Here is a 54,583-nt window from a genome sequence, read left to right as displayed (position 1 = left end):
CGGGGTGAGCCGTACCATCGGCTGGGGCATTCACCGATCGGTGCACTGGTAATGCTGCTGATGCTGGCCGGTATCACCGGGCTGGGGCTGACCGGCTGGGCCTCGCAGGAAATCGACGCACTGTGGGGCGCCGACTGGCCCACGGACGTGCACAGCTTGCTGGCAGACGCCGTGCTGGTGCTGGTGTGCGTACACGTGCTGGCGGCCATCGTCGAAAGCGTGCGCCTGCGCGAAAACCTGCCGCTGTCGATGATCACCGGGCGCCGTCGCACGCCTGACCCTGATGAGTGATGCATGGCCGTGAGGCGGCCTCCTCGCGGGCAAGCGCAGTTTTGCATCCCCTCAAACACCCCGTAATATGTGTCGGATAACCTGCGGGGGTAGTCTCACCCTCTGATCAAACGGAATCGCCCAAGGCGGCGCTTCCCTGCATAAACCTGACGAGGTACAGACATTGGCCATCATTCATCCTAAGGTTCGCGGTTTCATCTGCACCACGACTCACCCGAAGGGCTGCGAGCTCAACGTCCGTGACCAGATCGAAGCCACCCGCAAGCTTGGCGTGCGCGAGGATGGCCCGAAGAAGGTCCTGGTCATCGGCGCATCCAGCGGCTATGGCCTGGCGGCCCGCATCACCGCAGCCTTCGGCTTCAAAGCCGACACCCTGGGCGTGTTCTTCGAGAAACCAGGTACCGAGACCAAGGCCGGTACCGCTGGCTGGTACAACTCCGCGGCTTTCGACAAGTTCGCCAAGGCCGAGGGCCTGTACAGCAAGTCGATCAACGGTGACGCCTTCTCCGACGAAGCCCGCACCAAGGTCATCGAGCTGATCAAGAATGAAATGGGCGGCAAGGTCGACCTGGTCATTTACTCGCTGGCCTCGCCGGTGCGCAAGCTGCCACAGACCGGTGAAGTGATCCGCTCCGCGCTCAAGCCAATCGGCGAGCCGTACAAGTCGACTGCCATCGACACCAACAAAGACACCATCATCGAGGCCAGCATCGAGCCGGCCACCGAGCAGGAAATCGCCGACACTGTCACCGTCATGGGTGGCCAGGACTGGCAGCTGTGGATCGACGCCCTGGCCGGCGCCGACGTGCTGGCCGAAGGTGCACGCACCGTGGCCTTCAGCTACATCGGCAGCGACATCACCTGGCCGATCTACTGGCACGGTGCGCTGGGCAAGGCCAAGCAGGACCTGGACGAAACTGCCACGCGCCTGAATAAGACATTGGATGACAAAGTCAAAGGCGGCGCCAACGTGGCCGTGCTCAAGTCGGTGGTGACTCAGGCCAGCTCGGCTATCCCTGTGATGCCGCTGTACCTGTCAATGGTCTTCAAGATCATGCAGGAGAAAGGCGTTCACGAAGGCACCCAGGACCAACTGGACCGCATGTACCGCGACCGCCTGTATCGCGCCGACGGTGCGCCGGCCGAAGTCGACGAGAAGGGTCGCCTGCGCCTGGACGACTGGGAGCTGCGTGACGACGTGCAGAATGACTGCAAGGCTCTGTGGCCACAGGTGACCACCGAGAACCTGTTCGAACTGACCGACTACGCCGGTTACAAGAAGCAGTTCCTCAACCTGTTCGGCTTCGAGCGCGCTGACGTCAACTATGACGAAGACGTGGCGACCGATGTGAAGTTCGACTGCATCGAGCTGTAAGCTGAAACCGGGCTGGCCCCTTCGCGGCGGTTCGGCGCCCCGACAAGCCCGCTCCCACAAGGAATCCGGTGGGAGCGGGCTTGTCGGGGCGCCGAACCGCCGCGAAGAGGCCGGTACAGGCACACGATTTTTTGCTAGCGTTGGCGCACAACAACAGGAAGCGCGCCATGAGCAGCCTCACCCAACCGGCCACGCCCTTTCGCCAGACCGCAGCCGACGGCTACAGCCTCGGTGGCTTCTGCTGGCGCCACACCCAGGCCAACCCCCAGCGCCCGCTGGTGATCATCAACGCTGCCACGTCCGTGCGCTGCCGTTATTACTCCCGTTTTGCCGACTACCTGTTCGCTCAAGGCTGCGATGTGCTGACCTATGACTACCGGGGGATCGGCGAGTCCCGGCCGCCCTCCTTGCACCGCTTCCAGGCGTCGTGGAGCGACTGGGGCCGGCTGGATTTCGAAGCCATGCTGGCGCACGCCGCGCAGGCGTTCCCCGGCCAGCCGGTGGATGTGGTCGGGCACAGTTTTGGCGGTTGCGCCGTGGGGCTCGCGCCGTCTGCCGGGCAGGTGCGGCGTGTGGTGATGGTAGGTGCGCAGTTTGCCTACTGGCGCGATTACGCGGCCGATCAGCGTTGGCGGCTGTTCGGCAAGTGGCATGTGGCGATGCCGTTGCTGACTCGCGTGTTCGGTTACTTCCCCGGCAAGCGGCTGGGCTGGATGGAAGACACGCCAGCAGGCGTGGTGCAGGACTGGGCGACCCGAACCCCGCGCTTTGAGCACCGGCCCAGCGGGCGTATGTTGGATCAGTTGCCGTTTGCTCATGTGCGGGCGGCGACGCTGGCCATCAGCCTGACCGATGACCCGTTTGGCACGGTGGCGGCTACAAAGCGGTTGCTAGGCTATTTGCAGGGCGCTGAACATCAGCACCTGCGGATCGCGCCTGTGGATATCTCGGTTGAGGACATTGGCCATTTCGCGTTTTTCCATGACCGCTTCCGCGAGAGCCTGTGGCCGATTGCGCTGGAGTGGTTGCAGCGCGGTGCGTTGTTGGCTAGCAGGCCGGGGCAGATCATCAGCTGATGGTGCCTGCCCGGCCCTTTCGCCGGCAAGCCGGCTCCCACAGGGAATGCACAGCACTCTAGGCTTGTGAAACCACCTGGGCTGCCCCCAAGGGTTGGATTGGTGCCCAGTTCTTGAGGGCAGTCCAAACCTGTGGGATCCGGCTTGCCGGCGATTGGGGCGCATGGCGGCCCCGGCACTATCAGGCGTTGCGCGAAAGCGGCTGGCCGGTGAATTTCACACCCGCCAGGCCATGCTTGATCAGCGCCCGGATATTGCCATGGTCACTGCCCTCAGGCGTGGCCACCACATCGCGGTAGTGTTCGCCGAAGGCCAGCAGGGCCTCCTGGTCGCTCAGGCCTTCCAGCAGGGCCAGGCCCAAGGTCTTGCACGAGCCTTCGTTCTGCCCGGCGGCGTTTTCCACACCGCCATTGTTGAACGCTTGAGGCTGGTAGCTGTAGTTGGCAGCGATGAACGCCAGGGTGTCGGCAAAGGCGTGTTGGCCGCTGGCCAGGCTGGCGCGCAGGGTATTCAGATCAGTCACGAGGTTTTCCTTTTTCGAACGCCGCTTGCTGGTCGGCGCTGGCTTCTTTCTGGTACTGGGCTTTCCACTCGGCATAGGGCATGCCATACACCGCTTCACGGGCGTCATCCAGGCTGATGTCGACCTGCTGCTCGTCGGCAGCGGCCTTGTACCACTTGGACAAACAGTTGCGGCAGAAGCCGGAAAGGTTCATCAGGTCGATGTTCTGCACGTCGGTGCGGTTTTGCAGATGTGCGACCAGGCGCCGGAAGGCGGCGGCTTCGAGTTCGAGCTGTTGTTGAGGGGTCATGGGCTTCTCTCAAGTCATGCGGTTCTTCAGGTGGCGGCCACCGTTGATGACCACCTGGCTGCCGGTGCTGTACTGGCTGGCGAGCAGGTACTTGACCGTCTCGATCAGCGGGCCGGCGCCGGGTTCGAACGGCAGCAGGGCCTTGTTCAGGGTTTGCTGGCGGTAGGCTTCGTCACCCCCTTCCTTGAGGATCAGCAGCCCGGGCAGGATACCGTTGACGTGCACCTTGGGCGCGTACTTTTCGGCGAACGACAGCACCATGTTCTGCAGCGCAGCCTTGGTGGCGGCGTAGCCGATATGGCTCTTGCTGCCGCGCGACGAGGTTTCGTCGCAGATATGAATGATGTCGGCCTTGTCGACCTTGGCCAGCAGGTCGCCCAGGGCCAGGTTCAGGTGGTACGGCGCCTCGACGTGCAGTCGGAACATGGTCTCGAGGTTGTCCAGGCCGTCGTCCAGCCACAATGATGCGTTGTGGATGATCGCGCGCAGCCCGTCGTAATGCAGCTGCAGGTAGTCGATCAGCGCCTGGCGGTCGGCGGCCAGGCACAGGTCGGCCTGGAACTGCACGATGTTCCGGTGTGCGGCGTGTGGCTGGGCGCTGCGGCTGGCACTGACCACGGTATGGCCGGCCTCTGCCAGTTCAAGGGCCAGGGCCAGCCCGACGCGCTGGCTGGCTCCGGTAACGAGAATTGGGCTGTTCATGTGCGGGCGGTCAACTTGTCTATCCTGTCGTTGCCGCCCAGCATACCCGAACTGTTTCCCTCTTGTATGGCCTGCCCTCAGCGGCCGCGCAGTGCAGCGGCAGTGGGCGGCGAGGCGTGCAGCCAGTTCGCCAGCAGGCGGGTGGAGAGGGGGATGAACAGGTAGACCATCACTGGCGTCAGGGCCAGGGTGCTGAGCATCACCCGCGGCACCAGCTCCAGCCCTGCCAGCCAATGGCCGAACAGGACGTTGAACAGCAGCGATACCGGGAAAAACGCCAGCCAGATCGCCACAGCCTGCTTCCAGCGTGGCGGTTTTTGCACTGTATGGGTGCCAAACCAGTCGTCAATGCCGCTCACGCGCCTCTCTTTGGGGCGCTCGAACAGGCCGTTGCCGCGTTGCAGCCAGGCGCGACGCGAGGCCGAATGCTCCCATGCATGCAGCGTAGGTTCGTCGCTGAAGCGGAAAATGATCTGGAATTCATCGCCATCGCGGGGCGGAGCAAGGATGCCCGAACCGAGGTAGCCGGGGAAGTCGGTGGCCAGCTGCTCGCCTTCGTGCAGCCAGGCCAGCAGGTCCTGGTAGCGGCCTTGAGCGGCGCGGCGCGACACCATCAAGGTGACGGGAGGGGTAGACATCGTGTATCTCCTGGCGACGGGGTGGGCGGGTAGCCGGCCCCTTGTCTGCGTGCCCGGGGTGGTGGGCAACGCAGGCGTACATGCAAGAATCGGGCGCGAATTATCGCTCAAACGCCTCGATCGGGAAATATCGGGTGGCAAACGGTCGCTAACCTGTGGGGTGGTGGCTCGTAGTAGAATGCGCGTTCAACTTCCGCGCACAGGTTATTCAGTGCAATGAACAAACAGGGACGTACCACGCACGTCGAAGCAGGGCTGGAACACCAGGACCTGTTCCCGATACGTGAAGTTTCCCGGCTCACGGGGGTCAATCCGGTGACCCTGCGCGCCTGGGAGCGGCGCTACGGTCTGATCCAGCCAACCCGTACCGACAGCGGTCACAGGCTGTATTCGCAAGCGGATGTCGACGATATCCGCCGTATCCTCGGCTGGCTTGAGCGCGGTGTTGCAGTGAGCAAGGTTGGCAGCATTCTCGCCCGCGGTCAGGCGCACTTGCAGGACATGCTCCCGGCGGGGTGCGCCGCTCGCTGGCAAGCTCAGTTGCGGGAGGCGGTGCAGCGTTTCGATGCCGGCAGCCTGGACCGGCTGTTCGACAAGGTGTTCGCCACCATCAGCCAGGATCAGGTGTTCGCCGAGGTATTCATGCCGGTCTGGCACGACCTGGCGGCGGGGCAGGGGGCGTTCGGCCAGACCAGTGAATGGCTGTTTCTCGATCAATTTCTGCGTGCCCGGGTCTTCTCGCGCCTGCAGCTTACCCGCCTACCGCGCAGGCGCAGCGTACTGGTGGCGCCGTTGCCTGGGCAATGTATGGAGCTGGAACTGCTGGTCACCGGCTTGCTGCTGTGCAGCGACGATGTCGGGGCGACTCTGCTGATGCCTGGGCAGCCATTGGACGAGCTGGCCGTGGTGTGCGGCAGGCTCAAGCCGGATGCGCTGGTTTTGTTCTCCAATCACGCACCCACAGCCGAGCTGAGCAAACGCTTGAACCGGCTCGCAGTCGGCCTGGATTGCCCATTGCTACTGGCGGGCGAGGCGGGCGAAATGGCCCAGGAGAGTCTGGCAGGCAGCCCGGTGGCGTGCCTGGGCGCGGAGGGTGACCTGATGCGCCGGCGGCTGCGGCAGTATCTGGCAGGTCAGCTCGATACCTGAGCGTGCAGCTCCGGGTGGGCCTGGCGATGCGCCTGAAGGATGTATTCACGCAGGCGGTCAATTTCTTCAGCCGGGCTGCGGCTGAGGTCATAGGCTGCGAGGTCCGGGCCGATTCGTCGGCGCAGGCGGCCATGCAGCGTGATGGCCGGGATGCCCCCTGGCGCGAAACGCAGGTCGAAGCGTGAGGGTGCCTCCGGCATGCCGCGGACTTCCAGCAACGCACCTTTGAACGAAATGTCGCGCACGAACAGGCCGCTAACCCGACCCTTGGCATCCAGCAGCGCGCAGGGCTGGTCCATCGACAGGCGCCAAGGGCGCAGCATCGGGCCGTCTTCGTATATTTCCGGCGAGCCGATCTGCACGTGTACGGCGTGGAATTCGTCTTCTACCAGCTGCAGCGGGAAGCTGATCTGCTGGTTGTTGAATTGCGCCTGCAGGGTGACTTGCTCGTTGGCTACGAGGCGAGCCAGCAAGGACTGGATACGACGGTCGCCATTGACCAGCAGGCTCGACATGGGGTCGGCCAGGTTCAATTGCGGGGAGTGCTGCATGTCCTGGATGAAATCCAGCTCATCCTGGGTCAAAAGCGCATCGGCGTGCATGATCGAACTCGGAGGTGACGGTTTCTTCAACGTGATTGACCGTGCCGTAGGCGCTTGGTTCAAAGGTGCGCATCAAAATTCCGACGCGCGTGCATTTCAGCCAGTTCACGCTCCAGCTCCACCTGGCGGCTGACATCCTTCTGGATACCAATGAAATACGTGCGTTGATCGGCATCGCTTTTCACTGGAGTGATCGACAACTCGTTCCAGAAGGCACTGCCATCCTTGCGATAGTTGCGCAGCACTTCGCGGCACGGACGGCCTTCGATCAGTGCCCTGCGGATGCGTGCACGGCCGAGCTGGTCCCGGTCATCCGCCTGCAGGAAGCGGCAATCCTGATAGAGAATTTCGTCCCGGCTGTAACCGGTCAGGCGTTCGAACGCCGCGTTCACGTAGATCAGGATGGTGTCATCGCCTTCCTGTTCGGCGACCACGATTCCGTCGTTGGACGCATCGACCATGGATTGCAGCAATTGCGCGTTGATCATGTTCGGGCCATTGGGCAAAGAAGGGACTTTGGTACAGGCGGCCTTTTGCCACCGCTGGATGCTAGTATCCTACGTTTTCACTCAGTTTCGGAATCCACTTCCCGATGAAAGTCGCCATTATTTCCGGCTCGGTGTACGGCACCGCCGAAGAAGTTGCCCGCCACGCCGAGTCGTTGCTCAAGGCCGCAGGCTACGAAGCCTGGCACGCGGCCCGCGCCACCCAGCAGGACCTCGAAGGCTTTGCACCCGAAGCGCTGCTGGCAGTTACTTCGACCACCGGCATGGGCGAGCTGCCCGATAATCTGATGCCGTTGTACAGCACTATCCGCGACACCCTGCCCGCCGCCTGGCGCGGCCTGCCGGGGGCGGTGATTGCCTTGGGCGATTCCAGTTATGGCGATACCTACTGCGGCGGTGGCGAGCAGATGCGCGAGCTGTTTGCAGAGCTGGGCGTGCGTGAAGTGCAGCCGATGCTCCAGCTGGATGCCAGCGAGACGGTAACCCCGGAGACTGATGCCGAGCCTTGGTTGGCGGCGTTTGCGCAGGCTTTGAAAGCCTGAGGTTTCTTTACTGCCACGCCGGCCTCTTCGCGGGCAAGCCCGCTCCTACAGCCAAGCCTGAGTGCTGTGAATAACCTGTAGGAGCGGGCTTGCCCGCGATGAGGCCATGCCGACCAGCCTACTCCCGAGTGCCTGCCCCCGCACTCACCAGCGCCAGCCAGGCCCGCGCCGCCCGCGAAAGATACGCCCCCCGCCGCCAGATGAACGCAATGTCCCAGCGCAGATCCTCCGGCGCGCTCAACGGCAAACGCACCACCCCAGGGCGCTCCAGCGCTTTGGCCACCACCCGGGGCAGCAACACTACGCCTTGGCCGGCCGCCACCAGCGCCACCAGAAAGTCTGCCTGGCCACTGCGCCCACCTTCCTTCGGGGTAAAGCCCTGCTGCTGGCATGCCTTGAGCAACCGATCATTGAGCACGAAACTGCGCTGATAAAGCAGGAAGGGCGTGTCAGCCAATTGGCCCAGGGTGACCTGGATCTGCCCCGCCAATGCATGCCCCGCCGGCAGCAACGCATCCAACGGCTCGTTGCAGAACGGCTGATATTCGAACGCCGGATCGTTCGGCGTCAGGCTGCCGCCCAGCTCCAGTTCGCCACTGCGCACCGCCTGCTCGACGCTGCGGCTGCCTCCTTCGAGCAACTGAATCGAGATGTTCGGGTGCTGGCGCCGGTACTCGGCGAACAAACCGGCAAACAGCGCATCGCTGCCCAGCATCGGCAGGCCCAGGCGCAGTTCGCCGCGCGCCATCTGGCTCAGGTCATCGAGCTCGCTGAGCAAGGCCTGGCGTTGCCGTAGCAACGCTTCGCCACGTTCCAGCACGATGCGCCCGGCAGCGGTCAGGTGCAGTTGCGAAGCCTGGCGCTCGAGTAAGGGCTGGCCCAGATCCTGCTCCAGCTGGGCAACCTGCTTGCTTACCGCCGACTGACTAACATGCAGGGTGTGAGCGGCCTGAGTAAAGCCGCCGCGATGAACCACCTCGATGAAGCTGCGCAACTGTTTGAATTCCATGCTCTGAATTCCATTATGGAATGGTGGTAAGTCTAACAATTCGCTTCTGGCCTAGGCAGTCAAATCTTAAAATGAGGGCCTGTCGAGGCCCCCCCATGAAACCCGCGTTATTGAAAAAGTCCCTGCGCCTGCTCGTTGAGTTGGCGGCTCTATTGGCATTGTTCCTGTTGGGTGGCCAGTTGGCCGGTTGGTTGGGCTGGCCTGTACCGGGCGGTGTGATGGGCCTGGCCGTGCTTCTGCTGCTGTTCGCCTGCGGCGTGGTCAGGCCGGCCGCCCTGCAAATGGGCGCTGGCTGGCTGATGGCCGAAATGCTGCTGTTTTTCATTCCCGCGCTGATGAGCCTGCTCGATTACGGCAGCCTGGTGCGCGAAGAAGGCTGGCGCATCCTGGTGGTGATTGCCGTGAGCACGTTGATGGTCATGGTGGTCACGGCCGTGACCGTCGAGGTTGTGTGCCGCTGGAGGTTGCGCCATGAGCCTTGAACCCATGCCGCTGTTCTGGCTGGCGCTGACGCTGCTGGCGTACCTGGGTAGCCGCTGGCTGTACCGGCGTACTGGTCGTTACCTGATGTCGCCGCTGATTCTGGTGCCCGCACTGTTGCTGGCGGTGGCCGTGCCGTTGCACACCGCCTATGCCGAGTATGCGCGCAACACCCACTGGCTGATGAGCGTACTCGGCCCGGTGACCGTGGCCTTCGCGGTACCGATCTGGCAGCAGCGGGCCATGCTGGCGCGGCATTGGCCGGCGTTGCTGGTGGGCATGGTCGCCGGCAGTGCGGCGTCGATCGGCAGCTCGTGGGGATTGGCGCACCTGCTGGCGCTGGATGACGCGATCAGCCTGTCGCTGGTGCCGCGCTCGATCACCACGCCCTTCGCCATGCCCCTGGCCCACGATTTGGGCGGGGTGCCGGAGCTGACAGCGGTGTTCGTCATGTTCACCGGCGTGCTCGGTGCCATGTTCGGCGGCGTGCTGCTGCGCTGGCTGCCGCTGCGCACACCGCTGGCACGTGGCGCGCTGTTCGGCGTTGGTGCGCACGGTGCGGGGGTTAGCCGGGCCCAGGAAGTGGGCCGCGAAGAAGGTTCCGTGGCCGGCCTGGTCATGGTCCTGACCGGCTTGCTCAACCTGTTCGCCGCGCCGCTGCTGGCCCTGCTGCTATGACCGTTCGTGCCACTGACTCGCTCGGTCATCAAGCTGGCTGGCAACGCAAGTTTCACAGGGTCTGCGCCTGACTAGACTCAGCCTCGACATAGAGAGCACATGTATGTGCCGAGGTGACATGCAATGACCGCAGCCTTGCCCTATACCCTCAACCCCCCCTCCTATCCGGGACGACTCTGATGCCTCTGGCCGAGATACCATTGTGCGTCTGGCGTACCCGGAGTCAGAGTTTTTCATTCCGGGGCCAGAGCATCCGCTACTGGACGGCAGGGCAAGGAGAGCCCCTGCTGCTTCTGCATGGATTCCCGACCGCCAGTTGGGATTGGCATTACCTCTGGACGCCGCTGGCCCAGCGCTTTCGCGTGATCGCTTGCGACATGCTCGGGTTTGGCGATTCGGCCAAACCCCTCAACCATGCCTACAGCCTGATGGAGCAAGCCGACCTGCAGCTGGCGCTGCTCGCCCACCTCAAGGTCGACCAGCCTGTGCACCTGCTGGCACATGATTACGGCGGCAGTGTGGCTCAGGAACTGCTGTCGCGACACCATGAACAGCGGGCGGAAATCGCCAGTTGCGTGTTCCTCAACAGCGGCCTTTTCGCTGAAAGCTGCCAGGTGCTGCTGATTCAGAAGCTGCTGCTCAGCCGCCTGGGCTGGCTGGTGGCGCGCTCATTCGGGCGTGACGACCTGGTGCGTAATGTCACGCAGGTGTACGGGCCATGCACGCACCCCAGTGAAAGTGCGCTGGATGATTTCTGGAGCCTGATTGCCTCGAATGGCGGTACGCGCATCCTGCACAAGCTGGTGGGTTTCGTGACCGAGCGCCGGGTGCATCGCGAGCGATGGGTGGGTGCACTGCAGCGCGAGGGTGTGCCCCTGCGCTTCATCAATGGTGTGGTCGACCCGCTATCCGGCGCGCGCATGGTCGAGCGCTATCGGCAACTGGTACCCAACCCGGACACGGTGCAACTGCAAGGCATTGGCCATTACCCGCACACCGAAGCGCCCGTGCAGGTGCTGCGCCACTACCTGGCCTTTCGCGAACAGCCGCTGAGCTACTTGCCGCAGAAGGTGGCCTGGTCCTGAGCGGGTGAAATCGTTCAGCGTTATTGCCTGGCATTCAGCCTGAGTGAGCTTGATTGTCCGCCGGCAGGGGCTGGCGGACACTCGACGTCTTCAACCTGACCTGGAGCCATGAGCATGAGCGAGCCGGTACGTCTGCAAGACCGTGTGGTGATCGTCACGGGGGCCGGTGGTGGCCTGGGGCGCGCCCATGCGCTGCTGTTCGCCGCGCGTGGCGCCAAGGTGGTGGTCAACGACCTTGGTGGTTCCAGCCACGGTGAAGGCGCCAGCGCTTCGGCGGCCGATCGGGTGGTGGAAGAGATCCGCGCTGCAGGTGGCACGGCGGTGGCCAATCACGATTCGGTCAGTGACGGTGCACGTATCGTCGAACAGGCCCTGGACAGCTTCGGCCGGCTCGATGTGCTGGTGAACAATGCCGGGATTCTGCGCGACAAGACCTTCCACAAGATGGACGACAGTGATTGGGACCAGGTTTACCAGGTGCACGTCGAAGGCGCCTTCAAAGTAACCCGCGCCGCTTGGCCGCACCTGCGCGAGCAAAGCTGGGGGCGGGTAATCTTCACTGCTTCCACATCAGGTATCTACGGCAATTTCGGCCAAGCCAACTACGGCATGGCCAAGCTGGGCTTGTATGGCCTGACCCGCACCTTGGCCATTGAAGGGCGCAAGTATGGCGTGCTGGTCAATGCCATCGCACCCACCGGTGGCACGCGCATGACCGAAGGGCTGATCCCGCCACAGGTATTCGAACGCCTCAAGCCCGAGTTGGTCAGCCCGCTGGTGGTTTACCTGGGCAGCGAGCAGTGCCAGGACAGCGGGCAGCTGTTCGAGGTCGGTGGTGGCTGGGTGGGCAAGGTACGGTGGGAACGCAGCCTGGGCGTCGGCTTCGACCCCCGCGAAGGTTTCACCCCTGAGCAGGTGGCGGACAACTGGGCGCAGATCGGTGATTTTGCGCATGCGGTGCACCCGCAGGACAACGTGCAGGCTTTGCAGCAGATGATGGCGAACCTGCAGAAGTATCCGCAGGAGTGATTGATTTCAGAGCATAAAAAAGGCCGCTGCAAAGGCAGCGGCCAATCGAGACGTTAGATCAAGGAGCTTCAAAATCAACGTCGGTAAACCTCGCGGGCCTGAGGGGCTGGGGGGGTAGTTGCCCTTCATGCCGGCCAGTGAGTCAAGAATAAGCGCTTGATCCGGTGGGAAAAATAGCGGCTTGTGACATTCACCTTTACGTTTCGGGCAATAGTGCCGCAGCGCCGTTCAAGCCTTCGGCGAGTGGCCCATACGCCAGCTGGTCTCTTGCGCCGCCGCCAGCAGGCGCTGCGCCGCCGGCCCATGTTCATCGGCATGGAAGATCGACGTCGGCCCGACCACGGTCATCACTGCCGCGATCTGCCCCATGGCGTTGAACACCGGTGCCGACAGTGCATCCACCCCGGGCATCAGCAGGCCATGCACATGGTGCAGGCCGCGTTTGCGAATGCCGGCCAGCAACGTGTCGTAGTCACTGGCGCTGTGCTGCAGCACGCTCAGCTCCTTGTCACGCAGCTCCAGGGTTTCGCGCTCGGGCAAGTAGGCGGCGAACACCAGCCCGGTGGATGAGCTGAGTAGCGGCAGTACCGAACCGATCTGGGTCACCACCGTGACTGCGCGTACGGCAGGTTCGATGCTCACCACCGTCGCCCCCTGGTTGCCCCACACGGCGATGAAGCAGCTCTCGTTGAGCTCATCGCGCAGTTGTGACAGCGGCATCGCTGCCACTTTCAACACATCGATACTGCCCAGGGCCGCCAGCCCCACCCGCAATGCCTCGCGCCCCAGCCCGTAGTGGTTGGTGGCCGCATCCTGTTCGGCAAAGCCACTGGCAATCAGTGCCTGCAGGTAGCGGTGCACCTTGCTCGCGGGCATCTGCACGTGCTCGGCCAGGCGCGAAAGTGATGTCGAGGGCGACAGTTCGGCGAGGGCCTTGAGGATGTCGGTGCCGACTTCCGCCGAGCGGACCTTCTGCTTGCCGTTATCGGTGGGGGAGCTGGCTTTGGCCATGGCGAAGATTTTTCCGGTTTTTACGAGTCGCGCCTTTATAGCTTGACGCCCTGCACGGAGCAAATTACGTTATTCGTAATCTGATTACGATAAAAACAAAATCCGGAGGCATCGATGAACCGCGACGCGTCGCCCGACCTTCAGTACCTGAGCGGCTTCGGCAACGAATTCGCCAGCGAAGCACTGCCTGGGGCCTTGCCGATCGGGCAGAACTCACCGCAGAAGGCCCCTTATGGCCTGTATGCCGAGCTGCTGTCGGGCACGGCTTTCACCATGGCGCGCAGCGAGCTGCGGCGCACCTGGCTGTACCGCATTCGCCCATCGGCGCTGCACCCGCGCTTCGAGCGCCTGGGGCGCCAGCCGTTGAGCGGGCCTCTGGGTGCGGTGACCCCCAACCGCCTGCGTTGGAGCCCGCAACCGTTCCCCGTCGAGCCAACCGATTTCATCGAGGGGTGGTTACCGATGGTGGCCAACTCGGCTGCGGAAAAACCGGCAGGCGTCAGCATCTACATCTACAGCGCCAACCATTCGATGGAGCGGGTGTTCTTCAACGCCGACGGTGAGCTGCTGCTGGTACCCGAACAAGGCCGCCTGCGCATTGCCACCGAACTTGGGGTAATGACTGTCGAGCCGCTGGAAATTGCCGTGATTCCGCGCGGCATGAAGTTCCGCGTCGAACTGCTCGATGGCCAGGCCCGTGGCTACATCGCCGAGAACCATGGCGCGCCGCTGCGCCTGCCGGACCTGGGCCCTATCGGTAGCAACGGCCTGGCCAACCCGCGTGACTTCCTGACCCCCGTTGCGCACTACGAGGAGGCCGAAGGCCCGGTGCAACTGGTGCAGAAGTTCCTTGGCGAGCACTGGGCCTGCGAGCTGCAGCATTCGCCACTGGACGTGGTGGCCTGGCACGGCAGCAATGTGCCCTACAAATATGACCTGCGCCGTTTCAACACCATCGGTACCGTCAGCTTTGACCACCCAGACCCGTCGATCTTCACCGTGCTGACTTCGCCAACCAGCGTGCACGGCCTGGCCAACATGGACTTCGTGATCTTCCCGCCACGCTGGATGGTGGCCGAGAACACCTTCCGCCCACCGTGGTTCCACCGCAACCTGATGAACGAGTTCATGGGCCTGATCAGCGGTGCCTACGATGCCAAGGCAGAAGGCTTCCTGCCGGGCGGCGCCTCGCTGCACGGGGTGATGAGTGCCCACGGGCCCGACGCCGAAACCTGTGAGAGGGCCATTGCCGCCGACCTGGCACCCCACAAGATCGATGACACCATGGCCTTCATGTTCGAAACCAGCCAGGTGCTGCGCCCGAGCCAGCAGGCCCTCGAGTGCCCGCAATTGCAGGCCGACTACGACAGTTGCTGGGCCAGCTTGCCGAGCACCTTCAACCCGAACCGGAGATAACCCATGAACCAGTCCGCCATCGCCCGCAGTTGGGTCGAACACGCCAACGGGCACAGCGACTTCCCATTGCAGAACCTGCCACTGGGTATTTTCAGCCGGCCGGGTGAAACGCTGCGCTGCGGTGTTGCCATCGGCGATGCGATTCTCGACCTGGAGGCCGTGCTGGCTGCCGGTTTGTTCGAAGGCCAGGCAAAGGCCGCCGTCGAGGCCACCCGCGGTGGCGCCTTGAACGCCTTCTTCGCCCTCGGCCGCAATGCCCGCGTAGCCCTGCGCGAGCGGTTGCTGGCGCTGTTGGGCGAGCATGGCGAGCACCAGGCCGAGCTCAAGGCCGCGCTGTATCCGGCCAGTGATTGCCAGTTGCACCTGCCGGCCAAGGTCGGCGACTACACCGATTTCTACGTAGGCATCCAGCACGCCACCAACGTCGGCAAGCTGTTCCGCCCCGACAACCCGCTGCTGGCCAACTACAAATACGTGCCGATCGGCTACCACGGCCGGGCCTCGACACTGCGCCCGTCGGGTACCGATGTGCGCCGCCCCAAGGGCCAGACGCTGCCGGCCGGCCACACTGAACCGAGCTTCGGCCCGTGTGCGCGCCTGGATTACGAGCTGGAGCTGGGCATCTGGATCGCCCAGGGCAATGACATCGGCCAGGCGATTCCGATCGCCGAGGCCGACCAGCACCTGGCTGGCCTGTGCCTGCTCAACGACTGGTCGGCGCGCGATATCCAGGCCTGGGAATACCAGCCGCTGGGGCCGTTCCTGTCGAAAAGCTTCATCACCACGCTGTCGCCTTGGGTGGTGACCGCCGAGGCGCTGGAGCCGTTCCGCTGCGCCCAGCCGGCGCGCCCGGAAGGTGACCCGCAACCGCTGCCGTACCTGCTGGACCCGCGTGACCAGGCTGAAGGCGCCTTTGATATCGAACTGGAGGTGCTGCTGCTCACCGAGCGCATGCGTGAGCAAGGCTTGCCGGCCCACCGCCTGGCACTGAGCAACACCCTCAACATGTACTGGACCGTGGCGCAGTTGATCGCCCACCACAGCGTCAACGGTTGCCAGCTGCAGCCAGGCGACCTGTTTGGCTCGGGCACGTTGTCTGGCCCCACTGCCGATTCGTACGGCAGCCTGCTGGAGATCACCGAGGGCGGCAAGCAACCGGTCGAGCTGGCCAGTGGCGAGGTGCGCAAGTTCCTCGAGGACGGCGATGAAATCATCCTGCGTGCGCGTTGCCAGCGCGATGGGGTGGCCAGCATCGGCTTCGGTGAGTGCCGCGGCAAGGTCATCGCCGCCAACTGAGGGAGCAGGGCCATGGAGCTGTATACCTATTACCGTTCCACCTCGTCCTACCGGGTGCGCATCGCCTTGGCGCTCAAGGGCCTGGGTTACCAGGCGCTGCCGGTCAACCTGCTCAAGGGCGAGCAGCGTGCCGGGGCCTATGTTGCCGTGAACCCCCAGGGCCGCGTGCCGGCCCTGCGCACCGATGATGCCGAGCTGTTGGTGCAGTCACCGGCGATCATCGAGTACCTGGAAGAGGTTTATCCACAGCCTAAGCTGCTGCCCGCTGGCGCTGCGGCACGGGCAAAGGTGCGCGGGGTGGCGGCGATCATCGGTTGCGATGTTCATCCGCTGCACAACGTCAGCGTGCTCAACCAGCTGCGCCAGCTTGGCCACGACGAGGCACAGGTCAATCAGTGGATTGCTCACTGGATCGGCCAAGGCCTGGCGGCCGTGGAGCAACTGATCGGTGACCAGGGCTTCTGCTTCGGTGAGGCGCCGGGGCTGGCGGATGTCTACCTGATCCCGCAGCTGTATGCGGCCGAGCGCTTCAACATCGACCTTGGCGGGTATCCGCGTATTCGCCGAGTAGCGGCGCTGGCTGCCGGGCACCCCGCGTTCAGCCAAGCGCACCCTGCTTGCCAGGTGGATACCCCCGCTCAGTGAATCGAACGGTTGGCCTGCGGTAGCTTGCCGATCCGTTCGGACAGCTTCAGCCGTTGCACCGGGTCATCGGTCAGCAGCAGGGCATGCTCCAGGTCGAAGCGTTCGGCCTGCGGGCAATCGAGGTGCTGGTAGAGCGAAGCGCGGGTCATGTAGTCGCTGACCTGCACCGGGCCCAGCTGCATGACCCGTTCGGCATCGATCAATGCCGCCAGGTGGTTGTCGTTACTGATGTGCAGTTGGCGAAGGTTGCGCGAGAGGCGTTGCAGCATCTGCGTCGGGCTGGCCGCGCGCAGGTGCTCGGCCGTAAGTGGCACATGCGGGCCGAACTGGCGGGCGAGCAGCTCACGGCAATCATTGGGGTACAAGCGTCGGCCGCCGCAAGGGTCAAGTAAATGATCGGCGCCCGGTACTCGTAGCAGGAAATGGCCAGGGAAGGCCACGCCTTCCAGTGGAATGGACAAGCGCCGGGCCAGTTCCAGCGTGATGATCGCCAGGGCCAGAGGCTGGCCACGACGGCGTTGCAGCACCTTGTCCAGCAGCGCCGCCTGCGGGCGCAGGGGGTGGTATTCGTCTTGCTGGAAACCCAGCGTGTTCAGCTGACGCAGCAGGGGTTGAGCCAGCTCTGCCACTGGCAGCATTGGCAGACTGGCGCTGATTTCACTGTGCAGATGATTCACGGTGGCAAGGCTGGCCGCGGGCTCGACCTTCCGATCGTGCTCGACGGCAATCCACAAGGCGGCTTCCAGCAGGGCGACCGGCTCGCGTTCCAGGCAGGCCAGGCAGGCTTGGCGTGGGTTCATTGGGGCATCTCCACATACGTTTGAGTAATAGCCCTGGCGCCGTGATTCGTCCAGTGGTCCGGTCGCCCTGTGGGGCGTAAGCCGATGCCTATACTGGTAGGAGCACCTCGCAGGGGAGCCCGCCGATGTTCGCGCTGATGCAAAGCACCCGCACCCAATCGCTGCACCTCTTCACCGACCCGAAGACTGGCCTCAAGGCCGTGGTGGCGATTCATAGCGAAATCCGCGGCCCGGCGCTGGGTGGCTGCCGCTACCTGCCGTATGCCGATGACGAAAGCGCCATGGCCGATGCCATTCGCCTGGCGCAGGGCATGAGTTACAAAGCGGCGCTGGCCGGGTTGGCCCTGGGCGGCGGCAAGGCGGTGATCATGCGCAACCCGCATGTGGAAAACCGTGCGGCGTTGTTCGAGGCGTTCGGCCGCTTCATCGATACCTTGCAAGGGCGTTTCATCATTGCCGTGGACAGCGGCACCTCGACCCTGGACATGGACTGCATCGCCCAGAGCACGCCGCATGTAACCAGCACAACGGCATCCGGTGACCCTTCGCCGCATGCGGCCATGGGGGTGTTCGCCGGCATCCGTGCCACCTGCCTGGCCCGCCTGGGCAGCAGCGACCTTAAGGGCTTGCGCGTGGCGGTACAAGGCTTGGGCAACGTCGGCTATGCCCTGGCCGAGCAGTTGTATGCAGCCGGTGCCGAGTTATTGGTGAGTGACCTGGACCCAGGCCGGGTACGGTTGGCGGTGGAGCAGTTCAACGCCCACCCGGTAACCAACGATGCCTTGATCAGCACGCCCTGCGATATTTTCTCGCCGTGTGGCGTGGGGCCGGTGCTAAATGGCCAGACGGTGATGCAGCTGCGTTGTGCTGCGGTGGCTGGCGCGGCGAACAACCAGCTCACCACCTTGCAGGTGGCTGACCAGCTGGAAAACCGCGGCATTCTCTATGCGCCGGATTACGTGATCAATGCGGGTGGGTTGATCTACGTGGCGATGAAACACCGCGGCGAAGAGCTGAGCACCATCACTGCCCAACTGGCGCGAATACCCGAACGGTTGACCGAAGTGTATGCCCACGCCCAGGCCGAAAAGCGCTCACCGGCTAGGGTGGCGCAGATGCTGGCGGAGCGGTTGTTGTACGATGAGCGTTAGCGGGCCTTGTGATTTACCTGCGCGAACACGCAAACAAACCCCTGCAAAGCCCCCCGAAATCACTCTGCAGCACTGCCATCCAGCAGTTCGGCCAACGCATCCGGCTGGCTCTTGAACGCCCGGGCAAACACGTCACGGTTCTTGGCCATGTAAATACCGGCTTCTTCGACCTGCTGTTCGGTCAGTGAAGGCACTGCCTTCTGCAACACCTCGGCCAGGCGTTCGGCCAGCTCGAGCATTTTGTCGTGACGGTCTGCTTCGGCCTTATCCATGAACAAGCGCTCCGGGTCGCGGCTGCTGCGGTACACCACTTCGACGGCCATTCATCACCTCTGTGCCTTTTTGCGGTTGGTTGATCGATTACTGTATGCGCATACAGTAATGGCAATGGCACCTCTGAATCAAGCTTTGCCGCAAAAAAGCGTAGCCCACAGGTGCCTTGCGGCAATCGGTCGCCTTCCAAGGCAGGGGCCTGGCCCTTTAACTGCATGACACAAGCGTCACACAGGTGACGCATCATCCTTCAGGTCGTATCGGGGAGCTGGATATCGTGAACATCAAATGGGCGGAAAAGCTGCGCAAGGGCCTGCATGGTTCGGCCGACTCGCTGGGCAATCTGTGCGTCGAGGCATTCCACTACCTCGCCCTGTTCGGCATCGGCGCGATTACCGCCTACGCGGCGGTGGTGACGTTCCTGGACATGCTCGGCAAGGGCGGGATCAGTGTCGATGACATCCTGCTGCTGTTCATCTACCTGGAGCTCGGGGCGATGGTCGGTATCTACTTCAAGACCAACCACATGCCGATCCGCTTCCTGTTGTACGTGGCGATCACCGCGCTGACCCGCCTGCTGATCGGCGATGTCTCGCACCACAAGGCGCCGGATGAAGGGCTGCTGTACCTGTGCGGTGGCATCCTGCTGCTGGCGTTTTCGATCCTGGTGGTGCGCTACGCCTCGTACCGCTACCCCTCGACCAAGGTGCTGGACGCCAACGGCAAGGAAGTGGAAGACGGCAAGTAAGGGGCTACCTATCTAGCGCCAAGGTCTGCCTTGGCTGCTGTTGAATCCTGGCTGGCGCTCAGGGGAGCATCGTGACACCCGGTTGCGGTCGATGGGCGCCCAAGGAGAACAGCCATGAGTATTACAGCGGAAAAAGTACATGCCCATCTCAAATACGCGCTGAGGCTTGACCCCGATGGGGTGCATGTCACCGAAGTCGCCGATGTCATCGAGCTCGAAGTGGTCGCTAGCCGTTCCCTGGTGGAGGAGTCTCTGTACTGGCTGAAACAAAACCAGGAACCGACCTACGACCAGGGCCTGTTTGGCCTGTTTCAAAAACCGGATACGTTCGACCCCGCGCACCGGGCAGGGGGCGTGAGCCTGTCTGACCTGGAGCGTGAAATCGGGCGAATGCTGGTGACACTGGGCTGATAACTCAGTTGGCCACGCCGGCTAGCGCAAACGGTCGTGCGTCAGGGGCCGCTTCGCGGGTCAGTGCGGCCAGAACCTGCAAGGGGTTCTGCCCCAGTTCGATGGCCAGGCCCAGGCGAATGCTGTCGATGACCCGCTGCAGGCGCACCGGGTCATTGCGCTGAGCCTGGCTGATCAGGCGCTTGGCGACCACGCCGGCATCGTCGGACAGGGTGAGCATGATGCTGCCATCGAGGCGTTCGATGCTCAGGTTTACCCGGTACTCGGGGGCGAAAGCGGCGCTGATCTGTTCGAAGGGGTTGTTCATGGTCGGGGTCTGCAAAGATTGACTGCAGAAGTTGACCGGGCAATCGTCGGGTTGGTTCACGGCCATTGATCGACCGTGCCACGCTCGATCGAGCAAGGCAATTAGCCACTATCGTGACTACACTCCTGTGACCGAAGCCGCGAAGGCTGGCCTGAGGCCTGCAAAGGAGTGCGCGTGGTTCCCTCGTCCGCAACCCGCCAACGGGGCGCGATCGGCCTGATGGCCGTGACCACCTTGGCCATGGCCCTGTTGTTCCTGCTGGTGGTGCTCGACAGCGGCCGGCTTTACCTCGAACAGCGCAAGTTGCAACGCATTGCCGACATGGCGGCGCTGGAAGCCGCCGGCCAATACGCCTTGTGCAGCGGCAGCGGCCCCCAGGCCACGGCCATCGCGCGGGTTGCCGCCACCCGTAACGGCCATGCAGCCGACGACCCGTTGGTGGCCAGCTGCGGTTATCTGCAGACCGGCGCCAACAGCCTGCGCACCTTCACCAGCGACAACACCCGCAGCGAAGCGGTCAGGGTGGACGTCAGCAACACCGTCACCACCAGCATCGCCGGCGGTCTCTATACCCTGGTCCAGGGCAGCGGCGTGCCCCTGACCACCACCTTGCACGCCCACGCGGTGGCGTCGAAACCGTTGCCGCCGCAGGCGATGCTGAGCATTCGCACCACGCTGGCCACGGTCGATTCGCGCCAGTCAGTGTTGCTCAATGCCTTGCTCGGTGCCCTGGGCGGCAGCGTGCAGCTCGACCTGGCCGGCTGGAAAGGGATCGCCGCCACCAACATCAACCTGCTCAGTTATCTCGACCAGCTGGCCGTCGACCTGAAATTGCAGGTGGGTGACTATCAGCAGTTGCTCAAGGCCGACGCCACTGCCACGCAACTGCTGCAGGCCGCGGTCAAGGTACTGCAGCAGAGCGGCGCTGCCGTCGATGTGGTGACCAACCTGGGCAAACTGGCGTTGGGTACCAGCAACGGCACACTGCTGAACCTGGGCGACATCCTCGATATCCAGAACGGCACCGCCCAAGCCGGCCTGGATGCCAGCATCCAGTTGCTGCAGCTGGTGCAGGGCGTGATCCAGCTGGCGGCCAGCCAGAGCGCTGCCAATGCCGATCTGCCGCTCAGCGTGCTGGGCCTGGTCAATGGCCGGGTGCGCCTGAAGGTGATCGAGCCGCAACAGATTTCGGCCGTGGGCGACCCACGCACGGATGAACTGCGCGTGCACACTGCGCAGGTGCGGGCGATGATTTCGCTCGACCTGCCGTTGCTGAACACCATCTTCGGGCTGGTCAACGCCGTGCTCGACCTGGTCTCGCCCCTGACCAACGTGCTCAACAACCTGCTCAGCCTCAACCTGGCATCGACCCTGGAATCGGTGCTCTGCCTGCTGGGGGTGCCGTGCACGGTGACCGATATCATGCTGGTCCCCGACAAACTCCAGCTGGACATCGGCCTGGAGGTCGCCGAAGCCACGACGCGCCTCGACCCGCTGTCTTCCGATACCTTCAGTTGCTCGCCCAAGCGCTTGACCACCCGGGCGCAAAGCTCTGCGGCCAAGCTTGCGGTGGGGCGTTTCGAGTCCACCACGGCGTTCTTCACCACCGGTACTACCGCCGTCAAGGCGTTGCCATTGATCGACATCGGCACCAAGCGCTGTACCAAGCTGCTGATCCTCGGCACCTGCGAGGCGCGCATACCTTACGCCGGCGGCGGCCTGGGTTTGCGGGTCGACAGCAAGTTGCTGGGCAGCGGCCCCTTGGAGCACTCGCTGGTGTTCCAGGCACCCACCAGTGAGCCGCCGAACATCGGCCAGCCCGCCGCCTACCTGAGCATGCGCACGATCAACGACAACGTGGTTGGCAGCCTCAGCGACACCTTGCTGGGCGTCCAGTTGCAGGCATTCAAACCTACCGTCAACAGCGGTCTGGGCGACGTCCTGGTGATCGTCGGCAACGCGCTCACCGCGGTCAAAGGTATTCTCGACCCGTTGATCAAAGGCCTGCTCAGCCCGCTGATCGACCCGATACTGAACGTGCTGTTGAAAGTGCTGGGCATCGACCTGGTCAACGCCGAGGTCGGCGCCAACCTCAGTTGCTCCAACGGCCGCGCTCAGTTGGTGCTGTAGACCGGCAGCAGCACCCGGAAACACGCGCCCTCTGTGCCGTTGAGTACCTCCAGCCTGCCGCCCATGGCCTCGACGATAGCGTGGCTGACCGACAGCCCGAGCCCGGTACCCACGCCGGCGGGTTTGGTGGTGAAGAATGGCTCGAAGATGCGCTCGAGCAGGCGCGGGTCGATGCCGCCGGCGTTGTCTTCCACCAGCAGGTACAGTTGCCCTGGCTCGATGTGCTGGGTCACACGGATCCGCGGGTTGGCAACCTGCCGTTCGAGCAAGGCGTCCCGGGCATTGACCATCAGGTTGATCAGCACCTGTTCCAGCTGGTCTTCATGGCCCAGTACTTCCGGGCACAGGTCCGGTTCCTCTATCTGCAAGGCCAGCCCCTTACTGCGCAACCCTTCGGCCAGCAGCGCCACTGCGCCGTCCACCGCAACCCATGCCGCAAAGGCCTGGCGTTCGACTTCAGAGCGGCGCCCATAGGTGCGCAGGTGCTCGACCAGGCGTGCGGTACGCTCGACCTGGGCGTCGATGCGCTGCAGCTTGCCTGTCAGGTATTCGATGTCGGCCTCACCGCTTTGCAGGCGCTTGAGGGTATTGGCCACGGCCAGCCGCATCACATTCAGCGGTTGGTTGATTTCATGCACCAGCCCGGTTGCCAGTTCGCCCAGGGTGGCCATCTTGGCGCCTTGCAGCAGTTGTTGCTGGCTGTGCCGCACCTGCGTGTTATCGCGCCCCACCGCCTGCACTTCCAGCAGTTGCCCGTGTTCATCGAACAGCCCACGCTCGGCCCATACCCACCATGCATGCCTGCGCCCCGGCAGTTGCAGGCAGACCTCGGCGCTGCTCAATGGCTGCTGTGGGGTCAGCGCCGCCAGGCGCTGCACGAACGCCAGGCGCTGGCTGTCGGACATCCACTGGCCCAGGTTCATCTCGATCAGCTGTTCCGGCGCGCACTCCAACTGTTCGGCGAGCGGCCGGTTGCCGAACAGCAGCTGCAGGTCCGGGGTGTAGCGGCAGATCATCGCCGGTGAGTCTTCAACCAGCACCCGGTAACGCTCCTCGCTCTGGCGCACACGTTCGGCGGCTTCGGTCGCTTCGCTGACATCCAGCCACAGGCCGACCACCTCGACGGGTTGGCCCAGGTCATCACGCAGCAGGCGGGCTTCGTCCAGTACCCAGTGGTAGCCGCCCAGGTGGTCACGCAGGCGATAACGGCTGCGTACCTGGCCCTCGCGCAGCAGCGTGCGTGTGCGTTCGAGCCAGATCAGGCGGTCATCCGGGTGCACCGCCTGGCCTGGCTGGCGCGACAGTTCGCTGTCCTTGGGCCAGCCCAGCATCGGCGCCAGGCTGGCGCTGAAAAACTCGCTGTGCAGCGCACCGTCGGCATAGCGCTGGATGTAGATCACCGCAGGTGAACTGGCGATCAGGTTCTCCAGCCGCGCGCGGGCGGCCCCGGCTTGAAGCTCCTGGGCCTTCAGCGCGCTGATGTCGAGCAGAAAACCGCGCGCCTGCCGGCCATGCCGCTGCCCGACCCAGTGCAACCAGCGCGGGGTGGCCACGCTGTCGGCTTCGTGCAGCCGCAGGCTGAGGCTCAGGGCAACGCCATCGCGCAGTTGCTCCAGGGCCATGTGCGCAGCCTCGCGGTCAGCCGGGTGCAGGCGCGACAACCATTGCTCGATGCTGACCTCGCACGGCAGGCCAAGGCTTGCGGCCAGGGCCGGGTCGAAATGCAGGGGGCCTTGCACGGGCCACTCCCACCAGCCTGCGCCCAGTTGCTGCTGCAGTTCGTCGAGGTGGCGCGAGCGTTGCTGCAGCTGGTACTGGCGAAGGCGGGCCAGCAAGGGTTCGAGCAAGGCTTGCAGCAGCGCCTGGGCTGCCTCTGGTGCAGGGGGCAAGCGTGCGCCCGCACAGAGCAACCAGGCCTGGGTGGCATGGCCGTGGCTGTACGGCAAAAGCAACAACGGCAACCCTGCACACGATGCCCGCCATTGGGCCGAGTTCGGCTGCACCTGGTGGAAGCGGGGTGGCAACGCCTGCAGCCAGGGTTGCAGGCGTTCGTCATCGGCCCAGGGCCAGTCGCCCTCGCTGCAGGCGTAGGTACGCCAGCCTGATTCGTCCGCCAGCAGCAGGCGCACCGACCCTGCATGCCAGTGCTCGGCAAGGCCTTGCAGTTGCTCGGCGGTGGTCTGCGCCAGCCATTCTTCGCTGCAGCCACGCACGGCCTGGCCCATGTCGCCGGCCAGGTGGCGCACGGTCAGCCATTGCGCCTGCCGATCGCCCTGGCGCAGCAGGTCGCCGATATCGAACAGCTGCAGCAGCCAGCCGACAGCCTGCCGTTGCAGCCAGCCGCGGGTGTGCAGGGCCTGGCCGTGCACGGTATGAAAGTCCAGATCCAGGGCTTGCCCTTGCCAGTCGGCGGGCACGCCTTCGAGCACCAGCCAGCTGTGCCGGTACAGGTAATCATGCACCCGGGGGCGCGCCTGACTGGGCACGGCCAGCACCGTGCGCAACGGCCCGGACAGCCGCAGCACCTGCCCTTGATCATCCAGCCACACCTGCAGGCCGACGCTTTGCGGCAGTTCGGTTGCCGGCTCCGCGGCGTGGCTGCCACGCCAGCGCTCGAACAGGCCGCTCACAGCTGCAGGCTCGCTTCAGCGCGCAGGGTCGCGGGCAAACGCGGCACCTCGCCAATCAACGGGACCACCAGCAGCGGCAATACATTGATCAGTTTCGCTTTCGGATAATTGATCGTCACGGTGAGGACCTTGTTTGCACCGAGGGTTACCTGCGCATCGCTGGCTGGGCGAAAGTCGAGCGCGGCGGGCATCCAGGCCAGCTGCTGGCTTATCACGCTGCGGGCAAGGGCCTGTACATCGGTGGCATAGCTCGCGCTGTTCGGGTCGAGGGCGACGCAGCGGCGTACCGCCTCGCTGCTGGCCTGGTTGAACGACTGCAGCATGAGCATCGGCAAGGTGTAGCTGACCAGGCCGTAGAACACCGTGAAAAAGATCATGAAGACGGCGACGAACTCCAGGGCTGCCGCGCCTTTTTGCCGTGCTGCCGGGCCTGCTTGCATGATTGCGTCTACCCTGACGATGAGTCCTGACTGACAGCATAGAACCGTTCGACGAACAGGGATGGCCAATTGCCAATATCCAGCATTGCCCTGCTAGCATGGCTTGCCTTGTGCAGCGGACAAGATGTCCGCGAACGGCAGATTTCCAACGTCCTGACCCTGGGCGTCGCCGCCTGTGCCCTGGCGTGGCTGGCGTTTACCGGGCGTACCTGGGTCGGTGCCCAGGCCACCGATGCTGGCTGGGCACTGGCTATCGTGCTGCTGCTCACGCTACCTGGCTACGTGCTCGGACGCTTTGGTGCCGGCGACGTCAAGTTGCTCGCTGCACTGGCTTTGGCCACCAGCCAGGATTACCTGCTCGGCACGTTCATCGGGGCCGGAGCGGCGTTGCTGTTATGGGCGCTGGTGCGGCGGTTGCTGGGGCGCGGGGCAGGGCGAGCGGGTGAAAAACAGCCGTTCGCGCCCTGTGTGCTGGCGGGTTTTCTACTGACCAGCGCCTGCCTTCAGTGATGCATGGGGTGTCAGTTGTTCGACTCGGTCACCTTGGTCCAGCGGTAGAAATCCGGGATGGCGTACTTGTAGGTTTCCAGCCATCGCTGCTTGGACAGGTCGCGCTCGCGCGCCGTTTGTACCTGCAAGCGGGGCGAAGCCTGCTCGCCGCTGGACTGCACCCGCAGCAGCGCTTCAGTGGCCGTCAGCGCTTCGCGTGGCTGGCGTGGGGTGTCATCGGCCGACACCATCGATACGCTGGCGCAGCAGGCCATCAGCATCACATACCTGATCATGACCGTCTCCTTTCCCTCAGTTGACCATTACACCGGTGCCACTGGCCGAGGCAATCGGCCCACGCCCGTTGGCCTTTATCTGGCTGGCGCGGGCCTGGGCTTCGGCAAACTGCGCAGGTTTCAGCCGCAGCCGGCCGACCAGGTCAGTCGCTTGCTGCCAGTTGTCTTGCAGCAGCGAAAGGGTCACCAGGTTGACGGCTGGCAGCGGGTTGTCATCCTTGAGCTCCATGGCGGTGAGGAATTCGAACCGCGCCTGTTCGTACCGGCCCAGGCTCATCAGCACCACGCCCAGGTCGTTGCGCACCCGCTCGTCGGTGGGGGCAAGGCGCACCGCCCGCTGCAGGTTCTGCAAGGCCTGTACATCGTCACCCCGGGCCGAGGCAAGTTGCCCGAGGCCATGCTCCCCCTCGGCGGCAAGGCAGCCGCCGAGCAGGCTACGGTACAGCGGTTCGGCCTCGCCGAGCCCGAGCAGGCGCGAGACCCTGGCCTTGCGCAGGCGTACCTGGTCGAGGGCGTCTGGCAACTGCTGCAGGTGCGCGAGGCTGGCGTGCGGGCGCCCGTCGTTGAGCATCTCGTCTGCCAGGTTCAGCGCCAATTGCTGGTCGGCGTCAGGCTTGCCGCAACTGGGGGTACCGAACAATTGCCCAAGCCCCTCTGGCGGGTGTCCGGCGCAACCGGCCAGCAGTATCAGGCTGGCTATCAACAGCATTGCTTTCATCCATCACTCCCTAGGGGCCCAAGGCCCGCGCCAAAGCGGAAAACCCCGGCCCAGCCAAAACGATGAGCAACGCCGGGAAGAGGAATACCATCATCACGGCTGACATCTTTGCCGACATTTTCGAAACCCGTTCCTGCATCCGCGTCAGGCGCCGATCGTCCAGCAAGTCCTTGAGCGCCAGCAGCGACTTCATCGCGCCACTGCCCTGCACCAGCAACTGCTGGAGAATCACGCAGGTATCGATGAATTCGTCCACCGCCAGAACGCGTGCGGTCTTCTCCAGCTCGGGCCCCAGCGCCAGGCCCGAGTCCACCCGTTGCAGCACCTGGCGCAGCTCGTCGCTGATCTCCGGCACCAGCGCTCGGCCTTCTTGGCTGAGCACGCGCAGCGCCTGCTCGACGGCAAGGCCGGTTTCGAAGAGGATGCGCAGCAGTGGAATCAGCAGGCTCACTTCCAGAGCGATGCGTTGCTGGCGGCGCGTGGCGGCCACCGCCAGCAACCGCTTTGGCAGCAGGTAGCAGGCCCCCAGTGCGCACAACGGCCAGATCATCCAGTGCACCGCGTCACCGCCCATCACGCCTTGCTGCAAGATCAAGGTCAACAGCAGCGCCACCAGCGGCAGCCCCAGTTGCACGGCGGCGAACAGCGCGCGCTGACGGCTGCGGCGCCAGCCGACGCGGTCGAGCAAGGCCTGGGTTTCACCGTCGAGCTTCTGCAGGCGCTGCCCCAGTGGGCTGCTGCCCAGCCAGTGCAGCCAATCCCCCAGGCGTTCATTGCGTGCCAGGCGGCCCTGCAGCCGGCGGGCGATCAGGTAACGGGCGCGCAACTGGCGAGCGGCCTGCAGGCCAAGCAAGGTGGCCGCGATCAAAAGGCACAGGGCGCACAGCAGCAGGGCCATGGTCACAAGCTCCTCATCATGCGCCACAGCACCAGGCAGCCAAGCGCCTGCAGGGCGAAAGCCACCAGCAGCATCATCTGCCCGGCGCTGTCTTGCCACATGGCCAGCAGGTAGCGCGGGTTGGCCATCAGGAAGTAACCGGCCATGCACAGCGGCAAGGCGCCGAGCACCATGGCGGTGATACGGGTTTCGCCGGTCATGGCCTTGAGCTGGCGGCTGCCTTGTTCGCGCTCGCGGATCAGCTTGATCAGGTTCTCCAGCAGCTCGCTGGTGTTGCCGCCGTAGCGCCGGTTGATGCGCAACCCCAGGGCGAACAACCGCAGTTCGTCCTGGCCATACAGCTCGGCCAGTTCATTCACTGCATCATCCAGCGGTACCCCCAACTGCACGTTGCGCCGCACCCGGGCCATGGTCGAGCGCAACGGTTCGCGGGTGCTGTCGATGCCGCCGAGCACGGCGTCGTTGAGGGTGCGGCCGGCTTTGAGGCTACGCACGCTGTAATCCAGCAGTGCAGGCAATTGTTCGACCAGCTGCCGCACGCGCTGCCGGTACAGCCAGCTGAGGGTGAAATAACCGAGCAGCGGCAGGCTCACCAGCATCATCAGCGCGGCCACCCAGCCGGAGGCGAGCAGCGCCAGCAGCACCAGGCCGAACCAGGCCAGCAGCCAGCGCCGCGGTTGCCACTCGGCGGCGCCAAGCCCGGCACGCTGCAACAACGGGTCGAGCCAGTCGCGCCGTGCGTTGCCGTTGCGTACCACCTGGAAGGCTCGCCCCAGGCGCTGGAGAACCCGCTGTTCGCTGCGCTTGTACAGCCCCAGGCGAAACAGCATCAGCGATACGCCCAGCAACAGCGGCGACAGCGCCAGCAGCACGGGCCCGATCACAGCACACCTTCATTGCGCAGCTTGCTGCCAGCAGGGTTGGGCGCTTCACGCAGGAACACGTCGCCGCCGCGGCGGTCGAGGCGGAACAAGGTGTTGGTCACGTACACGTCGTCGCGTACGCCGACCACCTCCAGTACTTCACTGACGCAGCGCCGGCCATCGGGCAGGCGAGTCAGCTGGATGACCACGTCGAGCGCCGCGCAGATCATCTGCCGCAAGGTCTTTTCGGCGATCTGTCGCCCGCTCAGGCCGACCAGTGTCTCCAGGCGCAGCAGCGCATCCTGCGCGGTGTTGGCGTGCACCGTGCTCATCGAGCCATCGTGGCCGGTGTTCATCGCAGTGAGTACATCGAGTACTTCGGTGCCGCGGATCTCGCCCAGGATGATGCGGTCCGGGCGCATGCGCAGGGCGTTGCGGATCAGCTCGCTGGCCTTGATCTCGCCGTGCCCCTCGGCATTCGGCGGGCGGGTTTCCAGGCGTACCACGTGGGGGTGGTTCAGCTGCAGTTCGGCGACGTCCTCGATGGTAACCAGGCGCTCGCGCGGGGCGATCATCTGGCTGAGGATATTGAGCAAGGTGGTCTTGCCGGTGCCCGTGCCGCCGCTGACCAGGATGTTGCAGCGCCGGCCAACCGCGCGTTCGAGGAAGTCGAAGATGTGCTGGTCGATGGCGCGGGTGGCCAGCAGGTCGGCACTCTTGAGCATGTCCTGGCGGAACTTGCGGATTGACAGGCATGGGCCATCCAGCGCCACCGGCGGGATGATCGCGTTGACCCGGCTGCCATCGGGCAGGCGTGCATCGACCATCGGCGACGACTCGTCCAGGCGTCGCCCGAGCGGGGCGAGAATGCGCTGCATGACGCGCTCGACGTGGTGAGCGTCGATGAAACGAAGGTCGGTCTGCTGCAACTGCCCGGCGCGTTCCACGAATACCCGGTGCGGGCCGTTGACCAGGATTTCGGTAACGCTGGCGTCACGCAGCAGCACCTCCAGCGGCCCGAAGCCGGTCAGCTCATCGACCAGCTCTTCTGCCAGGCGCTCCATTTCGTAGCGGGACAAGGCCAGGCGCAGGCGCGCGACGTAATCGCCGACCTGCTCCAGCACGAACTGGGTCAGTGCCGGGCGTGCGCCTTCCAGCAAGTTGCGGCCACTGTCCTCGATGGCGTCGATGGCGAAGCGGTGCAGCGCGCGTTTAAGCGCATAGGGGTCGCTCGCGCTGTGCTGGTGGCCGCCGAAAGGCAGGTCGCCGTTCATTTGCTGCCCCACAGCCGGCGTAGCCAGGTGAAGGCCGGTGGCGGGAGGTTTTCCGAACGCAGCGCCAGGCGTTCACCCAGGCTGCGCAGCGCCTGGGTCAGGTTTTCCCGTGGGGCCAGTTCGAACAGGCTCAGGCCCTGGTTCTTGACGTTCAGCCGCACCTCGGGGCTGTCGGGCAAGACCTTGAGCAGCGGCAGGGCATAGCGCTTGGCCAGGCTGTCGGCGTCGGGGGCGACGTTGTTCAGGTAACGGTCGACCAGCAGGCTGGCATGCTCCAGCTTGATGCCATGGTCACGCCACAGCTCAAGCACTTCCAGGTTGCGCCGGCAATCGATGATGTTCTGGTCGGTGTAGACGATGAGCTTGTCGCAGTGGCTGACGATGGTACGCAGCGCTTCGCTGTCGGCATGCCCGGTCAGGTTCACGACAATGTGCTGGAAATGCTGACGCAGGGCACTGAGCAGCATGTACAGCTCGGCAGGGCTGGTCAGGTGCAGCGGCTCGTCGTTCACCGCGCAGGTCAGCAGGCGCAGGCCTTTCTTGTCGCGGGTGAAGGCACTGTCGATCAGCGTGGTGTCGAGCCGGCGCAGGTGGCGCAAGGCATCGCCGAAATAGAACGACGCCTCCAGCCCGAGCAGGGCCAGGCTGTCGCCGCGCGGCATGCCCAGGTCGAGCAGCAGGGTCTGTTGGCCGCTTTCCTGCACCACCCGCGCCAGGTGCGTGGTCAGCAACGCGCCATCGGCACCCGACTGCACCCCATACACCACGGTCAGCCCACCCAGGCTGGGGTTGCTGGTAACGGTCGGCATGCGCTTGCCCAGGCGCCGCACCAGCCCGGCCACTTCACTGGCGCGCGAGCCATAGGCGACGAAATCGCGGGCACCGGCGCGCATCGCATGCAGCACCAGCTGGTTGTCCAGGCCATCGCCGAGGGCGACGATCGCCAGCATCGGCTTGGCTTCCAGTACGCCCTCGATCAGCGCGCATTGGTTGACCAGTTGCTCACGGTCCAGGCCAATGAACACCAGCGTGCTGAACGTTGCGTTGACCAGCGCCAGCAGTTCGTCGAGGCTGCCGGCATTGGCGCCGATCACCTGGCCCTGGGGGGCCAGCGCGCTCTGCAGCCATTGCAGGTCTTCTTCGTTGCGGGTAATGGCCAGGAAGGTCTGGTTGAGGATCTCGTTCATTGTGATAACCCGTTGCGGCCATCGAAGTTGCCGTTTTCCAGGAAGAACAGCCGGCCCCAGCTTGGGTCATAGGTGCGCAGCCCTTCGCCCGGCAGTTGCGGCAGGCGGGCATTGGCGGCGAGGGGTTGGACCAGGTGCGGGGTGACGATCATCAGCAGCTCGGTTTCTTCGCGCACCAGTGCCGACTGCCGGAAGAACGCACCCAGAATCGGCAGGTTGCCCAGCCCTGGGAGTTTGTCCACGGCCGAGCGGGTGTTGTTGCCGACCAGGCCACTGATGATGAAGCTCTCGCCATCGGCCAGGGAAATACTGGTGTCGGTGCGCCGCACGCTCAGGCCCGGTACCCGCGTGCCGGCGATGGTCACCGCATTGGTGTAGTCGAGTTCGCTGACTTCAGGGGCGACCTTCAGGGTGATGCGGTCGCGGCTGATCACGGTCGGGGTCAGGGCCAGGCGTACGCCGAATTCCTTGTACTCGATCGAGACGTTGTCGCTGCCGGAGCTGGGAACCGGGATGGGGATTTCGCCACCGGCCAGGAAACTTGCCGTCAGGCCGCTGAGCACGGTAAGGCTGGGCCGCGCCAGGGTGTAGGCGAAGCCGCTGTTCTCCAGTGCGTTGATGGCGGCCAGGAAGCGGCTGCTGCCGCCACCCCAGACGATGTTGAAGACGCCGTCGTCGAGCGGAATCAAGGGTGGCACGATCGGCACTGCACCAGGGGTCACCGAGGTGCCCGGCACGGTGCCCGGCGAGCCGATCAGGCTGTTGTTCGAGCCGCTGAAGAACAGCCGCGCGCCGGCCTCCTTGTACTTGGTGCGGCGCACTTCGACGAAGCGGATGTCGGCCTGTACCTGGCTAGGCAACTGAGGGTCGAGCGAGGGCGGCAGGCTGTGTTCGGCCATGTCGGCACTGGCCTGGCCCTTGACGAACAGCATGGCCCGGTGCGGGTCGGGGGCGCAGGCTGTCCACAGCATGAGGGTGGTATTGCCCTGGCTCACGGCGGTCACCAGCACGGCGCGGTCACCGCTGGCCTGCACATCGGCGACCTTGGGGTCGCCGACGGCGGCCCGGGTGATCGTCAACGGCAGGCGTAGCTCCTGTTGCAGCCCTTGGTCCATTTCGATGACCGAGGGCAACTGGCTGAAGGCTTCGCAGCCTTTGCTGGCGGCATGGGCCTGTGGCAGCAGCGCCGCCGTGAGCAGGGCCAGGCAGGCAGGGCTGAAGAATCGTCTTGAACTGCAACGCTCGGAACTACGCATACTGCATCCTTGCCTTGTCAGGGTGTCTTGTTGGCGTCGGCGGCCTGCGCCCCACGAATGATCTGCATGCTCGCCACGGCAGGCGCCTGGGCGGTATTGGCCAGCGGCGACTGGGACAATTGGCTGAACCGGTAGAGTTCACGCTTGATGCTCTCTACCTGCGGTTGGCTATCTGCCTCAGCCCAGTAGCGGGCCAGGCGCTGTTCGTCGGCACTGCGCACGGCCAGGCGCAGGGAGCCCACCTGGGCCGCCAGCATCAGCCGGCTGGCCAAGGCTTCGGGCACGGCCAGGACTACGGTGCGGGTAGTGGAGCCAAGGCTGTTTGAAGTGGCCTGCTCGCGGCGGGCCTTCTGTTCTTCGGCGGTTTGCGCCGGGCGCCCGTCATTGGCCAGGCCCATCTGCTCGCCGACGCTGAGCACGCGCAGGGCAGGTAATACCACCTGGGCCGAGGACTGCGGGTTGTTGGCCTCTTCACGCAGGAACAGCAGCACGTCGACATAATCGCCCGGGTGCATTTGCCCCGCAGCACCGACCACGTCGTCCACGCCCACGGCAACCGCGCGCTCGTGCACGCGGATCATCCGCGACAGCGGCCCGCCAGCCTCGAAGCTGGACGCGTCGAGCCAGCTGCCTGCTGCCAGGGGCCGGGCGCTGGTGCGTCCCAGCACCTGTTCGATGGCCTGGAAGCCCCCGGCGGGCACCACCTGCAGGCGCTCGACTACCACGTCGTCTTCGGTCACTGGCGTATTGGCGGGGAGGGCCTTGCGCAGCACCACCAACGGGGAGCGCTGAGGCTCCGGCGGTTGCGGGGCAGGCGGTGCGATCACGGCGGTGGGTTGGTCGAGTTCGCTGGCGACGGGTACAGGCGGCGCGACAGGGCGGCTCAATACAAACCCCCAATAGCCAGCCAACAGTGCCCCCAGCAGGAATAACGCAGCCAGAACCATGGTCAAGCGACTGCTCATCTCTGGCCTCCCTGCACGGATCGAGTAGTGGCAAAAAGTTACTATTTCGCTATTGGACGGTAGCTCAACCCTTACTCTTCGCCATGAGGCCGGCGGAAATTTTTCAAGCGGTGCTGCAAACCTAATAAATACAGCCGGTTAAAGGGATTCTTCAGGACTAATACTTTCAGGCTAATACTGCACGACTAATACTTTTTTACATTTGCAGACGCCGCAGGCTTGGCGATCCTTTGATGGCAAATAGGCGTCACTTTGACACCATTAACGCCGGCGCTGTCGCCGCAAGGAGCTGGGTCATGCTGCTGAACAAGATCACTCTTCACTGCAAGAACTTCCTGCACCGCAAGGACGGGGCGTCCGGTATCGAATACGCGGTTATCGCGGCGATGGTGGCGGTAGCGCTGGCGGCGTTCGTCACCCCCATTTCGGGCAAAATTGCCACGATGTTCACCACGATTTCGGGGATTCTGTAACTCACAAGCTGACGTCCACGTAACGCCATCAACGCACCCGGTGAACAGGAGCCACCCATGCAGAACTCTTCCTCGCGTCAGGAGATTCTTTTGGTCGATGACGAGGAAGAGCACCTGCAGGAGCTGGCTGAACTGCTGGAAAACGAAGGCTACTACTGCCATACCGCAGGCTCGGTGAAAGCGGCCCTGCAAGTGCTCACCCGGCACCCGGACGTTGCCCTGGTGATCACTGACCTGCGCATGCCGGAAGAAAGCGGCATGGGCCTGATCAAGCGCCTGCGCGATCACACCTTCCGCCAGCACCTGCCAGTGATCGTCATGTCGGGGCATGCCAGCATGGATGACGTCAGCGACCTGCTGCGCCTGCAGGTGCTGGACTTCTTCCGCAAGCCCATCTACCACGCGCGGTTGCTGGAAACCCTGGAGAATCTGTTTCCACAGCCTTTGCTGCAGGCGGTCAAAAACTGACCTGGTTTATTGGCAGAGGTAGGTATTGGGGCCGCTTTGCGGCCCATCGCGACACAAGGCCGCTCCCACACCGACCGCGTCATGCCTCTGTTTACAGGGCATGCGCGGACAATGTGGAGCGGCCTTAGTGTCGTGAAGAGGCCGCAGAGCGGCCCCGGCATTCTTGAAGGAACGAAGGCTCAGGCGTCAGGATCACTCAGTTCCAGTACGCCACGCTTGCTGCGCAGTTTGCCGTAGAAGTGTTCCAGCGCATTGTTCAGTTTGCTGGCAGCACCGTCGACCGCCTGGTCCAGCGAGGTCGCGGTGTGGGTCACGGAAATCGGTTGATGGCCTTTGGGGCGAGCCTCCATCTGGCAGCGTTTGTCATGCGGCCCGGGCTTGGCGCCGTTCTCGTCGCGCAGGTGCACCTCGATGCGGGTGAGGTCTTCCTCATAACGTTCGAGTGTGGCTTCCAGCGTACTGCGGACCCACTCGTTGAGACGGATGTTGCCTTCGATATGGTTGCTGCTGTTGACCTGGATTTGCATGATTCAATCCTTATTCAGCTTGCTCGCATGGAGGCGTGCCTAGGCCCTTGAGGCCCTTGGAATTTCTTCGCCTCTTGACTCTAAGGTCAGGCAACCGAGGAACGAATTCAAGCCCTTTCTGAAAATAAATTTCTTGTAGCAAATCCACATGAAGGGCCGCGACGCGGCCCGCCATTCGATCAGAACGCTACCGACGTCTGCACATACACCGTACGCGGCTCACCCACGTACTTGCCCTTGTTGTTGTCATCGAACGAGCGCGTGTAGTACTCGCGGTTGAACAGGTTCTTCACGCCCACCGCCACCTTCAGGTTCGACAGCTGCGGCCCGAAATCATACCCGGCGCGGGTGCTCACCAGCATGTAACCGGGGATGCGCCCGGTGCTGCCGTCGGCGCTTTCGGCGCTGGTGTTGGCGTTGTCTGCATACTGGCTGCTCTGGAAGCTGCCATCCAGGGTCAGCTGCCACGGCCCTTCGGTATAACCCACCCCCAGCGTGCCCTTGTGGCGCGAAGAGAACGGCACCTGATTGCCTTTGTTCGGCCCATCTTCGCGGATGGTCGCGTCAACGAAGGCATAGCTGGCGTGCACATCGAAGCCGGCCAGCGCCGGGCTCAAACCATCCAGCGCATAGCGCACGCTGGTCTCGATGCCCTGGTGGCGCGTCTCGCCGCGGGCGATCACCGAATCGTTGGTCTGATTGCTCTCGTACTGGTTGTCGAAGTTGATCAGGAACGCGCCGATTTCGGCCTGCAGGTCACCGTTGTCGTAGCGGGTGCCGACTTCCCAGGTGCGCGCTTTCTCGGGCTTCACCTCGCCACTGGTCACACGGTTGGGCATCTGGCTGTACTGCACGCTGCCGAACGAGCCTTCGGTGTTGGCGTACAGGTTCCAGCTGTCGGTCAGGTGGTACATCACATTCAACGCTGGCAAGGCCGTGTTGTAGCTGCCCTGGTAACGCTGGCCGCTGAGCTTGTTGCTCTGCTCGGAGTCGATCATCTCGTAGCGGATGCCCGGGGTGATGGTCCAGCGGCCGATGTCGATGCGGTCATCCAGGTAGATGGCGTGGGCTTCGGTGCTGCCACGGGTGTCGCGGTCGTTGCGGCTGGCGGTGGTGGGCAGGTTGCCGTTGACCGGTTCGCGAAAGCGCAGTTCGTGGCCGGCTTCGTTGACGTAGCGGTAGCCGATGCCCAGTTCGTGCCAGCTCTCGCCCAGGGCCAGGCCTTGCGAAAAGCGCGTCTCGATGCCACGCACCCAGTACTCGCGTGGCGACAGCGAAACGAAGCTGCCCTGGTCCAGGTAACCGCTGCGCAGGGTCTTGGTGAAGAAGCTGTTGACGCTGAACTGGCGGTCGTCCTGCTTGTAGTCGTAGCCGAAGTTGAACAGCGTACGGCGGCCCCAGAACTTGTCCTTCAGGCGCGTCGACTGGTAAGGGTCGGCATCGAAGTCAGCGCTGCTCAGGCCGCCCGGCATGTCGGCCTCGCCCTCGTAGTACTGGGCCATGGCGTGCAGGCTGTTGGCTTCGTCCAGTTGCAGCTTGCCCTTGAGGATCAAGTCGTCGATCTGCGTGTCGCTGTGCTCGCGCCAGTCGCCGCCACGCACACCGGAGTACAGCAGCGCCCCGCCCAGGCCGTTGTCGTTGGTGCCACCGACCAAGAGGTTGGCGCTGTTCTTCAACCCGTCCTGGCTGGAGGATGGGCTGATCTGGTTTTGCATGGCGGCCTTGAAGGTCGCCTGCTCCGGGATGGCACGGGTGACGAAGTTGACGATGCCGCCGACGTTCTGCGGGCCATAACGCACGGCGCCGCCGCCGCGAACCACATCTACCGCGTCCATGTTGCCCATGCTGATCGGCGCCAACGACAGCTGCGGTTGGCCATACGGGGCGAAGGGCACCGGGATGCCATCCATCAGTACCGTCGAGCGCGAAGCCAGGCGCGGGTTGAGGCCTCGGATACCGAAGTTCAGGGCCAGGTCATGGCTGCCGGTGCCGTTGTTGTCCGGGGCGTTGACGCCGGGCATGCGGTTGAGTACTTCGCGTGCCGTGGTGGCGCCGCTGCGTTCGAATTGCTCCCGGCGCACCACGTCGCGGGCACCGGCGTGCTCGAAGACGTTGTCCTGCTGCGCCTCGCCCAGCCAGTCGCCCACCACGGTCAAAGCGCCGAGCTCTACGGCAGCACCCGGCTGGGCGGCATCGACGGGCTGCAGGCTGAAGGCATTTTCGGCCTCTTGCCTTGCCTGCAAGCCGCTGCCACGCAGCAGCGCGTCGAGGCCCTCGGTGACATCGTATTGGCCGTCCAGCCCTTGGCTGTTCAGGCCCTGGGTCAGCTGAGAGCCGAACGAGATCAGTGCACCGCTTTCGCGGCCGAACTGGTTCAGGGCATCTTCCAGGCTGCCGGCGGCGATGTGGTAGGTGCGCGCCTCGGCGGCGTGCAGGCCCGGCGAGGCAAGGCCGAGGCTGGTGGCGAGCAGCAGGGCGTGGACGAGGGGGCTGGGGTGCAGGGGCATGGGGCGGATCCTGTGAGAAGGGGGTCTGCCTTCTCTGTCACGCGAGGTTCAGGAAATGGCTCAGGTAATCGAAAAGTTTTTCAACTGACCCGCGGTTCGACCGTGACCCAGTAGCGGGTGAAGCGCCGCACCTTCACCGGCAAGGCCACCTCGAGCATCTGCAGAATCCGCTCACTGTCATCCAGCGGGTACGAACCGGATACCCGCAAGTCGGTCACGCGCTCACTGCAACCCAACTGGCCTTGGCGATAACGCCCAAGCTCGGCCAGAAAATCGCCAAGGCGCATCTGCGAGGCCACCAGCATGCCGTCGACCCAGGCACCGCTGTTGCTGTCCAGTGGGGCAATGGCCTGCCAGCCATCGGTACTGAACCGTGCCCGTTGCCCAGGCAGCAGCGCCTGGCCCGAGAAGCTGGCCTTGCCGCTGAACACCGACACCAGGCTGAAGCTTTCGAACTCGCGCACGTTGAAACGCCCGCTCTCCAGTTGCAGGGCACCATCGGCCGTGCGCAGCAGCAAAGGGCGAGCGTCGCGGGCCACGTCCAGCGCCAGTTCTCCTTCCAGCAGCCTTACCACGCGCTGCTGGCCATCGAAGCGCACATCGGCGGCGCTGCGGGTATTGAGTTGCAGTAGGCTGCCGTCGTCCAACTGCATCCGCCGGCGCTGGCCGACCGGGCTGCGGTAGTCGGCCATCAGGCCGGGCAACGGGTTATGCGATTGCAGGCCCAGGCCGGCGGCACTGGCCACGCCCAGCAGCAGCAGAGCCTTGAGCGCCCGGCGCCGTGCGGGGGAGGGCGGCGCCTGCAGCGTGGCGTGCACCACCGGCGAGGCGACCCCACGCAAGCGCTGGTTGACCTGCTGGATATGCGCCCAGGCGCGCTGATGCTCGTGGTCGGCCAGCAGCCAGTGTTGCAGCGCCTGTTGCTGGGTGTCGTCGAAGTCGTCGCCCTGCGATTCGATCAACCAGTGCACGGCCTGCTCGGCCACCTGGGGCGAAAACGACGTGTTCACAGGGCGAAATAACAGCGCAGCGCTGCCTTGTTCAAGTAGCGCTTGACCGTGGCCAGCGAAACCCCCAGCTCGCGGGCGATTTCGCCCTGGCCAAGGCCATCGACCTGGGCCATCAGGAAGGCGCGTTTGACCAAGGGCGGCAGGCCGTCGAGCAGGCGGTCGAGCGCCAGCAGGGTTTCGAAGATGATCGCCTTCTGTTCTTCGCTCGGCGCTACGCTTTCAGGGGTTTGCGCCAGCGCCTCAAGGTAGGCGTGCTCCAGTTCCTGGCGACGGAAGTGGTTGCACAGCACGCGCTTGGCCACGGTGGCGAGGAATGCCCGCGGCTCGACCAGTTGCGGTGCCTCGCGCGCCTGCAGCAGGCGCACGTAGGTGTCCTGGGCCAGGTCGGCAGCGCTCTGCGGGCAGCCCAGGCGACGGCGCAACCAGCTGGTCAGCCAGGTGTGGTGGGCGTGGTAAAGGCCTTCGACCGTGGAAGAGAGGGCGCTGGACACCGTGATACTCCGGCGCCAACTAGCGCAACTGGTAGTAAGAATTGTTCGCATTGTAGTGGCATGCTCATGCCTCGGCAACTGACCTTTCAGACTTTGCTTATGAGAATTGAAATCATTACTATTGCATCCCCGAATTTCCCCGGACCTCCGCCATGAAGCGCACCGCCGCCGGCCTCCCGCTCAGCTACCGCCTGGCCGTGATCTCACGCAGCCTGGCCGCGCTGCTGGGTGGTTATCTGCTGGCGTCGATGGTCAGCATCTGCGTCGCGCTGCTGGCGCCCATGCCGCAGGTCGATGCGACCCTGACCGGCTTGCTGCTGTCGTTCGTCTTCTACCTGTTGGCGTTCGTCTGGTGCTTCGCCTGCCGCAGCGCCTGGCGGGCCTGGCTCGGTGTGCTGCTGCCGAGCCTGGTACTGGCAATGGTCAATGGGCTCGCGTACTGGATGAAAAACCCATGAAGGAAGGCTTCCGCCAGGCGATGGCCTGGCTGCACACCTGGACTGGCCTGATCTTCGGCTGGCTGCTGTTCGCCATCTTCCTCAGCGGTACGCTGTCGTACTTCAAAGAAGAGATCAGCCACTGGGCACAGCCCGAAGTGCGCAGCCATGCGCTCGACCCGCTCGCCAGCCTGGGCCTGGCCCAGCGCTACCTGGAAGCCAACGCCGGGCATTCGGCGAGCTGGATGATCCGCCTGCCGAGTGAACGGGAAGCGGCATTGAGCGTGGGCTGGCGCGACCCTGAAGGCGGGCGCCGGGGGTTTGTCAGAAAAAGCCTGGACGCGCAGAGCGGCCAGCCGGTGCAGGCGCGCGACAGCCGCGGCGGCGACTTCTTCTATCGCTTTCACTTCGAGCTGCAGATGCCGTACCCCTGGGGCCGTTGGCTGTCGACATTCTGCGCCTTCATCATGCTGCTTGGGCTCGTGACCGGCATCATCACCCACAAGAAGATTTTCAAGGAATTCTTCACGTTCCGCCCGGGCAAGGGCCAGCGCTCCTGGCTGGACGGCCATAACGCCATCGGTGTGCTGGTGCTGCCGTTCCACCTGATGATCAGCTACAGCAGCCTGGTGCTGTTCATGTACATGGTCATGCCGGCCGGTATCCTTGCCAGCTACGGGGGCAACACCAATGGCTATTTCAATGACCTGTTCGGTCGCGACGAGGTGCCCAAGGTAGCCAATGTCGCCACCCCGCTGGTCCCGCTGGAGCACCTGTATGCCAAGGTTCAGGAGCAGGTGCCCGGTGCGCGCATCGGCTTCATCCAGGTGCAGAACCCAGGCGACCTCAATGCCCGCGTCACCTTCACGCAATCCGCCGCCGATCACGTCGCTTACAAGCGCAGCGCCAGCTGGACCTTCGACGGTGCCACGGGGGCGCTGCTGAAACAGGGGGCGCCGGAAAGCGCGGCGATGATGACCTCCTTCAGCTTTGCCGGCCTGCACATGGGCAACTACGCCGGCCCTTGGCTGCGTTGGTTGTACTTCGTGTTCGGCGTGGCCGGCACTGCAGTAATTGGTACGGGCCTGGTGATGTGGCTGGGTAAACGCCAGCTCAAACATGCCAAAAGCGAGCGCATCCCGGGCGAGTTGCGCCTGGTCGAGGTGCTCAATATCGCCAGCATGAGCGGCCTGCTGCTGGCCGTGGCTGCCTTCTTCTGGGCCAACCGGCTGCTGCCGGTGGGGCTGGAAGGCAGGGCCAACTGGGAGATCAACAGCTTCTTCCTGCTGTGGGCGTTGTCACTGTTGCACGCTGTGTTGCGCCCCGGGCGCAGGGCCTGGGCTGAACAGCTAGGGCTGGGCGCGCTGGCGTTCGCCTTGCTGCCGTTGCTCAATGCACTGACGACAGGGCAGGGCCTGGACCACTCCGTGGCCGTCGGTGACTGGGCCATGGCCGGCTTCGACCTCACCGCGCTTGCCACTGGGGCGTTCCTGGCCTGGGCTGCAGCGAAGATGCTGCGCGCCCCAAAGCCGGTTGCCAAGCGCGCGCCCCGGGCGCCCAAGGCAACGGTTGAAGCGGTCGAGGTGAATGGATGCTGAGTATTGCCCTGATGGGTTTTGCCGGGTTCGCTGCCTTGTGCCTGGCCATGGAAAAGCACTTCAGCGACCTGCTCGGGCGCAAGCCTGGCCGCGGCCAGTTGCGCAGCCTGCGCCTGGCAGGCTGGCTGTTGCTGGTGGTGTCGCTGGTGCTGTCGGTGCACCAGCGTGGCTGGGCCCATGGCCTGGTGGAATGGGTTGCCGTGTTGATGGCCGGGGTTACCTTGTGGGTCTTCGGTTTGCCCTACCAGCCGCGCCTGCTGCTGGGCCTTGCCGCGCTCAGCCTGGTGCTGGGCCCGTTGTTGGCCGTGTTTGCCGGGTGACGCCTTGACCGAACCCGATAGCGACAGCACGCGCGCCCGTTTCGTCCAGGTGTTCCTGGCCCAGCGTGCGCGCATGGAGGCGTTGGTCAACCGCCGAGTCGGCTGTCGCGCCACCGCATCCGACCTGGTGCAAGAGCTGTTCCTGCGCTTCTGGCGCCGCCCCGAGGTAAAGGTCGAGGCGCTGGACACCTACCTGCTGCGTTGCGCCGGCAACCTGGCCATCGACCACCTGCGCAGCCAAGGCAGCCGCGAACGCGTCGCCGAAGCGTCGTTGCCACTTGATGAATCCTGCTCGGCCCAGGCGCCGGAGCAGGCGCTTGAGGTCGACCATGATTTGCAGCGCATCGAAACCGCGCTGCGTGCCTTGCCGGAGCGTACCCGGCAGATCTTCTTGCTCAACCGCATTCACGGCTGCAAGTACGGCGAGATCGCCAAGGCCATGCAACTGTCCCAGAGCTCGGTGGAAAAGCATATGATGCGCGCCCTCGAAGCGTGCAAGGCCAGTGTTGCCGAGCCCGCGACCCCCATGCGCAGGCCAGGGAGCACCCGTCGATGAGCGATCCAGACGTGATTACCGACGACCCGTCGCAAGCAGCGCTGCAGTGGCTGAGCTGCATCAACGAGCAGCCCGAGGCGCAGCACAGCGCGGCGTTCAAGCGCTGGTTGCTGGCAGACCCAAGCCATCGCCAGGCCTATGCCCAGGCCCAGGCGCTGTGGCGCATGAGTGCGGCACCTGCCGCGCGGCTGGCTAAGGAAGAGCAGGCCAGCCTGCAGCACTACCTGGACGCCATGGCCACGGCGCCTTCCGATGGTCGCTGGCGTCGCGCCGGTGCCTGGGTGGCAGCAGCGTGCCTGGTGCTGGCCGTGAGTGTGGCGGGGGGCTGGCACCCGGGTTACTGGCTGCAGAATCTGCAAGCCGACTTCAGCAGTAGCGACATGATTCGCCAGCTGACCCTGGCCGACCAATCGCAGGTGACGCTGGATGCTGGCAGTGCCATCGCGGTCGATTTTCAGCAGGGCGAGCGCCATGTGCGGTTGTTGCATGGCGCGGCATTCTTCAAGGTTACGCACACCGGTGAGCCCTTCGTGGTAGACGCTGCGGGCGGCCAGGTACGGGTGCTGGGCACCGAATTCGAAGTGCGCGACCAGGCTGACGGCGCCCAGGTGACCGTGCGCAGCGGGCGCGTGGCTGTCACCCCGGCGCCGGGGCAAACTGCCCGCGAGCTGACGGCCAACCAGCAACTGGCCTATGCCGAAGGCCGTGCGGGCGAAACCCTGCGTGTGGACAGCGACAGCCGCCTGGCCTGGCGCCAGGGCTGGCTCAACTACTACCAGGTGCCACTTGCACAGGTGGTCGATGACCTGCGGCGCTATTACCCGGGGCGCATCGTACTGCTCGGTGATGAGCTGGGGCAGCGCAAGGTCAGTGGCAGCTTCCCGGTGCAGGAGCCGTTGGTGGCACTGGATTCGCTGGGCAAGGTGATGGGGTTTTCGCGGCAGACGATGCTGGGGCGGCTGACGGTCATCAGGTAGGTGTTTGTGCCGGCCTCATCGCCGGCAAGTCGGCTCCCACAGGTATTGCGCCGACCTTGGCTTGCCAGCGATGAGCCCGGCACTGAAAAAAATCATGAAAAGCGGATGAGGTAACAGGGCGTGGCATCCGTGTAATGAGTGGAAGTGCGATTCATTCGCAGTAATAACCCTCTCACAGGTCAGCGTCCATGAAGTTCACCCCGCGTTGCGTCCCTCTCTGGCTCGGCCTTTCTGCGCTTGCGGCCATCATTGCCGCCCCTTGTGCCGTGGCCGCCGAGCAACTTCAGCTGCACACCTTCGCTCAACCCAGCCAACCGCTGGCCCAGGCACTCAACGCCTTCAGCCGTGCCAGCGGGCAAAGCGTGGTCTACACCCTTGAACTGCCCGCCGTGCAGGCGCCGGCCCTCGACGGCAGGTTCAGTGCCGAACAGGCCCTGCAGCAGTTGCTGGGCAATTGCGGCCTGACCTGGCGCCGCGTCGACGCCCGCACCCTCACGCTGGAACCGGTTGACACCTCCGGCGCCCTCAACCTGCAGGCCACCACGGTGAACTCGCAGATGGACGCCTACAGCTACCAGCCCCCGGCCAGCGCCTCGATCATGCGGGGCCAGGGCCCGTCCCAGGACATCCCCCAGGCCATCAACGTAGTCCCGGCCCAGGTGATCCGTGACCAGGCCCCGCGCAACCTCGACGACGCATTGGCCAATGTCAGCGGCATCACCCAGGGCAACAACTTCGGCGGTACTTCCGACACTGTGATGAAGCGCGGGTTTGGCGACAACCGTGACGGTTCGATCATGCGCGATGGGATGCCGATCGTGCAGGGCCGCAGCCTCAATGCCAGCACCGAGCGGGTGGAGGTTCTCAAGGGGCCGGCCTCGCTCCTTTACGGTATCCAGGACCCGGGCGGGGTCATCAACGTGGTCAGCAAGCGCCCGCAACTGCAGCAGTACAATGCCCTGACCGTACGCGGCTCGACCTATGGCAGCGGTAAGAACGGCAGTGGCGGCGGCTTCGATAGCACCGGTGCGCTGGGCGACAGCAACTTCGCCTACCGTTTGATCGTCGATCACGAGGACGAAGACTACTGGCGCAACTACGGCGTGCATCGCGAATCGCTGGTGGCGCCGTCGCTGGCCTGGCTTGGTGAGGACACCCAGGTGGTGCTGGCCTACGAGCACCGCGAGTTTCTTTACCCGTTCGACCGCGGCACGGCGTTCGGCAGCAATGGCCACCCGTTGGACATCCCGGCCACACGCCGCCTGGATGAACCCTTCAACGACATGGAAGGGCGCTCCGACTTGTACCGCCTGGAGGTCGACCACCAGTTGGCCGACGACTGGAACGTGCATTTCGGCTACAGCTTCAACCGCGAGACCTATGACGCCAGCCAGGTCCGCGTGACAGGCGTCAACGAAGCCAAGGGCACGCTCACCCGCAGTATCGACGGCACCCACAACGCCATGAGCCGCGACCAGTTCGCCACCCTCAGCCTCAATGGCAAGGTAGCGTTGGCGGGCATGCAGCATGACCTGCTGTTCGGCATCGACCACGAGGACCGCAAGGTGTTTCGCGGCGACCTGATCCGCCAGGCTGCCACGTCTACCTTCAGCTATGTGGACCCGGTTTACGGCCAGGAAGGGGAGGGCAGCACCGTACGCGCCAGCGACAGCGACCAAACCGACAAGCTGCGCACCGACGCGCTGTTCGTGCAGGACGCACTGCACTTGGACGACCACTGGATTCTGGTGGCGGGCGCGCGCTTTCAGCAGTACGACCAGTACGCCGGCCGCGGCCGCCCGTTCACCGCCAACACCGACAGTAGCGGCCAGGCCTGGGTGCCACATGCCGGCATCGTCTACAAGGTCGATGAGCAGCTGTCGTTCTATGGCAGCTACAGCGAGTCGTTCAAGCCCAATTCCAGCATTGCCCCCCTGACCGGCGGTGTCGTGCTGGATGGTTCCGTGGCGCCCGAGGAGGGCAAGTCGTGGGAGCTGGGCGCCAAGCTGGACATACCGGGCAGCCTCACCGGCACCCTGGCGCTGTTCGACATCACCAAGCGCAACGTGCTGGTCGCCAACTTCGACAGCGGCACCGGCGAGACGGTGTACAGCAACGCCGGCGAGGTCAATTCGCGAGGGGTGGAGCTTGACCTTACCGGTCAGTTGAGCGAACGCTGGAGCCTTATCGGCAGCTACGCCTTCACCGACGCCAAGGTGACCAAGGACCCGGACCTAAAGGGCAACCGCCTGCAGAACGTTGCCAGGCACAGTGGCTCGTTGTCGGCGGTGTATGACTTCGGCAGCCTGTTCGGTGGCGATCGCCTGCGCCTGGGGGCCGGGGCGCGCTATGTGGGCGAGCGGTCGGGCAATGCCACCAATACCTTCGACCTGCCGAGCTACACCGTCGCCGATGCCTTTGCCAGCTACGAAACCAAGTTCGACGAACACAACGTGCGCCTGCAGTTGAACGTCAAGAACCTGTTCAACAAGGTCTACTACAGCTCGGCGGTGAACCAGTATTTCGTTGCCATTGGCGATGCGCGGCAGGTGAGCCTGTCGAGCACCTTCGAGTTCTGAATTGCAGGGGCTGCTGCGCAGCCCTTTCGCCGGCAAGCCGGCTCCCACTGAGATTGCAGCGCTGCAGACTTTCTGGAAGTTGGCGCAATTCCTGTGGGAGCCGGCTTGCCGGCGAAAGGGCCGCAAAGCGGCCCCCATCAACCCTGGAATGCTGCGCGATAGTCGCCGGGTGTCGCCCCGAGCGCCTGGCGGAAGCGGTTGCTGAAATGGCTGGCACTGGCAAACCCGCACAGCAAGGCAACCTCGCCCAGCGGCAGCTGCCCCAGGCGCAGCAGCTGGCAAGCCCGGTGCAGCCGCCGAGCCAGCAGGTACTGGTGCGGCGGCAGGCCAAAGCTGGTGCGGAACATGCGCGCGAAGTGGTATTCGGAGAGGTTGCAGCGCACCGCCAGCTCACCCAGGGTGATGGGCTGGTCCAGGTGGGCCTCGATGTACTCCGCCAATTGCCGACGCAGGTTCGGCGCCAGGCCGCCTTTCAAGCGCAACCCGTGGCGCAGGCCGACCTGGCTGAGCACGGCGTGGTCGACGATTTCGTGCGCCAGGCTGCTGGCCAGCAGCCGCTCGCCGGGTTCATCCCAGTCGAGGGTGATCAGCTGACGAAAGCGCACCGACTGCTGCGGGTCATCGACGAACGTCGCCTCCTGCAGCTGCAATTCCCGCGGTTCGCGGTCGAGCAGGCGCACGCAGCCCAGGGCGAATTGCGCCTCGCTGATGTAGAGATGCGCCAGGCGGATCGCGCCATTGACCACCCAGTTCGACTCATGGCCGGCCGGCATGATGCAAAGCTTGTTCGGCGCGCCCTTGTCGGCCGGGCGCTGGCGGCGAAAGGTGCCAGTGCCGTCGGCAATGTAGCAAGACAAAGTGTGATGGCTGGGCGCCTGATAGTCGCGGGCATCATCGCGGTTGCGCCACAATGCCGCCGCCAGGCCATCGCCCAGCTGCGCGCTCAGCTCCAGCCGCGCGTGGGGCGAGGCGTGCATGGCGTTGAACACTTGCAACTGGCTGAGTGGGGTCATGGGCGGCTCCTCTGGGGGCCATCGTACTGCGCTTGTGGGGCGGTGACAGCTAGCTGAGATGGAAAAGCGCAAGTTTGTGCAAGTGCGCCGTTGTGGCTTGGGCAGACACTGATGGCACTGGCGAGGGCTGCGCCCTCGATCGCCGGCAAGCCAGCTCCTACAGATACAGCGCCCTCCTCGAGGTTTGCGCAGTACCAGATACGGCGCCGCCCTTGAGGTTTGCGCGGTACGTGTGGGAGCTGGCTTGCCAGCGATGGGCCGCAAGGCGGCCCCATGATCGAACCCTCTGGAGCCAACCGCATGAACCTGTCCCTGTACCTGCTCACCGTCCTGATCTGGGGCACCACCTGGATTGCCCTCAAACTGCAACTGGGCGTGGTCGCCATCCCGGTTTCGATCGTCTACCGCTTTGCGCTGGCCGGCCTGATCCTGTTCGCCATCCTGCTGCTCACTCGCCGCCTGCAACCGATGAACCGCCGCGGTCACCTGATCTGCCTGGCCCAGGGCCTGTGCCTGTTCTGCGTCAACTTCATGTGCTTCCTCACCGCCAGCCAGTGGATCGCCAGTGGCCTGATCGCCGTGGTGTTCTCTACGGCGACACTGTGGAATGCGCTGAACGCACGGGTCTTTTTCGGCCAAAGGATCGCCAGCAATGTGCTCGGGGGTGGCGCGCTCGGCCTGCTGGGCCTGGGCCTGCTGTTCTGGCCGGAGCTTTCACACCATGCGGCCAGCCGCGAAACCCTGTATGGCCTGGGCCTGGCCCTGCTCGGTACGCTGTGTTTCTCGGCGGGCAACATGCTGTCGAGCATGCAGCAGAAGGCCGGGCTCAAACCGATGACCACCAATGCCTGGGGCATGGCCTATGGTGCTGCGATGCTGGCTGGGTATTGCCTGGCCAGCGGTATTCCTTTCGCCATGGAATGGAACACGCGCTACATCGGTTCGCTGATGTACCTGGTCATTCCAGGCTCGGTGATCGGCTTTACCGCTTACCTGACCCTGGTCGGGCGCATGGGGCCCGAGCGGGCGGCGTATTGCACGGTGTTGTTCCCGCTGGTGGCGCTGAACGTTTCGGCGTTTGCCGAGGGCTACCAATGGACTGCCCCAGCGTTGCTGGGGCTGGTCGCGGTGATGGCGGGCAATGTGCTGGTGTTTCGCAAGCCGAAGGTCAAGCCGGCAATGGTGTTGGCGCGCTAGGCAGGGGCTCAGCCTTTCCACACCTGCGGGTTCACCAGGTCCTGCGGCCGCTCACCCAGCAGCGCCGCGCGCAGGTTGCCCATCGCCCGGTTGGCCATGGCCTCGCGGGTTTCGGCGGTGGCCGAGCCGATGTGTGGAAGGGTCAGTGCATTGGGCAGCTTGAACAGCGGCGAGTCACTCAGCGGCTCTTTCTCGTACACATCCAGCCCGGCACCGCGAATGGTGCCGTTTTGCAATGCCTCGACCAGCGCCGCTTCGTCGACCACCGGGCCACGGGCGATGTTGATCAGGAAGGCGCTTGGTTTCATCAGCTTCAGTTCGCGAGCACCGATCAGTTTGCGGGTTGCGTCAGACAGCGGCACCACGATGCAGACGAAATCGGACTCGGCCAACAGCTGCTCAAGGCTGCGGTACTGCGCGCCCAGTTCTTGCTCCAGCGCCGCCTTGCGGCTGTTGCCGGCATACAGCACCGACATGTTGAAACCGAAGCGGCCACGGCGGGCGACGGCCGCGCCGATGTTGCCCAGGCCGACGATGCCCAGGGTCTTGCCGTGCACATCGCTGCCGAAATGCGCCGGGCCGACCGTGGCTTGCCACTGGCCGGCCTTGGTCCAGGCGTCCAGCTCGGCGGTGCGGCGGGCGCAGCCCATGATCAGCGAGAAGCCCAGGTCGGCGGTGCTCTCGGTTAGCACGTCGGGGGTGTTGGTCAGGGCAATGCCGCGTTCGTTGAAGTAGTCGACGTCGTAGTTGTCGTAGCCGACCGACACGCTCGATACCACTTCCAGCTTCGCCGCGCCTTCAAGCTGGGCGCGGCCAAGCTTGCGCCCCGCGCCGATCAGGCCGTGGGCTTCGGGCAATGCTTCATTGAACTGGGCGCTGATGTCGCCGAGCTTGGGGTTCGGCACGATCACGTTGAAGTCTTGCTGCAGGCGCTCGGCCATGGCCGGGGTGATACGGCTGAAGGCCAGGACGGTCTTTTTCATCGGGCTACTTCTCAGGGCGGTGGTGGGTCAGTTAAGGCCTCTTCGCGGGGCAAGCCCGCTCCCACAGGTACACTGCTAAAACCTGTGGGAGCGGGCTTGCCCCGCGAAAGGGCCGGCATTGATTAGCAACCTACCATTGTCCACCCGCGCACTGCAGCAGCTTTTTCAGGTGGCGATCAGCAACTCGTGGGTTTTCAGGTCCGCCTCATGGGCGGCGAGAATTTCTGGCAACGAGTTGCGCAGGTACTCGACCCAGGTCTTGATCTTGGCATCCAGGTACTGGCGCGACGGGTAGATCGCATACAGGTTCAGCTCCTGCAGCCGGTAGTCCGGCATCACCCGCACCAGGCTGCCATCACGCAAGCCATCGATGGCCGAGTAGATCGGCAGCACACCCATGCCCATGCCGCAGCGGATCGCCGTTTTCATCGCGTCGGCCGAGTTGACCTGGAACGGCGAGCTGGTGATGTTGACCAGTTCCTGGCCCTCCGGGCCGTCGAACAGCCACTTTTCCAGCGGGATCACCGGGCTGACCATGCGCAGGCAGGCATGCTTGAGCAGGTCGATCGGCTTGTGCGCGAAACCATGCTTGGCCACGTACTCCGGGGAGGCGCAGACGATGCTGTAGGTGATGCCCAGCCGCTGTGACACAAAGCCTGAGTCCGGCAGCTCGGTGGCGAGCACGATGGACACGTCGTAGCCCTCGTCGAGCAGGTCCGGTACGCGGTTGGCCATGGTCAGGTCGAACGTCACGTCCGGGTGCGACTCGCGGTAACGGGCGATGGCGTCGACCACAAAATGCTGGCCGACCCCGGTCATCGAGTGCACCTTCAACTGCCCGGCAGGCCGGGCATGGGCGTCGCTGGCCTCGGCCTCGGCTTCTTCGACGTAGGTAAGAATCTGTTCGCAGCGCATCAGGTAACGCTTGCCCGCCTCAGTCAGGGCGATGCGCCGGGTAGTACGGTTGAGCAGCCGGGTTTGCAGATGGGCTTCCAGGTTGGAGACCGCCCGCGACACGTTCGCGGTGGTCGTGTCCAGTTGCGCCGCGGCGGCAGTGAAACTGCCGAGCTGGGCTACGCAACTGAAAGCACGCATGTTTTGCAGGGTGTCCATGGGTCACTCTCAAGGTAGAGGACGAAATTGTGTCACGAAGTAACTTAAATGTGCCTTCGACCAAAGCCGGATTATCGCTGTTTCGGTAACAAAGATTCGCAGGAATCTGCGCTTATCGCCAGTGCGGCGGCCCCCTAGAATTGCTCGGCCCCTCCACCTCATCCTCGGGAAATCGCAGCTGTGCCGCGTCGCATCATCAGAACGCTTCAAGCGTTCAGTGCCTGTGCCCTTAGCCTCACCTTGAGCGGCTGTATCGGAACCTGGGGTATTGCCCCGCAAAGCAAGACGCTGCCAGCCAATACCTTGACCACCGACGCGGCCATTCGCGAAGCCGCCAGCGACGCCCGCTGGCCCGCCCAGCAGTGGTGGCACGCTTATGGCGACCCGCAACTGGACCGGTGGCTTGCCCTGGCCGTGGCCGGCAGCCCAAGCCTGGCCATGGCGGCGGCAAGGGTGCGCGAGGCCAAGGCCATGGCCGGTGTGGTCGAGTCGGCAGAAAAACTCCAGGCCAACGGCCAGGCAACGCTAAAGCGCCACAACTGGCCAGAAGATCAGTTCTACGGCCCTGGCGCGCTGTCGGGTGCCAACACCTGGGACAACAACGCCGCCATTGGTTTCAGCTATGCCCTCGACCTCTGGGGCCGCGAGCGTAACGCCAGCGAACAGGCCGTGGACCAGGCGCACATGAGCGTCGCCGAAGCCCGCCAGGCGCAGCTCGAGCTGCAGAACAACGTGGTGCGCGCCTACATTCAGTTGAGCCTGCACTTCGCCCAGCGTGACATCGTCAAGGCAGAGCTTGAGCAGCAGGAACAGATCCTGGCATTGGCCAAGCGCCGCCTCGACGGCGGCATCGGCACCCATTTCGAGGTCAGCCAGGCCGAAGCGCCACTGCCTGAAACCCACCGCCAGCTCGACAGCCTCGATGAAGAAATCGCCCTGACCCGCAACCAACTGGCGGCGCTGGCGGGCAAGGGGCCAGGGGAGGGCGCTCAGATCCAGCGCCCAAGCCTGGCACTTGCAGCGCCGCTGAAACTGCCGTCGGCCATGCCCGCCGAACTGGTCGGCCAGCGCCCCGACGTGGTCGCCAGCCGCTGGCAGGTGGCTGCCCAGGCGCGGGGCATCGACGTCGCTCACGCCGGCTTCTTCCCCAACGTCGACCTGGTCGGCAGCCTCGGCTTCATGGCCACCGGCGGCGGGCCGCTGGAATTCCTCACCGGGCGCAAGTTCAACTACAACGTCGGCCCGGCCATCAGCCTGCCGATCTTCGACGGTGGCCGGCTGCGCTCGCAACTGGGCGTGGCCGCGGCTGGCTATGACGTGGCCGTGGCGCGGTACAACCAGACCGTGATCGGCGCATTGAAAAACATCTCCGACCAGTTGATCCGCCGCGAGTCGATGAAGCAGCAGGCGCATTTCGCCGCCGAATCGGTGGCCGCCGCGCAAAAAACCTACGACATCGCCACCGTCGCCTTCCAGCGCGGGCTCACCGATTACCTCAACGTGCTCAACGCACAGACCTTGCTGTTCCGCCAGCAGCAGGTGCAACAGCAAGTGCAGGCCGCGCGCCTGATTGCCCACGCCGAGCTGGTGACCGCACTGGGTGGCGGCCTGCAGGCCGGCAAGGATGTGCCTGAGGACGGGCGCCAGGCCGCGCCGAAAACCCCGGCCACCCTGGCCATCTTCGACCGCAAGGCGGACCACGCCCAATGAGCACATCGAGCCTGCCGCTGCGCTGGCTGCACAGCCTGGAATGGCGCCGGGGCTTCTTTGCATGGGCGCGCACCGACGGGGTGACCTGGGTCTACATCTTCAAGGTGCTGGCCGCCGCGTTCATCACCCTGTGGCTGGCCATGCGCCTGGAGCTGCCGCAACCGCGCACGGCGATGATCACCGTGTTCATCGTCATGCAGCCGCAAAGCGGCCACGTGTTCGCCAAGAGCTTCTACCGGGTGCTCGGCACCCTGGCCGGCTCGGCGATGATGGTTGCGCTGATTGCGCTCTTTCCGCAGAACACCGAGCTGTTCCTGCCCAGCCTGGCGTTGTGGGTGGGCCTGTGCTCGGCGGGCGCCATGCGCTACCGCACGTTCCGCGCCTACGGCTTCGTGCTGGCCGGTTACACCGCGGCGATGATCGGCCTGCCGGTGCTGCAACACCCTGATCAGGCGTTCATGGCGGCGGTATGGCGGGTGCTGGAGATTGCTTTGGGCATTCTGGTCTCGACCTTCGTCAGTGCTGCCATCCTGCCGCAATCGGCCAGTGCGGCCATGCGCAACGCCTTGTACCAGCGCTTTGGCATATTTGCCGGGGTGGTGGTCGAAGCCTTGCGCGGCGACAGCCAGCGCGACCGCTTCGAAACCAGCAACGTGCGTTTCGTTGCCGAGGCCGTTGGCCTTGAAAGCCTGCGCAACGTGACGGCGTTCGAAGACCCGCACATGCGCCGGCGCTCCGGCCGCCTGGTGCGCATGAACAGCGAGTTCATGGCCATCACCACGCGCTTCAACGCCTTGCACCGCTTGCTGGAACGCCTGCGCGCCCGTGGCCCGCTGCAGATCGTCGGGGCCATCGAGCCGGGGCTCAATACCTTGGTCGAGCTGCTGCAGCCGTATGTCGGGCGGGCACTCACCGATGCCGACGCGTTGCGCCTCACGCTGGAACTGGCTGCCTACAAAGAGGGCCTGCAATCGCAGGTGCGCGGCCTGCGCAACGCGTACCTGCAAACCGCGCCCAGCGAGGCCGACCTGCTCGACTTCCATACCGCCTTCGAGCTGCTTTATCGCTTCGTCGACGAGATGTACAGCTACGCCGAAACCCATGCCTCGCTGGCCGCACACAAGCACGAACGCGAGCAGTGGGACGAGCCTTACGTGGCCCAGACCAGCTGGCTGGTGTCGCTGGCCGCCGGTGTGCGCGCCTCGGCGGTATTGTTGCTGCTGGGCAGCTACTGGCTACTCAGCGACTGGCCAAGTGGCGCGATGATGACCTTGATCGCCACCGTCACCGTAGGCCTGTCGGCGGCCTCGCCGAACCCCAAGCGCATGTCGTTCCAGATGGCGTGCGGCACGGCCATCGGCGCCTTCATCGGGTTTTTCGAAACCTTCTTCGTGTTCCCCTGGATCGACGGCTTCCCGCTGCTGTGCATGGTGCTGGCGCCGGTGTTCGTGCTGGGCGCGTTCCTGTCTTCGCGGCCGGCTTACGCGGGTTACGGTATTGGCCTGCTGGTGTTCTTCGCCATCGGTTCGGTGCCCAACAACCTGACGGTCTACGACCCCTACACCTTTATCAACGACTACATCGGCATGGTCATCGGCATGTTCGTCTGCGCCGCAGCCGGGGCGATCATCCTGCCGCCCAACAGCCGCTGGCTGTGGAGCCGCCTGGAGCAGGCGCTGCGCGAACAGGTGCTGTTCGCCATCAGCGGGCGCCTGCGTGGCCTGGGCTCGGCCTTCGAAAGCCGCACCCGCGACCTGCTGCACCAGGCCTATGGCCTGGCCGCCGGCAAGCCACAGGTGCAGAGCGAACTGATGGGCTGGATGTTCACCGTGCTGGAAATCGGCCACGCGATCATCGAGCTGCGCAAGGAGCAGGCCCGAGCCCCGGTGCACCCGGCCTATGCCGAGTCGCAGCCTTGGCGCCAGGCCATCCGCGTCATGGGCCGTGCCTTGGCGCGGCTGTTCCTGCAGCCCAGCGCCAGCAACCATGAGCGCGCGCTGGTGGCGGTGGACCACGCCATCAGCCGCGTGCAGGCCACCGACGAACCCTTCGCCCGGCACTTCGACACCTCGGTGCTGCGCCGCGCGCAAAGCTACCTGCACTTCATCCGTTCCTCCCTGCTCGACCCACAGTCGCCGCTGGCACCGGCGAAAGGACTGCACCATGCCCCGTGAGATCGCCTTCCATGGCGTGTACATGCCCACCATGACGCTGATGTTCCTGTTCGCCCTGGGCCTGGCCTGGGGGTTGGACCGGTTCATCGCCAGCCATGATGGCTATCGCTTCTTCTGGCACCCGGCGCTGTTGCGCCTTTCCCTGTTCGTCTGCCTGTTCGGCGCCTTGGCGCTGTCGCTCTACTGGTGAGAATCCTTCGATGAAAAAGTTCTTCAGCCTGATCGCCACTTTGCTGGTGCTGACCGCTGCCGTGGTGATCGGCCGCCAGTTGTGGCTGCATTACATGACCACGCCGTGGACCCGTGACGGCCGGGTGCGGGCCGACATCATCAACGTTGCCGCCGACGTACCCGGTTATGTGGTGGACGTACCGGTCAAGGACAACCAGCGGGTGAAGAAGGGCGACCTGCTGATCCAGATCGACCCCGAGCATTACCAATTGGCGGTCAACCAGGCCAAGGCGCTGGTCGCCTCGCGCAAGGCCACCTGGGAAATGCGCAAGGTCAACGCCCGGCGCCGCGCCGACATGGACAACCTGGTGATCTCCAAGGAGAACCGCGACGACGCCAGCAACATCGCCAACGCTGCGCTGGCCGATTACCAACAGGCCCAGGCCGAACTGGCGGCGGCCGAGCTGAACCTCAAACGCACCCATATCGTCGCCACCGTCGATGGCTATGTGACCAACCTGAACATCCACAAGGGCGACTATGCCCGCACCGGTGAGGCAGTGATGGCTGTAGTCGACGAGCATTCGTTCTGGGTGTACGGCTTCTTCGAGGAGACCAAGTTGCCCCACGTGAAGGTGGGTGACCAGGCCGAGCTGCAGATGATGAGCGGCGAGCGCATCAAGGGGCATGTGGAGAGCATTGCCCGCGGCATCTACGACCGCGACAACCCGCAAAGCCGCGAGCTGATTGCCGATGTGAACCCGACCTTCAACTGGGTGCGGTTGGCGCAGCGGGTGCCGGTGCGCATTCACATTGATGAAGTGCCGGACGGGTTTTTGCTGGCGGCGGGGACGACTTGTACGGTGGTGGTGACGCCTGGCGAGGGGTGAGTTGGGGGGCTTGGGGTTGCGTTGGGGCTGGCGGAGCATGTCGTGAGGGGTGTGGCGCCCTTGAGATCGAGCGCCGCCCGCGCGGCGCATCGCGAAGCGCTTGCCTTGGGATCTTCAGCGCCTTTGAGACCGAGCGCCGCCCGCGCGGCGCTTCGCGGGGCAAGCCCGCTCCCACATTTGTTGCAACGTGCCATTCCAGTCAGGCCATGGT

The 54,583-nt window shown here is 64.4% G+C and carries 58 protein-coding genes (1 of these 58 cut by a window edge); 30 read left to right on the top strand and 28 right to left on the bottom strand.

Annotation, left to right across the window (positions count from 1 at the left end; all coding sequences use genetic code 11):
* The 3 genes from ACFY68_RS23345 to ACFY68_RS23335 all read left to right on the top strand — a co-directional run.
* On the top strand, positions 1–291 hold the 3' portion of the coding sequence (locus ACFY68_RS23345; protein ID WP_387532287.1) for a cytochrome b/b6 domain-containing protein. The gene continues 249 nt to the left of window position 1, outside the view; the window shows 291 of its 540 coding nt (coding positions 250–540); its start codon lies beyond the left edge, outside the window; the stop codon is at positions 289–291.
* A gap of 163 nt (positions 292–454) precedes the next feature.
* Entirely contained in the window at positions 455–1,666 is a 1,212-nt protein-coding gene (gene fabV / locus ACFY68_RS23340; RefSeq protein WP_387532285.1) for an enoyl-ACP reductase FabV, read from the top strand.
* A 167-nt stretch (positions 1,667–1,833) separates the two neighbouring features.
* Positions 1,834–2,742, top strand: coding sequence for an alpha/beta fold hydrolase (locus ACFY68_RS23335; RefSeq protein WP_387532282.1), 909 nt, complete (start codon positions 1,834–1,836; stop codon positions 2,740–2,742).
* Between the two features lie 181 nt (positions 2,743–2,923).
* Here ACFY68_RS23335 and ACFY68_RS23330 read toward each other — a convergent pair whose 3' ends face one another.
* The 4 genes from ACFY68_RS23330 to ACFY68_RS23315 form a co-directional block, all read right to left on the bottom strand.
* On the bottom strand, positions 2,924–3,265 hold the full coding sequence (locus ACFY68_RS23330; protein WP_387532279.1) for a HopJ type III effector protein: 342 nt from the start codon (positions 3,263–3,265) through the stop codon (positions 2,924–2,926).
* A complete protein-coding gene (locus ACFY68_RS23325; RefSeq protein ID WP_346613928.1) occupies positions 3,258–3,554 on the bottom strand; it encodes a DUF1244 domain-containing protein in 297 nt (98 codons plus the stop codon). Before ACFY68_RS23325 ends, ACFY68_RS23330 begins: the two co-directional genes overlap by 8 nt.
* Positions 3,555–3,563: 9 nt before the next feature.
* On the bottom strand, positions 3,564–4,256 hold the full coding sequence (gene folM, locus ACFY68_RS23320) for a dihydromonapterin reductase (RefSeq protein WP_387532276.1): 693 nt from the start codon (positions 4,254–4,256) through the stop codon (positions 3,564–3,566).
* Positions 4,257–4,333: 77 nt separating this feature from the next.
* Positions 4,334–4,894 (bottom strand): antibiotic biosynthesis monooxygenase, encoded by a 561-nt coding sequence (locus tag ACFY68_RS23315; RefSeq protein ID WP_387532274.1) that lies wholly within the window; start codon positions 4,892–4,894, stop codon positions 4,334–4,336.
* 216 nt (positions 4,895–5,110) lie between these two features.
* On the opposite strand from ACFY68_RS23315, the gene ACFY68_RS23310 reads away from it, so the two are divergent.
* Positions 5,111–6,043 (top strand): MerR family transcriptional regulator, encoded by a 933-nt coding sequence (locus tag ACFY68_RS23310; protein WP_387532271.1) that lies wholly within the window; start codon positions 5,111–5,113, stop codon positions 6,041–6,043.
* Here ACFY68_RS23310 and ACFY68_RS23305 read toward each other — a convergent pair.
* A complete protein-coding gene (locus ACFY68_RS23305) occupies positions 6,028–6,645 on the bottom strand; it encodes a PilZ domain-containing protein (protein ID WP_387532268.1) in 618 nt (205 codons plus the stop codon). The genes ACFY68_RS23310 and ACFY68_RS23305 overlap by 16 nt on opposite strands.
* Before the next feature lie 59 nt (positions 6,646–6,704).
* Positions 6,705–7,133, bottom strand: coding sequence for a PAS domain S-box protein (locus tag ACFY68_RS23300; protein WP_387532265.1), 429 nt, complete (start codon positions 7,131–7,133; stop codon positions 6,705–6,707).
* Between the two features lie 104 nt (positions 7,134–7,237).
* Between ACFY68_RS23300 and ACFY68_RS23295 the strand changes: the two genes are divergently transcribed.
* Complete coding sequence (locus ACFY68_RS23295; RefSeq protein ID WP_387532262.1) at positions 7,238–7,693, top strand: flavodoxin; 456 nt, start codon at positions 7,238–7,240, stop codon at positions 7,691–7,693.
* Positions 7,694–7,811: 118 nt separating this feature from the next.
* Here ACFY68_RS23295 and ACFY68_RS23290 read toward each other — a convergent pair whose 3' ends face one another.
* Positions 7,812–8,702, bottom strand: coding sequence for a LysR substrate-binding domain-containing protein (locus ACFY68_RS23290; protein ID WP_387532260.1), 891 nt, complete (start codon positions 8,700–8,702; stop codon positions 7,812–7,814).
* Between the two features lie 95 nt (positions 8,703–8,797).
* On the opposite strand from ACFY68_RS23290, the gene ACFY68_RS23285 reads away from it, so the two are divergent.
* The 4 genes from ACFY68_RS23285 to ACFY68_RS23270 all read left to right on the top strand — a co-directional run bounded on the left by ACFY68_RS23285 (position 8,798) and on the right by ACFY68_RS23270 (position 11,974).
* Entirely contained in the window at positions 8,798–9,184 is a 387-nt protein-coding gene (locus ACFY68_RS23285; RefSeq protein WP_387532257.1) for a CidA/LrgA family protein, read from the top strand.
* Entirely contained in the window at positions 9,174–9,860 is a 687-nt protein-coding gene (locus ACFY68_RS23280) for an LrgB family protein (RefSeq protein ID WP_346613937.1), read from the top strand. The genes ACFY68_RS23285 and ACFY68_RS23280 overlap by 11 nt, the downstream gene beginning before the upstream one ends.
* A gap of 179 nt (positions 9,861–10,039) precedes the next feature.
* A complete protein-coding gene (locus tag ACFY68_RS23275) occupies positions 10,040–10,945 on the top strand; it encodes an alpha/beta fold hydrolase (RefSeq protein WP_387532254.1) in 906 nt (301 codons plus the stop codon).
* A 114-nt stretch (positions 10,946–11,059) separates the two neighbouring features.
* Complete coding sequence (locus ACFY68_RS23270) at positions 11,060–11,974, top strand: SDR family oxidoreductase (protein ID WP_387532251.1); 915 nt, start codon at positions 11,060–11,062, stop codon at positions 11,972–11,974.
* Between the two features lie 228 nt (positions 11,975–12,202).
* Here the strand turns inward: ACFY68_RS23270 and ACFY68_RS23265 are convergent, their stop codons facing one another.
* Positions 12,203–12,985, bottom strand: a complete 783-nt coding sequence (locus ACFY68_RS23265) for an IclR family transcriptional regulator (RefSeq protein ID WP_387532248.1) — start codon at positions 12,983–12,985, stop codon at positions 12,203–12,205.
* A gap of 114 nt (positions 12,986–13,099) precedes the next feature.
* Here ACFY68_RS23265 and hmgA point away from each other — a divergent pair, with 114 nt between their 5' ends.
* The 3 genes from hmgA to maiA are packed head-to-tail and all read left to right on the top strand — an operon-like array spanning position 13,100 to position 16,342.
* Entirely contained in the window at positions 13,100–14,401 is a 1,302-nt protein-coding gene (gene hmgA, locus ACFY68_RS23260; protein WP_387532245.1) for a homogentisate 1,2-dioxygenase, read from the top strand.
* A gap of 3 nt (positions 14,402–14,404) precedes the next feature.
* A complete protein-coding gene (fahA, locus tag ACFY68_RS23255) occupies positions 14,405–15,697 on the top strand; it encodes a fumarylacetoacetase (protein ID WP_387532242.1) in 1,293 nt (430 codons plus the stop codon).
* Positions 15,698–15,709: 12 nt separating this feature from the next.
* Complete coding sequence (gene maiA / locus ACFY68_RS23250) at positions 15,710–16,342, top strand: maleylacetoacetate isomerase (protein ID WP_387532239.1); 633 nt, start codon at positions 15,710–15,712, stop codon at positions 16,340–16,342.
* Here maiA and ACFY68_RS23245 read toward each other — a convergent pair.
* A complete protein-coding gene (locus ACFY68_RS23245) occupies positions 16,336–17,142 on the bottom strand; it encodes a SirB1 family protein (RefSeq protein ID WP_387532236.1) in 807 nt (268 codons plus the stop codon). The two genes, maiA and ACFY68_RS23245, sit on opposite strands and share 7 nt — an antisense overlap.
* 125 nt (positions 17,143–17,267) lie before the next feature.
* Between ACFY68_RS23245 and ACFY68_RS23240 the strand changes: the two genes are divergently transcribed.
* Positions 17,268–18,293 carry a Glu/Leu/Phe/Val dehydrogenase dimerization domain-containing protein gene (locus tag ACFY68_RS23240; protein ID WP_346613945.1) on the top strand — a complete coding sequence of 342 codons (1,026 nt, stop codon included), beginning with the start codon at positions 17,268–17,270 and terminating at the stop codon, positions 18,291–18,293.
* Between the two features lie 59 nt (positions 18,294–18,352).
* Here ACFY68_RS23240 and ACFY68_RS23235 read toward each other — a convergent pair whose 3' ends face one another.
* The gene (locus ACFY68_RS23235) at positions 18,353–18,616 is read right to left on the bottom strand and encodes a YebG family protein (RefSeq protein WP_346613946.1); all 264 of its coding nucleotides are present in this window, start codon (positions 18,614–18,616) and stop codon (positions 18,353–18,355) included.
* Positions 18,617–18,843: 227 nt separating this feature from the next.
* On the opposite strand from ACFY68_RS23235, the gene ACFY68_RS23230 reads away from it, so the two are divergent.
* Together ACFY68_RS23230 and ACFY68_RS23225 are read left to right on the top strand one after the other, a co-directional pair.
* Complete coding sequence (locus ACFY68_RS23230) at positions 18,844–19,314, top strand: phosphate-starvation-inducible PsiE family protein (protein ID WP_346613947.1); 471 nt, start codon at positions 18,844–18,846, stop codon at positions 19,312–19,314.
* Positions 19,315–19,428: 114 nt separating this feature from the next.
* Positions 19,429–19,725 carry a hypothetical protein gene (locus tag ACFY68_RS23225; RefSeq protein ID WP_387532231.1) on the top strand — a complete coding sequence of 99 codons (297 nt, stop codon included), beginning with the start codon at positions 19,429–19,431 and terminating at the stop codon, positions 19,723–19,725.
* Positions 19,726–19,729: 4 nt separating this feature from the next.
* Here ACFY68_RS23225 and ACFY68_RS23220 read toward each other — a convergent pair whose 3' ends face one another.
* Positions 19,730–20,032 (bottom strand): DUF3509 domain-containing protein, encoded by a 303-nt coding sequence (locus ACFY68_RS23220; RefSeq protein ID WP_387532395.1) that lies wholly within the window; start codon positions 20,030–20,032, stop codon positions 19,730–19,732.
* 174 nt (positions 20,033–20,206) lie between these two features.
* On the opposite strand from ACFY68_RS23220, the gene ACFY68_RS23215 reads away from it, so the two are divergent.
* Entirely contained in the window at positions 20,207–22,162 is a 1,956-nt protein-coding gene (locus tag ACFY68_RS23215; RefSeq protein ID WP_387532228.1) for a pilus assembly protein TadG-related protein, read from the top strand.
* Here ACFY68_RS23215 and ACFY68_RS23210 read toward each other — a convergent pair.
* Positions 22,147–24,792 carry an ATP-binding protein gene (locus tag ACFY68_RS23210; protein WP_387532226.1) on the bottom strand — a complete coding sequence of 882 codons (2,646 nt, stop codon included), beginning with the start codon at positions 24,790–24,792 and terminating at the stop codon, positions 22,147–22,149. The two genes, ACFY68_RS23215 and ACFY68_RS23210, sit on opposite strands and share 16 nt — an antisense overlap.
* On the bottom strand, positions 24,789–25,232 hold the full coding sequence (locus ACFY68_RS23205) for a TadE/TadG family type IV pilus assembly protein (RefSeq protein WP_387532223.1): 444 nt from the start codon (positions 25,230–25,232) through the stop codon (positions 24,789–24,791). Before ACFY68_RS23205 ends, ACFY68_RS23210 begins: the two co-directional genes overlap by 4 nt.
* A 75-nt stretch (positions 25,233–25,307) precedes the next feature.
* Here ACFY68_RS23205 and ACFY68_RS23200 point away from each other — a divergent pair, with 75 nt between their 5' ends.
* Positions 25,308–25,742, top strand: coding sequence for a prepilin peptidase (locus ACFY68_RS23200; RefSeq protein ID WP_387532392.1), 435 nt, complete (start codon positions 25,308–25,310; stop codon positions 25,740–25,742).
* Between the two features lie 11 nt (positions 25,743–25,753).
* On the opposite strand, the gene ACFY68_RS23195 is transcribed toward ACFY68_RS23200, so the two are convergent.
* Genes ACFY68_RS23195 through cpaB form a run of 8 tightly spaced genes read right to left on the bottom strand, consistent with a single transcriptional unit; the run spans position 25,754 to position 33,178 of the window.
* Entirely contained in the window at positions 25,754–26,017 is a 264-nt protein-coding gene (locus ACFY68_RS23195; protein ID WP_387532220.1) for a DUF3613 domain-containing protein, read from the bottom strand.
* A gap of 16 nt (positions 26,018–26,033) precedes the next feature.
* Positions 26,034–26,735, bottom strand: coding sequence for a tetratricopeptide repeat protein (locus tag ACFY68_RS23190; RefSeq protein ID WP_387532217.1), 702 nt, complete (start codon positions 26,733–26,735; stop codon positions 26,034–26,036).
* Positions 26,736–26,745: 10 nt separating this feature from the next.
* Positions 26,746–27,633, bottom strand: coding sequence for a type II secretion system F family protein (locus tag ACFY68_RS23185; RefSeq protein WP_387532214.1), 888 nt, complete (start codon positions 27,631–27,633; stop codon positions 26,746–26,748).
* 2 nt (positions 27,634–27,635) lie between these two features.
* Positions 27,636–28,517, bottom strand: a complete 882-nt coding sequence (locus ACFY68_RS23180) for a type II secretion system F family protein (protein WP_387532211.1) — start codon at positions 28,515–28,517, stop codon at positions 27,636–27,638.
* Positions 28,514–29,770 (bottom strand): CpaF family protein, encoded by a 1,257-nt coding sequence (locus ACFY68_RS23175; RefSeq protein ID WP_346613956.1) that lies wholly within the window; start codon positions 29,768–29,770, stop codon positions 28,514–28,516. The genes ACFY68_RS23180 and ACFY68_RS23175 overlap by 4 nt, the downstream gene beginning before the upstream one ends.
* On the bottom strand, positions 29,767–30,957 hold the full coding sequence (locus ACFY68_RS23170; RefSeq protein WP_387532209.1) for a pilus assembly protein: 1,191 nt from the start codon (positions 30,955–30,957) through the stop codon (positions 29,767–29,769). Before ACFY68_RS23170 ends, ACFY68_RS23175 begins: the two co-directional genes overlap by 4 nt.
* Positions 30,954–32,213, bottom strand: a complete 1,260-nt coding sequence (locus tag ACFY68_RS23165; protein ID WP_387532206.1) for a type II and III secretion system protein family protein — start codon at positions 32,211–32,213, stop codon at positions 30,954–30,956. Before ACFY68_RS23165 ends, ACFY68_RS23170 begins: the two co-directional genes overlap by 4 nt.
* Before the next feature lie 17 nt (positions 32,214–32,230).
* Positions 32,231–33,178, bottom strand: coding sequence for a Flp pilus assembly protein CpaB (gene cpaB, locus ACFY68_RS23160; protein ID WP_387532203.1), 948 nt, complete (start codon positions 33,176–33,178; stop codon positions 32,231–32,233).
* Between the two features lie 296 nt (positions 33,179–33,474).
* Here cpaB and ACFY68_RS23155 point away from each other — a divergent pair, with 296 nt between their 5' ends.
* Together ACFY68_RS23155 and ACFY68_RS23150 are read left to right on the top strand one after the other, a co-directional pair.
* On the top strand, positions 33,475–33,651 hold the full coding sequence (locus tag ACFY68_RS23155) for a Flp family type IVb pilin (protein ID WP_387532200.1): 177 nt from the start codon (positions 33,475–33,477) through the stop codon (positions 33,649–33,651).
* 57 nt (positions 33,652–33,708) lie between these two features.
* Positions 33,709–34,119: a response regulator gene (locus ACFY68_RS23150; RefSeq protein ID WP_387532197.1), complete on the top strand. Its 411-nt coding sequence runs from the start codon at positions 33,709–33,711 to the stop codon at positions 34,117–34,119.
* Between the two features lie 179 nt (positions 34,120–34,298).
* Here ACFY68_RS23150 and ACFY68_RS23145 read toward each other — a convergent pair whose 3' ends face one another.
* From ACFY68_RS23145 to ACFY68_RS23130, 4 genes are all read right to left on the bottom strand, one after another.
* Positions 34,299–34,646, bottom strand: a complete 348-nt coding sequence (locus ACFY68_RS23145) for an HPF/RaiA family ribosome-associated protein (RefSeq protein WP_016395445.1) — start codon at positions 34,644–34,646, stop codon at positions 34,299–34,301.
* A 179-nt stretch (positions 34,647–34,825) separates the two neighbouring features.
* Positions 34,826–37,153, bottom strand: a complete 2,328-nt coding sequence (fecA, locus tag ACFY68_RS23140; RefSeq protein WP_387532193.1) for a TonB-dependent Fe(3+) dicitrate receptor FecA — start codon at positions 37,151–37,153, stop codon at positions 34,826–34,828.
* An 80-nt stretch (positions 37,154–37,233) separates the two neighbouring features.
* Positions 37,234–38,163 (bottom strand): FecR domain-containing protein, encoded by a 930-nt coding sequence (locus ACFY68_RS23135; RefSeq protein ID WP_387532191.1) that lies wholly within the window; start codon positions 38,161–38,163, stop codon positions 37,234–37,236.
* A complete protein-coding gene (locus ACFY68_RS23130) occupies positions 38,160–38,705 on the bottom strand; it encodes a sigma-70 family RNA polymerase sigma factor (protein ID WP_387532188.1) in 546 nt (181 codons plus the stop codon). Before ACFY68_RS23130 ends, ACFY68_RS23135 begins: the two co-directional genes overlap by 4 nt.
* 101 nt (positions 38,706–38,806) lie before the next feature.
* Here ACFY68_RS23130 and ACFY68_RS23125 point away from each other — a divergent pair, with 101 nt between their 5' ends.
* From ACFY68_RS23125 to ACFY68_RS23100, 6 genes are all read left to right on the top strand, one after another.
* Positions 38,807–39,112 (top strand): DUF3649 domain-containing protein, encoded by a 306-nt coding sequence (locus ACFY68_RS23125; RefSeq protein ID WP_387532185.1) that lies wholly within the window; start codon positions 38,807–38,809, stop codon positions 39,110–39,112.
* A complete protein-coding gene (locus ACFY68_RS23120) occupies positions 39,109–40,689 on the top strand; it encodes a PepSY-associated TM helix domain-containing protein (RefSeq protein ID WP_387532182.1) in 1,581 nt (526 codons plus the stop codon). The genes ACFY68_RS23125 and ACFY68_RS23120 overlap by 4 nt, the downstream gene beginning before the upstream one ends.
* Positions 40,683–41,009 (top strand): DUF3325 domain-containing protein, encoded by a 327-nt coding sequence (locus tag ACFY68_RS23115; protein ID WP_387532180.1) that lies wholly within the window; start codon positions 40,683–40,685, stop codon positions 41,007–41,009. Before ACFY68_RS23120 ends, ACFY68_RS23115 begins: the two co-directional genes overlap by 7 nt.
* 4 nt (positions 41,010–41,013) lie before the next feature.
* Complete coding sequence (locus ACFY68_RS23110; protein WP_387532178.1) at positions 41,014–41,565, top strand: RNA polymerase sigma factor; 552 nt, start codon at positions 41,014–41,016, stop codon at positions 41,563–41,565.
* Complete coding sequence (locus tag ACFY68_RS23105; RefSeq protein WP_387532175.1) at positions 41,562–42,542, top strand: FecR family protein; 981 nt, start codon at positions 41,562–41,564, stop codon at positions 42,540–42,542. The genes ACFY68_RS23110 and ACFY68_RS23105 overlap by 4 nt, the downstream gene beginning before the upstream one ends.
* A gap of 188 nt (positions 42,543–42,730) precedes the next feature.
* Positions 42,731–45,121: a TonB-dependent siderophore receptor gene (locus tag ACFY68_RS23100; RefSeq protein ID WP_387532172.1), complete on the top strand. Its 2,391-nt coding sequence runs from the start codon at positions 42,731–42,733 to the stop codon at positions 45,119–45,121.
* Between the two features lie 137 nt (positions 45,122–45,258).
* Here ACFY68_RS23100 and ACFY68_RS23095 read toward each other — a convergent pair whose 3' ends face one another.
* Complete coding sequence (locus tag ACFY68_RS23095) at positions 45,259–46,134, bottom strand: helix-turn-helix domain-containing protein (protein WP_387532169.1); 876 nt, start codon at positions 46,132–46,134, stop codon at positions 45,259–45,261.
* Positions 46,135–46,434: 300 nt separating this feature from the next.
* Here ACFY68_RS23095 and ACFY68_RS23090 point away from each other — a divergent pair, with 300 nt between their 5' ends.
* Positions 46,435–47,331: a DMT family transporter gene (locus tag ACFY68_RS23090; RefSeq protein WP_387532166.1), complete on the top strand. Its 897-nt coding sequence runs from the start codon at positions 46,435–46,437 to the stop codon at positions 47,329–47,331.
* Between the two features lie 8 nt (positions 47,332–47,339).
* Here ACFY68_RS23090 and ACFY68_RS23085 read toward each other — a convergent pair whose 3' ends face one another.
* Positions 47,340–48,314 carry a 2-hydroxyacid dehydrogenase gene (locus ACFY68_RS23085; protein WP_387532163.1) on the bottom strand — a complete coding sequence of 325 codons (975 nt, stop codon included), beginning with the start codon at positions 48,312–48,314 and terminating at the stop codon, positions 47,340–47,342.
* 165 nt (positions 48,315–48,479) lie between these two features.
* Entirely contained in the window at positions 48,480–49,427 is a 948-nt protein-coding gene (locus ACFY68_RS23080; RefSeq protein ID WP_346613974.1) for a LysR family transcriptional regulator, read from the bottom strand.
* Positions 49,428–49,607: 180 nt separating this feature from the next.
* Between ACFY68_RS23080 and ACFY68_RS23075 the strand changes: the two genes are divergently transcribed.
* Genes ACFY68_RS23075 through ACFY68_RS23060 form a run of 4 tightly spaced genes read left to right on the top strand, consistent with a single transcriptional unit; the run spans position 49,608 to position 54,372 of the window.
* Entirely contained in the window at positions 49,608–51,137 is a 1,530-nt protein-coding gene (locus ACFY68_RS23075; RefSeq protein ID WP_387532160.1) for an efflux transporter outer membrane subunit, read from the top strand.
* Positions 51,134–53,311: an FUSC family protein gene (locus ACFY68_RS23070; RefSeq protein WP_346613976.1), complete on the top strand. Its 2,178-nt coding sequence runs from the start codon at positions 51,134–51,136 to the stop codon at positions 53,309–53,311. Before ACFY68_RS23075 ends, ACFY68_RS23070 begins: the two co-directional genes overlap by 4 nt.
* Entirely contained in the window at positions 53,301–53,501 is a 201-nt protein-coding gene (locus tag ACFY68_RS23065) for a DUF1656 domain-containing protein (protein WP_008097766.1), read from the top strand. Before ACFY68_RS23070 ends, ACFY68_RS23065 begins: the two co-directional genes overlap by 11 nt.
* A 10-nt stretch (positions 53,502–53,511) precedes the next feature.
* Positions 53,512–54,372 (top strand): HlyD family secretion protein, encoded by an 861-nt coding sequence (locus ACFY68_RS23060; protein ID WP_346613977.1) that lies wholly within the window; start codon positions 53,512–53,514, stop codon positions 54,370–54,372.
* The last annotated feature ends 211 nt before the right edge of the window (positions 54,373–54,583 follow it).

Source organism: Pseudomonas sp. NPDC012596, from assembly GCF_042902325.1.
In the GTDB taxonomy this organism is placed as follows: Bacteria; Pseudomonadota; Gammaproteobacteria; order Pseudomonadales; family Pseudomonadaceae; genus Aquipseudomonas.
This window is presented reverse-complemented; position numbering and strand designations above follow the sequence as displayed.

Bases quoted from the DNA above. Each gene is read 5' to 3' on its own strand.
- ACFY68_RS23120 (WP_387532182.1), top strand. From the start codon at position 39,109: ATGAAGGAAGGCTTCCGCCAGGCGATGGCCTGGCTGCACACCTGGACT.
- ACFY68_RS23145 (WP_016395445.1), bottom strand. From the start codon at position 34,646: ATGCAAATCCAGGTCAACAGCAGCAACCATATCGAAGGCAACATCCGT.
- ACFY68_RS23295 (WP_387532262.1), top strand. From the start codon at position 7,238: ATGAAAGTCGCCATTATTTCCGGCTCGGTGTACGGCACCGCCGAAGAA.
- fahA (WP_387532242.1), top strand. From the start codon at position 14,405: ATGAACCAGTCCGCCATCGCCCGCAGTTGGGTCGAACACGCCAACGGG.
- hmgA (WP_387532245.1), top strand. From the start codon at position 13,100: ATGAACCGCGACGCGTCGCCCGACCTTCAGTACCTGAGCGGCTTCGGC.
- ACFY68_RS23170 (WP_387532209.1), bottom strand. From the start codon at position 30,957: ATGAACGAGATCCTCAACCAGACCTTCCTGGCCATTACCCGCAACGAA.
- ACFY68_RS23300 (WP_387532265.1), bottom strand. From the start codon at position 7,133: ATGATCAACGCGCAATTGCTGCAATCCATGGTCGATGCGTCCAACGAC.
- ACFY68_RS23150 (WP_387532197.1), top strand. From the start codon at position 33,709: ATGCAGAACTCTTCCTCGCGTCAGGAGATTCTTTTGGTCGATGACGAG.
- ACFY68_RS23155 (WP_387532200.1), top strand. From the start codon at position 33,475: ATGCTGCTGAACAAGATCACTCTTCACTGCAAGAACTTCCTGCACCGC.
- ACFY68_RS23090 (WP_387532166.1), top strand. From the start codon at position 46,435: ATGAACCTGTCCCTGTACCTGCTCACCGTCCTGATCTGGGGCACCACC.
- ACFY68_RS23335 (WP_387532282.1), top strand. From the start codon at position 1,834: ATGAGCAGCCTCACCCAACCGGCCACGCCCTTTCGCCAGACCGCAGCC.
- ACFY68_RS23225 (WP_387532231.1), top strand. From the start codon at position 19,429: ATGAGTATTACAGCGGAAAAAGTACATGCCCATCTCAAATACGCGCTG.
- ACFY68_RS23205 (WP_387532223.1), bottom strand. From the start codon at position 25,232: ATGCAAGCAGGCCCGGCAGCACGGCAAAAAGGCGCGGCAGCCCTGGAG.
- ACFY68_RS23325 (WP_346613928.1), bottom strand. From the start codon at position 3,554: ATGACCCCTCAACAACAGCTCGAACTCGAAGCCGCCGCCTTCCGGCGC.
- ACFY68_RS23060 (WP_346613977.1), top strand. From the start codon at position 53,512: ATGAAAAAGTTCTTCAGCCTGATCGCCACTTTGCTGGTGCTGACCGCT.
- ACFY68_RS23290 (WP_387532260.1), bottom strand. From the start codon at position 8,702: ATGGAATTCAAACAGTTGCGCAGCTTCATCGAGGTGGTTCATCGCGGC.
- ACFY68_RS23115 (WP_387532180.1), top strand. From the start codon at position 40,683: ATGCTGAGTATTGCCCTGATGGGTTTTGCCGGGTTCGCTGCCTTGTGC.
- ACFY68_RS23095 (WP_387532169.1), bottom strand. From the start codon at position 46,134: ATGACCCCACTCAGCCAGTTGCAAGTGTTCAACGCCATGCACGCCTCG.
- ACFY68_RS23100 (WP_387532172.1), top strand. From the start codon at position 42,731: ATGAAGTTCACCCCGCGTTGCGTCCCTCTCTGGCTCGGCCTTTCTGCG.
- cpaB (WP_387532203.1), bottom strand. From the start codon at position 33,178: ATGAGCAGTCGCTTGACCATGGTTCTGGCTGCGTTATTCCTGCTGGGG.
- ACFY68_RS23270 (WP_387532251.1), top strand. From the start codon at position 11,060: ATGAGCGAGCCGGTACGTCTGCAAGACCGTGTGGTGATCGTCACGGGG.
- maiA (WP_387532239.1), top strand. From the start codon at position 15,710: ATGGAGCTGTATACCTATTACCGTTCCACCTCGTCCTACCGGGTGCGC.
- ACFY68_RS23130 (WP_387532188.1), bottom strand. From the start codon at position 38,705: ATGCGAACAATTCTTACTACCAGTTGCGCTAGTTGGCGCCGGAGTATC.
- ACFY68_RS23310 (WP_387532271.1), top strand. From the start codon at position 5,111: ATGAACAAACAGGGACGTACCACGCACGTCGAAGCAGGGCTGGAACAC.
- ACFY68_RS23080 (WP_346613974.1), bottom strand. From the start codon at position 49,427: ATGGACACCCTGCAAAACATGCGTGCTTTCAGTTGCGTAGCCCAGCTC.
- ACFY68_RS23220 (WP_387532395.1), bottom strand. From the start codon at position 20,032: ATGAACAACCCCTTCGAACAGATCAGCGCCGCTTTCGCCCCCGAGTAC.
- ACFY68_RS23190 (WP_387532217.1), bottom strand. From the start codon at position 26,735: ATGAAAGCAATGCTGTTGATAGCCAGCCTGATACTGCTGGCCGGTTGC.
- ACFY68_RS23315 (WP_387532274.1), bottom strand. From the start codon at position 4,894: ATGTCTACCCCTCCCGTCACCTTGATGGTGTCGCGCCGCGCCGCTCAA.
- ACFY68_RS23185 (WP_387532214.1), bottom strand. From the start codon at position 27,633: ATGGCCCTGCTGCTGTGCGCCCTGTGCCTTTTGATCGCGGCCACCTTG.
- ACFY68_RS23105 (WP_387532175.1), top strand. From the start codon at position 41,562: ATGAGCGATCCAGACGTGATTACCGACGACCCGTCGCAAGCAGCGCTG.
- ACFY68_RS23165 (WP_387532206.1), bottom strand. From the start codon at position 32,213: ATGCGTAGTTCCGAGCGTTGCAGTTCAAGACGATTCTTCAGCCCTGCC.
- ACFY68_RS23065 (WP_008097766.1), top strand. From the start codon at position 53,301: ATGCCCCGTGAGATCGCCTTCCATGGCGTGTACATGCCCACCATGACG.
- ACFY68_RS23070 (WP_346613976.1), top strand. From the start codon at position 51,134: ATGAGCACATCGAGCCTGCCGCTGCGCTGGCTGCACAGCCTGGAATGG.
- ACFY68_RS23305 (WP_387532268.1), bottom strand. From the start codon at position 6,645: ATGCACGCCGATGCGCTTTTGACCCAGGATGAGCTGGATTTCATCCAG.
- ACFY68_RS23085 (WP_387532163.1), bottom strand. From the start codon at position 48,314: ATGAAAAAGACCGTCCTGGCCTTCAGCCGTATCACCCCGGCCATGGCC.
- fecA (WP_387532193.1), bottom strand. From the start codon at position 37,153: ATGCCCCTGCACCCCAGCCCCCTCGTCCACGCCCTGCTGCTCGCCACC.
- ACFY68_RS23175 (WP_346613956.1), bottom strand. From the start codon at position 29,770: ATGAACGGCGACCTGCCTTTCGGCGGCCACCAGCACAGCGCGAGCGAC.
- ACFY68_RS23265 (WP_387532248.1), bottom strand. From the start codon at position 12,985: ATGGCCAAAGCCAGCTCCCCCACCGATAACGGCAAGCAGAAGGTCCGC.
- ACFY68_RS23125 (WP_387532185.1), top strand. From the start codon at position 38,807: ATGAAGCGCACCGCCGCCGGCCTCCCGCTCAGCTACCGCCTGGCCGTG.
- ACFY68_RS23280 (WP_346613937.1), top strand. From the start codon at position 9,174: ATGAGCCTTGAACCCATGCCGCTGTTCTGGCTGGCGCTGACGCTGCTG.
- ACFY68_RS23235 (WP_346613946.1), bottom strand. From the start codon at position 18,616: ATGGCCGTCGAAGTGGTGTACCGCAGCAGCCGCGACCCGGAGCGCTTG.
- ACFY68_RS23245 (WP_387532236.1), bottom strand. From the start codon at position 17,142: ATGAACCCACGCCAAGCCTGCCTGGCCTGCCTGGAACGCGAGCCGGTC.
- ACFY68_RS23240 (WP_346613945.1), top strand. From the start codon at position 17,268: ATGTTCGCGCTGATGCAAAGCACCCGCACCCAATCGCTGCACCTCTTC.
- ACFY68_RS23285 (WP_387532257.1), top strand. From the start codon at position 8,798: ATGAAACCCGCGTTATTGAAAAAGTCCCTGCGCCTGCTCGTTGAGTTG.
- ACFY68_RS23195 (WP_387532220.1), bottom strand. From the start codon at position 26,017: ATGATCAGGTATGTGATGCTGATGGCCTGCTGCGCCAGCGTATCGATG.
- ACFY68_RS23275 (WP_387532254.1), top strand. From the start codon at position 10,040: ATGCCTCTGGCCGAGATACCATTGTGCGTCTGGCGTACCCGGAGTCAG.
- folM (WP_387532276.1), bottom strand. From the start codon at position 4,256: ATGAACAGCCCAATTCTCGTTACCGGAGCCAGCCAGCGCGTCGGGCTG.